Origin of the sequence: Pseudochryseolinea flava, from assembly GCF_003286915.1 — a bacterium.
Taxonomy (GTDB): domain Bacteria; phylum Bacteroidota; class Bacteroidia; order Cytophagales; family Cyclobacteriaceae; genus Ohtaekwangia; species Ohtaekwangia flava.
Genome location: NZ_QMFY01000011.1, coordinates 54,632 through 112,302 on the forward strand (window position 1 = coordinate 54,632; position 57,671 = coordinate 112,302).

Genomic DNA, 57,671 nt, shown 5'->3' on the forward strand with positions numbered 1-57,671 from the left:
GTATAAGCAAGCAGAAGAACATTCTCACTATTACCATCCGGCTTCTGCGAATGTGATAGACGAAAATCTAATGCCATTCACGAGTCATTTATTGGCAACGTTTGATTGGGGTGATATACGAATTGGCTTAAATGTACCCCAATAAAAAAAGGGGCTTGATCGCCCCTTTTCAAATTATCCTAAAAGACAATTACATTTTCTTCACTACTTCTTCCGCGAATTCAGAGCACTTCAACAAAGAAGCGCCTTCCATCAAGCGGTGGAAGTCATATGTTACGCGTTTCGCAGAGATAGCGCCTTCAAGACCTTTGATGATCAAGTCAGCAGCTTCTTGCCAGCCCATATATTCAAGCATCATTACGCCTGAAAGAATTACTGAGCCTGGATTTACTTTATCTTGTCCAGCATATTTCGGCGCAGTACCGTGTGTTGCTTCGAAGATTGCGTGACCTGTTACGTAGTTCACGTTACCACCTGGAGCGATACCAATACCACCTACGATTGCAGCAAGTGCATCAGAGATATAATCACCATTCAGGTTGAGTGTTGCTACCACAGAGTATTCATCTGGGCGGAGGAGAATCTGTTGAAGGAAGGCATCAGCAATAGCGTCTTTGATAACGATTTTGTGACCGTCTTTTTCAATTACTTGCCAAGGTCCACCATCAAGGTCTTTTGCACCGAACTCGCTTTTCGCCAACGCATATCCCCAATCCCGGAAACCACCCTCAGTAAATTTCATAATGTTACCTTTGTGAACCAATGTAACACTTGGCTTCTTCTGTTCGATCGCATATTTGATAGCTGAGCGAACAAGTCTTTCCGTACCTTCTTTTGATACAGGCTTGATGCCGATACCCGAAGAGTGCGGGAAGCGAATTTTCTTGAACAGTTTAGGATAGTTTTCTTCGAAAAGCTTCAAGAATTTTTTGTTCTCTTCAGAGCCTTCCTGGAACTCGATACCAGCATAGATATCCTCAGTGTTTTCACGGAAGATAGTCATGTCTGTTTTATGTGGCTCTTTTACAGGAGAAGGTACACCTTTAAACCAACGCACTGGACGAACGCAAGCGTAGAGGTCAAGCTCTTGACGGAGGGCAACGTTCAGGGAACGAATACCACCACCAACAGGTGTCGTCAATGGACCTTTGATACCTACCAGATATTCTTTAAAAACGTTGAGCGTTTCTTCAGGCAACCAGTTACCAGTCTGGTTGAATGCTTTTTCACCAGCCAGGGTCTCTTTCCAGTTAATCTTGCGTTTTCCGTTATAGGCCTTTTCAACAGCCTTATCGAATACTAATTTGGATGCTGGCCAAATATCCACACCGGTACCATCGCCTTCGATGAAAGGGATCGTCGGGTTATCTGGAACATTCAGTTTACCGTTACTGATGCTGATTTTCTGATCGCTCATTGCTACAATATTTAAATTTCTAAGTAAAACCTGCCGCGAATGACAGGGGTCCCTTTTGGGCGCGGAAAATTAAAAAATTACAGTCAGAAATGAAGACATTTTTCTTTGGGAACGTTTTTTGATAACTTCTTTCTTATGAAAATCTACGTAGTCCTTCTCTTGCTGGTCCTTTCTACCGCTTTTTCGCCTGAAAACAAACGAATGGCGGCTCCAGAAACATGCTTGAATGCCGAAGAAAAAAAGCTGTACGATATGATGATGGCCTACCGGAAGAGTAAAAAACTACCCCCTATCCCGCTATCCGATAAACTTACCAAAGTTGCGCAAATACACGCACGCGACTTAATGGAGAATTACACCTTCGATCCAGAGAAAAACCAGTGTAATCCCCACAGCTGGTCGAATAAAGGAAAATGGACTCCTTGCTGCTATACCGCCGATCATAAGGAAGCATCTTGCATGTGGAAAAAACCGGAAGAAATTGCCGGATACACTTCGCTTGGGTATGAAATTGCCTATTTCAGCTCCGATGCCGTCGATGCACAAGAAGGCCTTGACGGTTGGAAAAAAAGTCCCGGTCACAATCCGCTAATTATCAATAGCGGGATGTGGCAAAAAGTGAAATGGAACGCCATCGGCATCGCGATGTATAAATCCTATGGTATCGTTTGGTTTGGTGAAGCCGAAGATTCTGTCAAACCTGGGGTGTGCCCTTGATCGGCGCTCTGCCTAACGCAAGATCATAAGCCTCCACATAATGCTTGATCAAATTTTCCCAATCAAAAATCGCAGAGTGTTTCTCAACATTGTTCCGTTGCATACTGCGTTCTCGGCGCGACTGTTCTAAAAATTTGTACATCACATCGGTCAACTGGTTAGAGGACCAATCAAAGGTGCGCTTACCTCTCTCAATCACGTGTAAACCATACTCGTCGTGCTCAGGAATATTTCGCAATATGTAATCACCAAAACCTGATAGGTCGCTGGTGATAGACGGCACTGCGCTAGCCATACACTCGAGCGGCGTGTATCCCCACGGCTCATAGTAACTCGGGAAAATTCCAAGATGACATCCGCGCACAAACTGATTATAATCTAAGCCAAACAGTGGATTACTCGCATTGATAAAATCAGGATGGTATACAATCTTGACAGGATCATCAGGGTAGTTCATCAGGTTTTTTTCCTGCAAGGCAAGGAGTACTTCATCGGTTTCTTCGGCTACTAATTTATGTGTGGCTACATGCGGATTTTTATTGGTCTTCCACGATTGAATCGTTCTTCTAAAACGCAGCTTCCAATATTCATCTACAAAATTATTGAGGTCTGGCAAATGTGTATCCTGACGCGTTGTACTAGCAAAGAACAATTTCCGACCCACTTGTTGTGTAATCGCGTTACACATCTCAAATATTTCTTGCATCATCGCCTTCGACTGCAGTGTTTCTGGCCTGATGTTATGGAAGTCTCGCTTCGTCACAAAAAACATCACCACGGTGATATCTGACTTTTCCTTCTTAAGTTTTTGGTTGAGTTTACTGAGTGCATCGATGGTAAGATCGAATCCTTTGTTCTTAAACTCGTACCTGCCAGAAGTAAAAAAGTATAGCGTTTTCTCAAGATCAAATGAATACGATTGAAAGAAGTGGCCCATTACAAATTTGTGAATAGACTCTTTGTATTGAATGTGTAGATTCTGAAAATCGTGCAGCGCTTCAAACCGTTCAATGTTCAAACCATTTGGCAATATCAGCTCTGGCTTCCTTTTCAGAAGGTGCTTACATTCTCTTGCCGTTACTTCGCTCACCGTGGTAAGCACGTCGGCAGTTTGCGCGCATTTGAATTCAATTTTTGCTTCTGTCTCGATACCAAATTTTTTAGCTTCCTCTTCCCATTTAAAAAATGGAAGATGCGCATAGAACATCGGTGAGTTAATGGCCAGGTGTCTTCCCAGTTGTGTTGCATGCGTAGTGAATACTGTTTTCACAGGCATCTGGTCGCGCTTCAAATCTAAGATCGGCAGTCCCGCCATCCATTCGTGAAAGTGTGCAAGAATATGCTGACCTTCATCTAAGTGTTTCGTGAGTTCATCAAAAAAAAGCTTGGTGAGATAAGCAAATGCAATGACTTGATTCACCAATGGATTGTTGTCAGGAACGTTGATGCCATGATTTTTCCAGAGAAGATATTTGACCACGTTCAACGCTTGGTCTTCAATCGCATTAGGATTTAGAAGTACGACTCTGGGTTTACCGGTAATGAGCCACTGTGCGTAATGTACATCGTAACCACGTTTACGAAGCGTTGCCGCCGTTTGACCAAACATGTCTTGCGAGTCTTCTAGCACTTCTAACTCTGCTTGAATATTACGATTGATGTACGGCCCAATCATACAGAACTGTCCCTTGGCGTGTTCTACCATTGCTGGCGCCTTCGAACGAATCACTGTATAAATTCCCCCTACTTGGTTGCATACTTCCCATGCTACCTCTACCGTACAAGCTGCAGGAAATGCTTTGGTTTGTGCTGTTGATCTTTTTGACATGAATAAAAGTCAGAATGGCCGAAATGGTAAAAATAAAGCTATCAAACTAATGCCAAAATTTCCAACTCAGGTATTAAGCGGGTTATGGATTAACTTTTGATTAAACGGAGCAAAACCCAAGTTATGAACTTTGAAAAATTCACAATAAAATCTCAGGAAGCTTTACAGAAGTCGGCAGAGATTGCCATGGGTCGTCAGCAACAGGCAATCGAACCCGGTCATTTGCTGAGCGCTATTTTGGAAACTGATGAAAACGTTTCCAATTATTTGTTGAAGAAACTCAACATCAATGGTGACGTGCTAAAGACAAAAGTAGAGGAATTGCTGAACGGCTATCCAAAGGTTTCGGGACAACAGCCCTACTTGTCATCGGCTACTAACACGTTATTGCAAAATGCAGATAAAGAGTTACGCGAATTCAAAGATGAATACATCGCCATTGAACATTTGCTATTGGCCATACTCGCATCGAAAGACAAAGCAGGGCAATTGTTGCGCGATGCAGGGTTTGAACGCAACACACTGGTTAAAGCCATTAAAGAATTAAGAGGAGGAACTACCGTGACGGATCAAAATGCAGAAGCGAAATATAAATCGCTCGAACGATACTCGAAGAATTTAATTGAGCTTGCGAAAAAAGGAAAGATCGATCCCGTGATCGGTCGCGATGAAGAAATTCGTCGTGTGTTACAGATTCTTTCGCGACGCACAAAGAATAATCCGATTTTATTGGGTGAGCCTGGCGTTGGTAAAACGGCAATTGTTGAAGGAATGGCACAACGTATCGTTGATGGCGATGTTCCTGAGAATCTAAAAGACAAAATATTAGTGTCGCTCGACATGGGATTATTGATAGCTGGTGCGAAATACAAGGGAGAATTTGAAGAGCGCCTGAAAGCTGTTATAAAAGAAGTCACAGACTCCAACGGTCAGATTATTCTATTCATTGATGAGATCCACACCTTGATTGGTGCAGGTGGTGGTGGCGAGGGTGCTATGGATGCTGCCAATCTTTTGAAACCGGCACTTGCCCGTGGTGAGCTCCATGCGATCGGTGCTACTACGTTAAAAGAATATCAGAAGTACGTTGAAAAAGATAAAGCACTGGAGAGACGTTTTCAAGCGGTGATGGTTGATGAACCTACCGTGGAAGATTCAATTTCAATTCTGCGGGGTATCAAAGACAAGTATGAGTTGCATCATGGTGTTCGCATTAAAGACGACGCGGTTATTGCCGCTGTTGAGTTATCCAGTCGCTACATCAGCGATCGTTTTCTTCCAGATAAAGCGATCGATTTAATGGATGAGGCTGCGGCGAAGTTGAGACTTGAAATGGATTCGCTTCCAGAAGAACTTGATGAGTTGAATCGTCGCATCATGCAATTGGAAATTGAGCGCGAAGCAATTCGACGTGAGAAAGACAAAGAGAAAGAAGCAATCCTCAGTCGCGACATTGCGGAACTGTCAGAAACGCGTGCATCGATCAAGGCAAAGTGGGAAAGTGAAAAGGAGATCGTTCATGGAATTCAAAAGGAAAAGGAAAACATTGACCGCTTAAAATCTGAAGCGGAGCAAGCCGAAAAAGCCGGTGACTATGGAAAAGTGGCTGAAATCAGATATGGTAAAATAACGGAAGCCGAAACGCGTCTTAGTAATTACAACCAAAAGATGAAAACGATGCAAGGTGAAAAAACCTTGCTGAAAGAAGAAGTCGACAGCGAAGATATTGCTGAAGTAGTGGCGAAGTGGACTGGCATTCCAGTGTCAAAAATGTTGCAAAGTGACCGTGAGAAGTTACTGCAACTCGAACAAGAGCTTGCTAGGCGTGTGGCGGGTCAGGAAGAGGCGATTCAGGCGTTGAGTGATGCCGTGCGAAGAAGTCGCGCTGGTTTGCAAGATCCGAAGAGACCGATTGGTTCTTTCATCTTTATGGGCACAACTGGCGTCGGTAAAACAGAGCTATCAAAAGCCCTGGCTGATTATCTGTTCAACGACGAGAATGCACTTGTGCGAATCGATATGAGCGAATACCAGGAGCGTCATAGTGTAAGCCGACTCATCGGTGCCCCTCCGGGCTATGTCGGATATGATGAAGGCGGACAACTTACAGAGTCTGTAAGAAGGAAGCCATATTCTGTTATTCTGCTTGATGAGATTGAAAAAGCGCATCCTGACGTGTTCAATATTTTGCTGCAGGTTCTTGATGACGGTAGATTAACCGACAACAAAGGACGTGTCGCTAATTTTAAGAATACAATCATCATCATGACGACGAATATTGGATCTCATATCATTCAAGAAAACTTTGAAAAGATTACAGATGAGAATTATTTCGAAGTGTTGGAATCAACAAAAGATGATGTGATAAGTCTCTTGAAGAAGTCTGTGCGTCCCGAATTTGTTAACCGGATCGATGAAATTGTGATGTTCCGTCCGTTGAGCCGGAAAGATGTTCGAAAGATTGTCGACATACAGGTGGACATTGTTCGCAAACGACTTGCGGAGGCAGGCGTAAAGATCGACATCTCTGAAAGTGCCAAAGAACGCCTTTCAAAACTCGGTTACGATCCGCAATTCGGAGCGCGACCGTTGAAAAGGGTTATGCAGCGCGAATTGCTTAATGAATTGTCCAAGCAAATCCTCGCAGGAACTGTCCATAGGGACTCTGTAATATTTATCGACCTAAAAAATGAAGTTGAATTCATTTTCGAGAACCTTGAGGCCGAAGAAGTTGTTTAAGCATTAGGTTTAAGGATTGAATTCCCTGGTGGTTCGGGGAATGTTGGTATGAGGGGTTTGGTTTGAACGTCCCGCTATTTGGCGGGACGTTCTTTTTTTGCCCTGTTGCCTCAAAAAGCTAAATAGCCTCTAGTTTCAAAACCGATCCGCTTCACGTAGCAAAACAGGAAACACGGCCGCACGTCACGCTACGTAGCATAAATGAACACGCGGCGACCTTGTCATTGAAAGCAGATTTTCATAAATTTTGCTAATCATGTTTCCGAAGATTAACCCGTTAGCGGTATTCCGCAATCAATATGCGTTTTTCATCACTACCGTTGTGTTGACGATTATTGTCAATCAGGTTATTATTCAATACGATTTAAATCAACAAAACGCGGATGCAAAGCTCATCAACATTGCGGGACGACAACGCATGCTCAGCCAACGCATCGCAAAGCGCGTGCTTTATAATCGCGATGAGCTTCAGCGAACAGGAACATTAGCGCCCGCACATCAAGACACCATTCGAAACCTGATTGAACAATTTGAAAAAGTTCACTTCACGCTTCTCCATGAAGAAACATCGTTAGAAAGTTATCAGTACAAAAAGAGTTTAAAGATAGACTCCCTTCTTCGCGCCAACACCCCTCACCTCACAGCCATTGTAACGGCATGTAGGGCATTTCTCGACAACCCTACCTTGGAAACCGCACAATTGGCGGCTCACACGGTCGAACAAAATGAATTGACATTTTTAATGACGATGGAAAAAACAGTCGCCGTTTATCAATATGAAGCCGAGCAAAAACTGAATCGTATAAAAAACATCGAACTAGGGCTTGGGGTACTCTCAGTACTCATTCTGCTGCTCGAACTAATTTTCATTTTCCGTCCCATGATCCGGAATTTACAACAGAACAATACAGACCTTTTAAATATTAATGAGGAACTCACCACCGCAAACGAAGAGCTAAAGGCGAACGAAGAACAAATCCAAAGCAACCTAGAACACATCATCCAACTACAAAACTTTTTGGAGGCAAGTGAGAATCAATATCGTGGACTCATAGAAAGTGCCACCGATATGATTTACGAACTGGACGACATGGGAAAATTTAGCTATGTAAATCCAGTCATGGAAAGCATCACGGAATATTCCAAAGAGGAACTACTGGCCAAGAACTATTGGGACTTAGTGCATCCTGACCATCGTCACAATACCGTTAATTTTTATAAGACGCAACGCGAAAAGCAAATTGAGTCTACTTACTTGGAATTGCCGATTATGACGCGTAGTGGATTCGAACTTTGGATCGGGCAAAACGTGCGCATGCTTTATAAAGACGGATGGGTTATTAAGGTTAGTGTTGTAGCACGTGATATTACGGTGGTTTACCGCGCTAGCGAAGCGCTTCAGTCAAGTGAGCAGTTATTTAGAACGCTCGCCGAAAAAGCTCCTGTCGGCATCTATCAACTTGATGAAGTTGGCAACGTGGTCTTCGTCAACAACCGCTGGTTCGAAATCATCGGACTCGATCGTTCACAGGCTTCGCGCGACAGTCGCTACGGCGCGATACACAATGATGATCGCAGTTGGGTGTTGAGTTCGTGGAGTCGCGCCATTGAAGACAAAGAAGAAATTACGTTAGAGTTTCGCTACAATACGCTAACCAAAGGATTGACGTGGGTTACAAACAGGCTATCGCCGATCAAAACGCCAGAGGGAAATGTTACAGGTTTTATCGGAACGATGGTTGATATTACCTTGATGAAAGAAGCTACGGCGAAGGTGGAGGATAGTGAACGACAATTTCGATTGCTCTCGGAAAATACATCCGACATGATTGTGCTTACCGATCTTGACACACGGTACAAATACGTATCGCCTTCTGTAAAAGATATCTTACAATATGATCCACAAGAACTCATCGGCATGCAAGCTGTGTCACTTTTCCATCCTGACGATTTCCCCGCCGATGGATTGGAACTCTTGAAACGTGGCTATGAATTCAGCAATGTACAATTACGCATGCGTTCGAAAGATGGAACATATCGATGGTTGGAAACCAATACAAAACCTGTTCACGACGCGCAAGGAAAACTGGTAGGCATTCAAGCCGTAAACCGCGACATCACAAAACGTAAGCAAGCCGAAGACGCTTTAAAAGCTAGTGAACAACGTTTCCGATTACTGGCAGAAAAAGCACCCGTTGGAATTTTCCAAACCGACTCAAATGGTCGTTGCACATATATGAACAAACGGTGGCTAGAAATTTCTGGTCTACGTGAACAACAAGCACTGGGCGACGGATGGATCAACGGTGTTCACATGGAAGATCGTGACAAAGTAGTTGCTGAATGGATGAAGGCCATCAACGAGAATAGAGAGTTCATTCAGGAATATCGATTTCTCAACCCACAGCTAGGCACACGTTGGGTGGTGAGTAATGCGGTTCACATTTTAAGTGAGCATGGTGATATTTTTGGATTCATCGGTACGACGAATGATATCACCGACCTTAAGATAGCGCAAGAAAAATTGATTGAAAGCGAGAAACTCTACCGACTCATTTCAACAAACTCCAAAGATCTTATTTCGCTGTTCAATTTTGTCAACGGAAAATCAGTACGCACTTACATTTCACCATCCGTTCGCGACGTACTGGGTTATGAACCTGAAGAAGTGCTTCATCGAACGTGGCTTGAAATGATCGCACCAGAAGATCAAGAAATGATGGGTGACGTTCTTCAGCAACAAGCGCGCTCGGGCACGTCATCAACGGCGGAGTATCGCATGTACAAAAAGGATGGAACGCTTATTTGGCTTGAGTCTATCTCCCATCCATTCTTCGATAATGAAGGGAAACTTATCGGCTTTCAAACTTCTTCGCGCGACATCACACACAGAAAAGGTTTTGAGGATGCGCTGCGCGTAGCCAAAGAAAAAGCAGAGGAAGCAACGTTGGCGAAAAGCCAATTCTTATCAATGATGAGTCATGAGATTCGCACACCAATGAATGCAATTATCGGATTAACCAATCTGTTATTGCAAGAGAAACCTCGTGTCGACCAACACGAGAGCTTAAAGTTGCTGAAATTCTCAGGCGAAAATCTACTCACCATCATCAATGATATTCTCGACTTCAGCAAAATAGAAGCGGGTAAGATCACCTTGGAAAAAGTTCCATTCGATTTACAGACGCTCATTGTGAGCACGAAGCAGATGTTGGAACAACGCGCGAAAGAGAAGGGCGTAGGCTTGTACCTCCATTTCGATCCACAAGTGCCGCGTGTCGTTGTCGGCGACCAAGTTCGGTTGGGTCAAATCATTACCAACATTGTCGGGAATGCAATCAAGTTCACGGAAAGGGGCTACGTTGAACTTTCCGTAAAACACCAAGGCATGGCGGGCGATTTGCATAATTTACTCTTTACTATTAAGGACACCGGCATCGGAATCGAGCAAGAAAAAATCAATCTTATTTTCGAGAGCTTTTCACAAGCGCGTTCCGACACGACGCGAAAATTCGGAGGCACAGGTCTGGGGCTTTCCATCACCAAGCGGATGCTAAACCTCATGGGGTCGAACATCAACGTCGACAGTAAGGTGGGTTATGGTTCTACTTTCTTTTTTACATTACTGCTTGAGGAAGGTGAACTCAAGTTAGACACTGCTGACGAAGCGAAGGATCACACCAAAGATTTTCAAGAATCGAACATTCGTGTACTTCTTGTTGAAGACAATCGCGTGAACCAGGTTGTGGCTACTAATTTCCTAAGAAAATGGGGTATCGAAGTAGACATCGCCAATCATGGCAAAGAGGCGGTTTCAATGATAAAAGAAAAAACGTATCAATTAGTATTGATGGATCTTCAGATGCCTGAAATGGATGGTTATGAAGCATCGAAGAAGATTCGCGCCATGGATGATGAATACTTCAAGGTTATTCCAATCATCGCACTAACTGCATCGGCGATGATGGACATCAAGGATAAGGTGCTTGGAATTGGCATGACCGATTTTTTAAGTAAACCTTTTCAGCCAGAGGAGTTGCAAGCCATCATTGGAAAATATGTTCTGAAAGGAAATACGCCGACAACAAAGTCGCCTCGGCGCCAAAATAACCTTGAGCTATACTCAGAGGGTGATCCCGAATTCAAGCGAGAGTTGGCGAGTTTGCTGATCAAAAATATAGAAGAACTAAAGCAAGCATTAACCGACACGATGGCCCGAAAAGATGTCGAGATTTTTAATCGTGCATCACACAAAGTAAAAACAACGCTCGGCATGCTGGGCGACGAAGAGTTCTCCGCACTTATAGAGGATGTTAAAACGATCCTGAACGGAAACGTCATGGAGACCCCTACCCTTCGAAAACACATCAAACGCTTCGAGGAATTGTGCTTAAGAATCATTGAGGGCCTCCACGAGGAAATGAGCCTATAGCCCGCCATCGTAACCAACCATTTCTTTATACGTCGAAACGACATCAAAACTTTCTACGAAAATCTTCGTATAAAACTTGCACGGAAGCAATCCTTCGTCTAAGATTGTATTACGAAAACATTCGTATATGAGTAAAAAGAGTGTAAAGCCTACTGAAAAGGAGCTTGAGATCTTGCAAATTGTTTGGGAGAAGGGTGCTGCATCTGTTAAAGACGTCCATGAGGCTTTGGGTGGTGAAAAGGCCAACGGCTACACGACGATTTTAAAGATGATGCAGATCATGCATGAAAAGGGACTAGTGTCCCGTCAAAAGAACGGCAAGCTACATGTATACAAAGCGCGGCAGACACAGGAGAACACGCGCCAACAAATGGTTGATAAGATCATTGACACTGTGTTTCAGGGATCTGCTGCGCAACTTGTGATGAGCGCATTGGGAAATAAAAAATCTACGAAAGAAGAACTCGACGAAATCAGACGATATCTAGATAATCTTGAAGGAGGTGAATCATGAAAGCACTAGCAACTGTTATCGATACCGCGTGGGCGAACGCATTGGGATGGGCAATTATTCATTCGTTGTGGCAGTCCCTTTTGATCTTCTTACTGTGCCAAGTGATGTTTCGCCTATTCGCCAGAAATTCCAGCCAGCGATACGTCATTGCAACAGCCAGCTTGATGGCCATGTTTATGGCTGCTATAGGAACGTTCATCTATTTGTTTGCATCACGCGGCACCGATTTGTCAATTACGTTGCTGCTGCTTCAAACTACCGCGGCCTACACGGCTCACGACGTGGCAGGGGCGCCGTCGTTGCTTGACAATATTCGCGCAAACATTTCTATTCTCACGGTCTTTTGGATTGCGGGAGCAATGGTATTCAGTCTACGCCTCGTCGGAAGTTGGTGGTACGTATCGCGCATTCAGCGTCGTGCCACTGTTGTGGGCGCTTCATTGATAGCACACCTCAATGTGCTAATAAAAAAGATGAACATTACACAGCAGGTGTTGTTGGCTTCATCTGCGGATGTACACGCACCCGTGGTGATCGGATGGATAAAACCAACTATCCTCGTTCCGATTGGATTCCTTTCCGGACTTTCCTCTGAGCAAATTGAAACTATTCTTGTACACGAACTGATGCACATCAAGCGCCATGATTATGTCATCAACTTGATTCAATCGTGGGTTGAATGCATTTTATTTTTCAACCCTTTTGTGTGGTTGATATCCTCCACAATACGTATCGAACGCGAGCATTGCTGTGATGATGCTGTAGTCGCGACCAGCAACGCCAAAGTATACGCGCTAACCTTAGCCCAGCTTGAACATAGACGATCAAGCAGTGCGGGAATGGCTGTCGGGCTCGCCGAAAATAAACATCAACTGTTAAACCGAATCAAAAGAATTATGGAAAAGTCAGTGAGAAATTATTCAGGGAAGGAAAAAATGATTCCGGTCGTGCTCCTTATCATCGGACTAGCATGTGCCTCATGGGTTACAATACAACCACAAGATAAACCGTCATCAACATCATCTGTAATGACGCAGCCCGCGGATACTACAGGAAAGAAAAAAGCACCAACACCCGCAGTGAAACATGTGATCACTGTAAATGCTGAAGGCGAAGTGATCGAAGAAACAGTAGAAACGACTGATGCCGAAATGGCCATCGACTTGGAGCCGCTACCTCCTATTGCGCCAGTACAACCAGTACCCGACTTTGATTTTGACATGCCCTCAATGCCGATGCTGCCGGCCGCTGTTTTTTCTTGGAATGATTCGGTTCCTCCATTTGCATTTGCTGGCGGAAATTGGGAAGAATTCAGTGCAGCATTCGAAGGAAAGTTCAAAGAGCAGTTCGGAGACTTCTACGCAAAGCATCAAAAGGATTTTGACAAAATGATGAAAGAGCTTGAGACAAAATTCAAGGCAGAAGATTGGGAGCACAACATGGCCTTTGCATTTGAGGCCGATAAGCTTCGTGAGCAAGCGAGAGCCGTGGCTGTGCAAGCAGAATCTGCTGCACGTCATCAAGAAGCGTTGGCGCAACACGCTACAGTCATGGAAGCCCATGGCAAGGAAATGGAGATCCGTAGTCGAGAACATGCGGCGCGTGCACGAGAACTTGAAAAAGCTGGCAAGGCCATGGAAGCAAAAGCAAAGGAGTTTGAAAAAGAACTTGCTAAAGAACTTGTGAGCGATGGTTACATCGACAAAACAGAAGCAATAAAAAATATCCATTGGCACAATGGTGAACTCAAAGTCAACGATATCAAGATTAAAGAAGAGCACAAGAAAAAGTACAACGCCATCCATGATAAATATTTTAAGGATGGCGACAACGTGCACTACGTTCATTGATCTACAATAAATGAAAAAGCCGCTTCGTAATATGAGGCGGCTTTTTTACTACCAGATGACGTGATGTATCACGCTTCCGCCTTTTTAAAGATGGAAATACGGTCGTCAAATTGCGATACCGAGAATTGACCGTCATGCCATCGATCAAACTGTTGTTGAACGACGAAACCATTACTTGTCAACATCGTATTAAAATTTTCCAATATCAGACTACTTCGAAAGCCTCCGTGCGTACCACCTGAAGCACCATGATGAATGATAGCCAATCCATTCGTTGTGAGAACTCTATTAAACTCGCTCAGATAACCGTCAATATCAGCGGGCGCGATATGAACGAATACATCAAAAGCCCAGATGTAATCAACAGATGAATCCTTCAGAAAAGACAAATTGTTGCCTTGGGTTCGATGAAAGCGACAGTGTGGATATTGTGTTAATTTGTTTTTACAATAGTTCAATGCACTTTCGCTGATGTCTACCAATATCAATTCCTTGGAGATCGACGCAAGCGTTGTAGACCACTTCGCACCTCCCGGACCAATTTCTAGAATGCACTTTCCAGCGCTAAAATTAGCCAGGAGTATATCATCCTTAATTGACTTTTCCCAGGCAGGGGAATCACTCCACTCTTTACCTTCTTTCGACCAGTCATATCCATCCCACTCCTTTCGATTGTAATACATAGTATTAAATCCCGCGAGCTGATATTTGGCCTCTAATGCAAATCGCTTTCGCGCATATTTCGGTGCAGAAGTTAGTCGTTCAAGCATGTAGAGAAACATCCATCGTGTTCCGTTATCCCGCCACAACGACACAAGCATTCGAAATTTAGACATGCAGATTAGATTCTTTCCACGCCTAATCCAGGCTTATCAGAGCAATACATATAGCCATCTTTCAGTACAAATCCACCTTTCACGATATCCTTACCAAGATCAAAGGAACCGTCAAGATCGATATACTTCGTATTCGCGCAAGCGTAGGCCGCATGTAACGCAGCGGTTATGCTCACGATACTTTCGTCGTTACATCCCCAGAAAAGGTCGATGTCTTCGTGCTGTGCGATGTCCGCAATTTTAAGTGCTTGACTAATACCTCCGCATTTCATCAACTTGATATTATAGATACCGGCTGCGCGCGGTGGTTTAATTAACTCAATCGCGTCAGCTGGCGTGAGTAAAGATTCATCTGCCGCAATAACGTTCCTCACTTCTTTTGGCAAGCTCTTCATTTCAGCAATGTCATGTGCCGGGAGTGGTTGCTCGAACAATTCAATATTCAAGTCATATACACGACCATACAATTCGATAGTTTGATGCACATTATATCCCTGGTTCACGTCCACGCGAATAACAATGCCATTGCCAAATTTCTCACGCAACTTCATCAAGCGCTCAACATCTTCATCGAGGTCCTTTCCAAGTTTAATCTTAATTACTTTGAAGCCGCGTTTGATGTATTCTTCTGCTTCCTTCAATGTTTCTTCAATCGACTTTATTCCTATAGTATTTGAAGTCGGCAATTTTTTAAACTTTTGTCCCAGATATTTCACCAATGGAATATCCAAGTATTTTGTAAAGGCATCGTGAAGCGCAATGTCTAATGCAGCACGTGCCGATGGATTCGCTGGGAATTTTTTCCAAATCTCGAAGGTCAATTGATTTAACTCGCGGATATCTCTTCCGATGAGAAACTCAAGATTTTTTTCTTTCAATGCTGCAAGACATTGGTTGATATCTTCGCCTACGACATACTCGCTTGGATTGCCGGCGCCGATGCCTGTTGTTCCGTTGTCCAACGTTATCTCTACGAAAGCATTGCGAACTTCATCGATCGTCTTGAAAGCGATGGTATATGGTTTTGTGTTTCCCAGGTCGGCGCTCCATACCTGTATATCCTTAATTTTTGCCATATGAATATTATTGACGCGTTATTTCTTTTTGTTTATCAAGTCTTCAAAAACAGGAATCAGCCGATCCAATCCATCTTCTAATGGAAGTACGACGGGTATGCCGAGTGTTTGTTCATAGTCTTCGGCGGCTGCGCGTGCTTCGACGGTAGTCATTTTCGCGGTGTTCAATGTAACCGCCACGGTGTCGGCACCATACATTTTAATAAGCGCAATTTCGTCTTTCGGATTAGCAATATAGGCTGGATAAAATTCCATGTCTTTGTATTGCTTGCGCTGCGGGTGATGTTGAAGAACAACAGCATCGGCATTAGCGGATACGATCCATTCGGCACCCGCCGGACCACTCGGATTACGGAGTGACGATTGCCCTTCAATGAAAATAATATCAGGTTTTTCATTTTCGTAGCAAGAAACAACGGCATGCTCCATCTCACCCGAGATAAAATCATTGAGTGTTGAGTCGAACACAAAACCGTATTTAGCACCTTGCATCCATCCGGTTTGCCCTGTGTAAATCATCTCTGCCTTGTATCCAGCATTACGCATCGTCTCGACAAGGAAACGTGTTGTTGTTCTTTTTCCAAGCGCACAATCGGTACCGAGTACGGCCACCTTCGGGCATTTCACCTTCGCTATACTTCCGCTCCAGAAATGCAGATCCTTAAACTTCTTAGGTTTCCTCACGTCAATCACTTCGAGACCTTTCTCGCGCGCAAGATTAGCAAGCTCCGGTATGTCGGCAATGTATTCGTGCAAGCCATTTACAAGATTAAATCTATGTTCAAGCGCATCGCTCAATTCAGCGCGAAGAGATGGCGGGATAACACCACCTTTTGTTGCAACACCCACAATGCAGTAAGTTGCTTCTACTGAAGATTGACGAAAGGCTTGAATCGTGTCGAAGACAGGAATATTTCTGTGCTTCCCGTCAAGTACAAAACCTGCATCTTTTCCACTGCTCTTCGCGTCGATCACGCCGATGATTTCAAATCGATCAGAACCTCTGATGAGACCATGTGCTGTTTTCGCGCTGTTCGTGTCGAGATACCCGCCGGTGATTAGAATTGCTTTTGGCTTAGACATTGCTACGTGTAGAAGGGCGAAAATTTCGAATAATAAAGTGAGTTTTTCAAATTAGCGTTGCGTTAAAATCGCTTTCTTTTGAAAGCCATGCATTTAAAATTCAGTAAATTTGATATAAACCAGATGTTATGAAACTGCTCATGGTAATGATGTTCTGTGTATTCGCGGTTGGCGTATCGGCGCAGTCTATTGTGGGGAAATGGCAACTCGTAAAACAAACGACTTGTGTAGAGGATCAAATCGACATGCCCGACACAGAAGCCGCAGACATGGTTGACGAAATGCATAATATGTCGGGTACTACGCCGCAAGTTCTGAACCTGAAAGAAAATAATGTTGCCGAAGAAAGCACAAGAATTATCAATCGAAGGAAAACGTATAATTCAAAAAGCTTCCTTTATAAATACACTGGCGATGCGATCTATTTCCTCGACAAACGGTCGCGGACAATTATTGAAGGTTTCACCGTAGAACAAATTTCCGCCGATTCCCTAATCATCACCAATAGCGCACGCGTATGCGAAACCAGAGTGTTTGTGCGGATTAAATAATCGATTGGAATCATTTTCTTCCGTTCGGGTTGTGTTTTGTATTTTTGCACCATGGTAGATACGTCTTCAAAACGCGACATCCGAAAATTAAAACTCGACGAACTAAAGGAGTATTTTGGTCAAATTGGCGAGAAACCATTTCGCGCACAGCAAGTGTATGAATGGTTATGGAATAAGTCCGCGAAGACGTTCGATCAAATGACCAATCTTTCTGTTGGCCTACGTGAGAAATTGAAAGAACATTTTGTCATTAACCACATCAAGGTTGACAAAATGCAGCGTAGTGAAGATGGTACAATCAAAAATGCCGTAATGCTGCACGATGGACTGATTGTTGAATCGGTTCTTATCCCAACAGAAAAAAGAATTACAGCGTGTGTATCGTCGCAGGTAGGCTGCAGTCTGGCTTGTGCATTCTGTGCTACGGCAAAACTGAAGCGTCAGCGGAACTTGTCGGCAGATGAAATCTACGACCAAGTGGTGGCCATCAAAGAGCAGGCAGAAATGTTCTTCGGTCGACCGCTAACGAACATTGTGTTCATGGGCATGGGCGAGCCGTTGTTGAACTACGCTAACGTCACTACGGCAATCGAAAAGATCACGTCTCAGAAAGGCCTGGGGCTGGCGACCAAACGCATCACCCTGTCGACCGTAGGCATCACGAAGATGATCATGAAGATGGCAGATGACGGCGTGAGGTTCAACCTTGCTGTTTCCCTTCACTCGGCAGTCGACAAGACACGTTCGGCGATTATGCCTATCAACGACTCTAATTCACTAGACGAACTTGCGGACGCACTTCGCTATTGGTATCAGAAGACAAAACGGAAAGTCACCTACGAGTACGTTGTATGGAAGGGTATCAATGATACGGAGGAGCATGCGAAGGCGCTTCTTAAATTCGCGAAAGTAATTCCATCGAAAGTTAATCTGATCGAATACAACCCGATCGACGACGGTGAATTTCAACAGGCGTCGGAAGCATCGCTCAACATGTACATGCATCTTTTAGAAAGCAACGGTATCACTACACGAATCAGAAAGAGTCGCGGTAAAGACATTGATGCCGCATGTGGACAGCTTGCAAATAAGGGGTAGTTATTATTTTTTGCTTGCGTGAAAGAGTTTTTCCTTTTCGTCTTTGGTTAAACTCTCGTAGCCACCAGCAGAGATTTTATCAAGGATTGCATCCAATTCTTCTTGCGATACATTTGAACCTTTCGCCGCTTTCGTTCCTCTTGATCCAGCGTCCTGATTGCGGTAGGTAACTTTCACTTTCATCCGAGGTTTGAAAAGGTTTCTAAACCAATCAAGAGTAACAGTAATCCATTGGCCCCAATTGTTTCCAGATTGAAGCTGTTTGATGTAGATGAATCCAATTAGCGCACCTCCTAAGTGAGCGATGTTACCCCCTGCATTTGTTCCAATTGTTCCAAGAAAAGAAATAAACACTACCACTGCCGCGATGTATTTAATTCGCACCGGGCCGATAAAGAACATAAAGAAGGTATAATCAGGAAGAAGCGTGGCCGCAGCAACAACAATGGCATTGATCGCACCGGAAGCACCCACCATTTGAATACCCATTCCGAAGTCGCCATATTTTTGTACAGAAGCCATTTTTGCCGCTACGGCATCGGCAACATAAAAAGGGATCGTGTTATAGGCAAGCAAATAAAACAGTCCGCCGAATAAAGCTCCGAGTACATATACCGCGATGAGTTTGTCACTTCCTAAGTACTCTACAAATAGACGCCCAAACCAATAGAGCGTAAGCATATTGAAGAGAATATGCAAAATACCGGAGAGGTCGTGGACAAATGCATAAGTCAAGATAGTCCAAGGGCGCGTGATGAAATCACCGATGACAGCCGGAATAGCAAGATAGTTATGGAACGCACGAAAATATTCCTCTAGTCCGCTCATGGTCATAAGAACCGAAGGAATAGCTAACGCGAGAAACACGACAATATTGATGATGATCAACTGAACGTGCGCGTTGTTGTATCGACTAAATGCGTCTTTAAAATCGTTAAGCATATTCTAATGATAACCTCTACTTCTATCTTGATTGCGCCACACTGTGATCATGATAAACGCAAATATAACGCCTCCCAAATGCGCGTAGTGCGCTACATTTTGAGGGCCAAACAAAAACGTCATACCACCAAGCAAAAAGACTAAATATTTCGCTTTGATGGGAATTGGAGGAAAGAACAACCTCACTTCCATTTCGGGGTACATCATACCAAATCCAGTAAGAATACCATAAATAGCGCCAGACGCTCCCACCAAAATTCCGAATGAAGCGGATGGAAAGAACATACTGATGAAGATATTAAATATCGCGGCACCAATACCGGTAACAAGATAAAATAATGTGAAACGCTTTTGCCCCAGCGTGCTTTCCAAAATCGGACCAATGGAAATCAGACCGAACATATTGAAAAGGATATGCATAAAGTCACCATGCAGAAACATATAGGTGAACAATTGAAATGGCTTAAAACATTCGGTGTTGAGTCCATACATCGCCAAGTTTCCAGTAACAATGCCCATTTGACCTCCCGGCGTTCCTTCTGGCGCATCATAACAATAAGAGAAGTCACCTATTGGCGCGATTTGTTGCGCAATGAAAGCTATGATATTAATGATTAAAATGGCCTTAACAACCGGTGTAAGTCTGATCATATGCGTTGATTTCTACTATAGTCTATCGGAAGTATGTTTCTATTTTACCCAATTCAAAAATAAAAAATGTCGGTTTTCCGTCAGGGGAATAATTTGGCGTATGACAGGCAAATAGGTTGTCAATTAAACTGCTCATTTCATCCTTCGAGAGTCGTTGTCCAATCTTGATGCCTGCACGTCTGGCCAGCGATCGCGCCAAATTTTCAGGAATCGGTAGCGATAACTCCGATTGATTGACTTTAAACTGTTCTATTAACCCCTCAAACAATTCTTTTTCGCGGCGTGCACCAAGATTTGCTGGCATACCGTTGATCAACAATGTATTCTTCCCGAAAATTTCGAATCTAAATCCAAGCGCTTCTATCTCCTGCTGCATCTCTAGCACTAAGGCAAAGTCGGCAGCTGAAAAACTAACCGGCTGCGGAAACAAGCTCTGTTGACTCTGGATACTCTTATGCTTGAACTGCTGCAGGAATTTTTCAAAAAGAATACGCTCGTGCGCAGATTGCTGATCGACCATCATCATGCCCGAACGAACTTCCTTGACGATATATCGTCCATGAAGTTGAAAGAGAACCTTCTCCACAGCAGCAGGTTCGTCTTGTTTATTCATATCACTTTCGAAACGAAGTGTATGAAGTTCTTGCGAAGACGTTTCTGCAGGTCGCGGCTTTAACGATTCATGTCCTTCGAAAAGTTTCTCCCAATCGTCGGTGTTCTTTTTACTATGAAGTGCCGTGCTAAATCGTTCATCAAAATAAACTTCCTTCGGATGCGCGATGCTGTTGAGTTTGGAGATGATGTTCACGTCGGCGTTAAAGTCCAACGCAGGTGTGAGGTTATGCGATCCAATAGCTTGTCGTGCAGCGGACCTCACAACGGCATAAACAGCGCGCTCGTCATCGAATTTAATTTCTGTTTTGGTGGGGTGAACATTGACGTCGATATGTTTGGGATCGATATCGATGAACAGCACATAAAACGGAAAACTATTTTCAGGCAGTAATCCTTCATAAGCGCTCATGATGGCATGATGAAGGTAGTTGCTGCGAATGAAACGTTTGTTTACAAATAAGAATTGTTCGCCTCTTGTTTTGCGCGCGAAATCAGGTTTACCAACATAGCCGGTAACTTTGATCATATTGGTTTCTTCCTGGCAAGCTGCGAGCTGTTCCTGATAAGCTTTACCAAAAAGATTAATGATTCGTTGACTTAATTTTCCTTCGGGCAGATCGTAAACAAGTTCATCGCCCTGCACCATAGAAAAAGACAAATCGGGATGCGCCAGACTTAATCGTTGAAATTCATCGATGATATGTTTAAGCTCAACGGGATTTGATTTCAAGAAATTGCGTCGTGCGGGAATATTAAAGAATAAATTCTTCACACTAATGCTGGTACCTTTATCGCAGGCAACTGGCTCTTGGCGTTTTATATCGGAACCTTCTACCACAATGCAGGTACCCAGTTCGTCGCTTTCTTTTCGCGTGCGCAGTTCCATTTGTGCTACCGCTGCAATGGAAGCGAGTGCTTCACCGCGAAACCCCATCGTGTAGAGTTCAAAAAGATCTTCAGCTTTTCTGATTTTGGAAGTGGCATGGCGCTCAAGACTCATACGCGCATCGGTGGGTGACATCCCCATACCATCGTCGATCACTTGCAGAAGCGTTTTACCGGCATCTTTCACAATCAGCCTAATATTTTTTCCGCCCGCATCGATCGAATTTTCCATAAGCTCCTTTACGGCAGACGCGGGCCTTTGAACAACCTCACCGGCGGCAATCTGATTGGCTATCGAATCTGGTAAAAGCTGAATGATGTCGGACATTATTCGAAAATAGACGATTTCACTACCTACAAAGTTGCAAATTAAATACGTAATCGTTTCATTTTATTTAACGGATCGTGTAAATCCTGTATGATCACAAGAAGTTTCCATTCGGCATCTTTTTTTAGGCATTTCCATCGTTATAACGGTATTAATATTCAAGACAAGATTGATAACTTGCTTCACTTTTTAATCATAATCATTCAGGCACGATGAGGAAATTTTTAGGATGCTTGGTGTTAACGGTGAGTATTGCCCAGGTTGCATGGGCGCAAGCCGAGAAAGACCGATGGGTCGACAGTGTTCTCGCTACGATGAACATGTCCGACAAAATTGGGCAACTCATGATGATTCGCATCGATGACAAGCCTGCTAGTTTAGAATTTGCAACCGCTCGCATCAAGAATAATAAAGTTGGCGGAATTTATTTCACAGCCGGTCACCCTGTGGCCATCACAGAAGCCGTGAATAAACTACAAGAAATCTCCGATGTACCACTCTTCATTGGGGTAGACACACGCTTTGGACTTGTACTCGACAGTACCATTCACTATCCTACCCCAACTGCGCTAGGTGCAATACGAAACGATTCGATGCTCCATGCGCTGGGAGAAGATATTGGTAGACAGGTTAAAATCATTGGTGGCAATCTCGTGTTTTCGCCTATTGCAAATGTGCTGCAAGCAGGTGATTCAGCAAGCATCATCTCGTTTGGTGAAAATAGATTTCGCGTCAGTCATAAAGCAAATGCATTTTTTAACGGACTAAACAAACGACGTGTTATTGTTTGCGCTACCGATTTTCCCATTCAGTCGGTGAACATACAAGACATCGCGCGGGGTGGAATTCCGCAATCGCGTTTTCGCATCGACACGTTACAAACTTTTGCATTCAAAAAACTTTTTGAACGCAATGTTGATGGCGTCATGATCAATCCACATGAAATGCCGCTGTTCTATTCCAATGTTTCGCTCGCGAAGAAAAATCGATTTACGTCGAAAGCAATCACGTCGGTGTTGTCTGGCGATTGGTTGAAGAATGATCAGAACTTTAAAGGACTAGTCTTCTCGAACGTACCTGAACAATCGAACTTCGGACCGAAAGCAAAGGAAGGCGAAGCCGAAATGTTTGCTTTTGTTGGCCATAACGACATCCTTATTACTTCCGAAGATGTTAGTCCGGGCATTCGCCGTATCCGCAAACTGATTCGCAAAGAAGAGGTATACGAAAAGCAACTCGATGAGTCTGTCCGAAAAATTCTGTCCGCAAAATTTGATGCAGGCCTTACGGAAAAGCAGCCCGTAGCGACACATGATATTTTAGCGCGTCTTAATCAACCGGGTTTAGATCTCAACGAAGACCTTTATCAAGCGTCTATCACGGTAGCACGCGATATCGCAAAAACACTACCCATTCAACAGCTCGATAATCGGCGATTCGCCTACATCAGCCTCGGTGAAAATTCAAGCAGCAGGATTTTCTTCGACTATCTTTCGAAATATGTTCACGTTTCAAAGTTTGTATTGGGAGAAAAAACTGAAATCAATGCGCTGGCCGCATCAGTAAAAGAGCACGAAGTGATTTTCGTGAGTGTGTTTCCAGAAACTAACGACGTACTGATTGAACGCTTAAAGAGACTTGTTGCTTTGGTATCACCTGATCATCGACTGGTGTTATGCGACTTCGGTAACGCGTCGATGATGCGTGCTGCTGATTTTTTTCCAACGATCATTACAGCATACCACAACAGCGATGAAATGGCGAAGGTTGTTCCTGAGATCATTTTCGGAGCGTTAAAAGCTGACGGCATCCTACCGTACACGGCTTCGAAAGAAGTTGCTGAGGGAAATGGAATTGAAACAAAAGTGTTGAAGCGCCTGAGCTACTCCATTCCTGAAGATGCAGGTATGGATTCGAAAATGCTTTCAAAGATCGACAAAATTGCTTTGGAAGCTGTTCGAAGTGGAGCAACACCGGGATGTCAAGTTTTGGTTGCGCGAAAAGGAAAAGTCGTTTACGAAAAATCTTTCGGCTACTTGCGTTACGACAGTGCAACGAGCGTTTCTTCCGAAACCATTTATGATTTGGCTTCGCTCACCAAAGTATCGGCGACGTTACAGGCTGTGATGTTTATGCAGGAGAAGGGATTGATTGATGTCAATAAAAAGCTTTCTTACTATTTGCCAGAGCTGAAGAAAACAAATAAAAAAGATCTCACATTGGTAGACCTGCTCACCCACCAAGGAGGGCTTGTGCCTTTCATTCCATTGTGGAATCAAACCGTTAAAGACACGAGCTATCTTCCATTATTTTATAGTCGCGCGAAAAGTACGGAGTATCCATTGCAGGTAGCGCCTAATCTTTTCGCATCTCCCACGATACGCGACTCTGTGTGGACGTGGATCATTCATTCAAAAATGGCAGAGAAACCACCGCGCACGCCATACTCTTATAAGTACAGCGATCTCGGTTTTATGATGATGCAATTTTTGTCAGAGCGATTGTTAAATCAGCCGATGGATGAATTTCTACGACAGAATTTTTATGAACCATTGGGCGCGTATACTATGGGTTACACGCCGCTTTTGCAATTTCCAGCGCAAACCATTGCTCCAACAGAAGACGATAAGATTTACCGCAAAACGTTGGTACTGGGAACGGTTCATGATGAGCGCGCAGCGATGATGGGAGGAATTGCCGGGCATGCGGGGCTCTTCAGCAACGCCAGTGACTTGGCTAAGCTGGGCCAAATGCTCTTGCAAGAAGGATATTATGGTGGGGTTCGCTATTACAAACCCGAAACGGTAAGGCTATTCACCCACAAACAATTTGAAAAAAGTAGACGCGGCTTGGGCTGGGATAAACCGATTCAGAGCGATGTTTCTAGTCCTACGTCGATGTATGCCTCCACCAGAACATTTGGTCATACGGGCTTTACGGGAACGTGTTTATGGGTTGATCCAGAATTTGAATTGGTATACATTTTCCTTTCCAATCGCGTTTATCCCGATCGGAGTAACAAGCTTGTCAACAATAATATCCGCTCACGTATTCAGGATGTTGTTTACCAATCGATCTTTAAATATTGTGCTTATTCCCCTTAATTTTAATCCCCATAAGAACTTCCGGGAGCGTTAATCGGTTTAACCGTAAAATATATTCTTGTGGAACAAATCAAAATTGGAATTGTGTGTTACCCGACCTTCGGTGGTAGCGGGGTCGTTGCAACCGAGTTAGGCAAAGCATTGGCTAAAGAAGGGCATAAAGTGCACTTCATTACTTATTCCCAGCCGAGTCGATTGGATTTCTTGAATGAAAATCTCTTTTATCATGAAGTTGATTTCCATTCGTATCCCCTTTTTGAATTCCCCCCCTACGAACTTGCCCTTGCCAGCAAGATGGTAAGCGTTGTAAAAAACGAGAAGCTAGATTTACTCCACGTACACTACGCCATTCCACATGCTTCAGCAGCCTACATGGCCAAGCAGATTTTGAAATCACAAGGTATTACAATCCCTGTCGTTACTACCCTTCACGGTACAGATATCACCTTGGTCGGAAAAGATCCTTCGTATGAACCTGTTGTTACATTCAGTATTAATGAATCTGACGGTGTTACCGCTGTATCGCACGACCTGAAGAAAGAGACTTTCCAACACTTTAACATCACCAATGAAGTTGAGGTGATTCCAAACTTCATCGATCTTGAAAAATTCAAGAAGCAAAAGAAAGATCACTTCAAGAAAGCGATTTGTCCTAACGGCGAAGTATTGATTGTGCACACATCAAACTTCCGTCCAGTAAAACGGATTCCGGATGTGATAAATGTGTTCGCCAATATCCGAAAAGAAATCCCCGCTAAATTATTGATGATTGGTGACGGTCCTGAGCGTTCGCCGGCTGAAAAAATGTGTCGGGAGTTAGGGATCTGCGACGACATTCGTTTCTTAGGAAAATTGGAAGCTGTTGAGGAAGTGTTATCGGTGGCAGATCTTTTTATAATGCCTTCAGAGAAGGAAAGCTTTGGACTGGCGGCGCTTGAGGCGATGGCATGTGAAGTTCCTGTGATTTCTACCAATACAGGGGGACTTCCTGAGTTAAATGTCCAAGGGGTTACCGGATTTCTCAGCAATATTGGCGATATCGAGGATATGACGCGAAACGCACTGTTTATATTGGACAAAGACAACCTTTCGGGATTTAAACAGAACGCATTAAGTAGAGCACAAGAGTTCGACATATCTCGGATCTTGCCCGTTTATGAAGCTTATTATCAGAAAATAATGGAAAGAATTGAAGCCAAAGCATCGGTTTAGACGTAAACACTTGCATAGACTTCAATTTGGTTTTTATTTCGAATTCAAACCCTCGCTATGAACGACGACGTTATACCAAAAAACAAAGGCACAAAACAACTCTTTAAAAATCCGGTACTTGAAAAACTCACGCGCACTCATATTTCGGTACCGCTTATAATCTTTTTTCTATACGCGTCAGCACTGTTGTATTGGAGTATTACCCATACGTCTCTTACACCGTGGACAACGATTGGCATGTTTGCCATTGGATTTGTGTCGTTCACTTGGGTTGAATACAATATGCATCGCTATGTTTTTCACATGAAGACTTATACGGCGTTACGCGCGAAGTTACAGTATACGATCCACGGCGTGCATCACGAATTTCCTAAGGACAAAGACAGACTCGCGATGCCGCCAGTGCTTAGTGTAACCATCGCGACGGTTCTACTGTTATTATTCCGCGTGATCTTGGGCGACTTCGTATTCTCTTTTCTTCCAGGTTTTTTGGTGGGCTATGCTTACTACCTTGCCGTTCATTACATGGTGCATGCATTTCAGCCACCGAAGAATTTGTTTAAAAGTTTATGGGTGAACCATAGTATGCATCACTATCGTGACGGAGAATCGATCTTTGGTGTTTCTTCGCCGCTTTGGGATTACATCTATGGCACAATGAGTGACAAGAAACGAGCAGCGTAGCGTCAGCATCCGGTTTAAAACAAAACAGCCACCTTCTTTCGAAAGTGGCTGTTTTGTTTAGGTTAATGAGTTTCGTTTAAAAATCAGATGCGGCGACCTGCCTTGCTGATTTCCTTAATTTCTTTAGTGTCCTTCTTTGAATAGGTTGGACAAGTAGTGGTAAAGGCGCATGAACTCATGATCATACCAACTAAGATTAAAGCTGCTGCAGACTTTTTCATGTGTCTAATGGATTTATTTACGACAAAGCTACTTTTAGGACGATGAATGGATATTTAATTTATCTGCGCTTTCTTACATAGGTTCCCAAAGAATAGATAAATTAAGATTATCCCTGCGAAACAGAATTTTGGAATTCGTGGTTTAAGGGTAAATACTTAGGTAAAATGCTAGGCTATCGCTTCACAAAATATATTCCTCCGCCAGAACAGGCGAAAAGCGATTTTGAGAAATTACTCAAAATTTTCATGCAATTGGTGCTAATGACCTCCGGCGACGTAAGCGAAGCATTGCAGTGGCTTACGGAAGTGGATCGGCAATACGGCTTGACAAACGACAAGTATGGTATTGGTGATTTTATTGAGGATCTTAAAAAAAACGGCTACATCACCGATAAAGGTCCTAATGGTGAGTTTAAACTCAACGCAAAGAGCGAGCAAAACTTAAGAAGGTCAGCATTAGAGGAGATTTTTGGAAAGCTGAAGAAAAGCAAACAAGGGGAACATAATACCCAACAAAGCGGGCGTGGTGACGAACAAACCACCGAGCGCAGGGATTATCAGTTTGGGGATACTTTGGAACAAATTTCAATGACCGATTCCCTTAAAAATGCGCAAATCAATCACGGTGTCGATAATTTTCTGATGACCGAGGAAGATCTGGAAGTGATGGAAAGCGAGTTTAAAACGCAGACCTCAACTGTTCTCATGATCGACATCTCTCATTCGATGATTCTTTACGGCGAAGATCGCATCACGCCTGCTAAAAAAGTGGCGATGGCTCTGGCAGAGCTCATCACAAAAAAATATCCTAAAGACACATTAGATATTCTTGTGTTCGGTGATGACGCCTGGCAAATCGAAATTAAAGACCTCCCCTACCTGCAGGTTGGCCCTTACCATACCAACACCGTCGCTGGATTAGAACTCGCGATGGACATTTTACGCCGGCGGAAAAATTCTAATAAGCAGATCTTTATGATCACCGACGGCAAACCTACTTGCATTAAACAAGGTATCAAATATTACAAAAATGCATTTGGGCTAGATCCAAAAATTTTAAGCAAGACTTTAACGTTGGCTACACAACTTCGAAAAATAAAAATTCCTGTCACTACATTCATGATTGCTACAGATCCATATCTTAAATCATTTGTGCGTGACTTCACGAAAGCCAATAATGGTAACGCATACTACAGCAGTCTGCAAGGTCTGGGGAATTTAATCTTTGAAGACTTCCGCAAAAACAGAAGAAAAAACCTTTAAGTATAACCAGTACGTTGGTACTGAACTACAGCGCATGCAAAACAATATTACGACACTAGGCGAACTCAAACGATCAGGATACACATCCAGACCTATCAAAACTGAGCTTCGCGAAAACTTAATTCAAAAATTAAAAAGCAAAGAGAATGTATTTGCTGGTATTTGGGGATATGAAGAGACGGTTATTCCAGATATAGAACGTGCTATTCTCGCAGGTCACGACATCAATCTTTTAGGATTACGCGGTCAAGCGAAAACAAGAATCGCGAGGCTGATGGTAAATCTGCTAGACGAATATATTCCTGTGATCGCTGGATCAGAACTGAACGATGATCCTCTTGCACCACTCTCAAGATTTGGAAAGGATGTTGTTGCCGCGCAAGGCGACCTTACCCCTATTGCATGGCTTCATCGTGATGAACGTTATACCGAGAAGTTAGCAACACCCGATGTTTCGATCGCCGATCTTATCGGTGATGTAGATCCGATCAAGGCTGCGTCTTTAAAACTTCCATACTCAGATGAGCGCGTCATTCACTTTGGACTAATTCCGCGATCGAATCGTTGTATTTTTGTGATCAACGAATTACCCGACCTCCAAGCGCGCATACAGGTAGCGTTGTTTAACATACTACAAGAAGGTGATATTCAAATTCGCGGATTTAAACTCAGGCTTCCGCTAGATCTCCAATTTGTATTTACAGCTAATCCAGAAGATTACACCAATCGCGGTAGCATCGTAACGCCATTGAAAGATCGGATCGACAGTCAAATTATTACACACTATCCAAAAACGTTGGATATCGGAAAACGCATCACACAACAAGAAGCAAGACTTCGCGACGAGCAACGGAAAAATATCGTTGTGAATGAAATCGCGAAAGACCTTGTTGAGCAAGTTGCTTTCGAAGCACGGAAGAGTGAATATGTCGACGCCAAAAGTGGTGTATCTGCACGTCTTACCATTTCGGCATTTGAAAACCTGGTTGCTGCTGCGGAAAGAAGAAGTTTGATCAATGGCGAGCGCAGTACAACAATAAGGGTTGTAGATTTCATCGGCGTTGTGCCTGCTATTACCGGTAAGGTAGAGCTCGTATACGAAGGTGAACAGGAAGGTCCTGGTATTGTAGCTCAAAACTTGATAGGAAAAGCGATTAGAACGCAGTTCCTGAATTACTTTCCTGACCCCGATAAATTCCGAAAGCAAAAAGAACAAAGTCCATATAAAAAAATCACCAACTGGTTTAGCGATGGTAACACCATTGACCTGCTCCACAACATGACAGGTACTGAATATGAAAAAACGTTGAAGGGTGTTCCGGGCTTGTCAGATCTTGTTGATGGACTTCACAAGGCCCAAGACACGGCAACAAAAACCTTTTTGATGGAATTTGCCCTTCACGGTTTAGCTGAACATAGTCAGATAAGCAAACACTACCTTACTTCAGGATTACAATTTAAAGATCTCCTGAGTAGTATGTTTACTTTGCCACGCCCAGGGCAAGACGAGGATGAAGATGATGAAGCGATGGGCGGAAAGTTTTAAGAACGATGCATAACCATTTTCATTTCCATTCAATTCATTTTTACAAAAAATGGCTTCATGCATTTTCGCAAACCACAAGAGTCAGCACCGTTCAATCCACAGCAAGTTCAACAACTTAAAAAACTTGTTTCGCAGGGTGAAAGCTTAACGTTGGAGTTTAAACGAAAAGCAGCGTTTCCGGAAAAAATTGTTCGTGAGATTATTGCATTGGCCAATACCAAGGGCGGCATTCTTTTAATCGGAATTGGCGATGATAAATCTATTCCTGGATTAAAGCATCCTGAAGATGATAGTCATGTACTACAAAAAGCGCTCAGGCAATGTCGTCCAGCAATTGTGCTTCATGAGACGTTCATTCCTATCGGCGATGCGCGAACAGTAATTCAATACGAGATTCCAGAAAGCCAAAAGAAGCCGCATTACTTCGTCGATCAAGAAAAACAATTCTCATACGTACGTGTCGACGACAAAAGCATTCAAGCGAGTCGCGAGATGCGTGAAATCACAAAACGTTCACAGCACAAAAAAGATATTCGATTTCACTATGGTGATCATGAACGTCTCTTGATGCAGTACCTCGATGAACATGCCAGCATAACACTCGAACGATTCAGGCAAATTAGTGGGTTAAAAAAATTCTATGCATCGAAGAAATTAGTGATCCTGGTATTGGCTGATGTTTTGAGAATTACACCGACGGAGCGCGGTGATGTGTATTCGTTGGCATTTAAAGCGAAGACCTAAGAAGGAGTGTTGAAGTGAACGGGGCTGTAAAGGTAACAAAAAGATTCTCACATTTTCGCATTGTTTGTTTCACAAGCTTTTACTTACATTTCAGATGTAAGCACATTTTCAAACTAAGTTTTTTGTGAAGCATGGCTAAAACCAAGAAGGAGAAAAAAATCTTTGTACTCGACACCTCTGTCATCATTTACGAGCACAACTCCATCCTTAACTTCGACGAGCATGATGTGGGCATTCCCATCACCGTATTAGAAGAGCTCGATAACTTCAAGAAAGGAAACGACACTAAAAACTTTGAAGCACGCGAATTCATTCGGTTGCTAGACAAATTGGCTAAAGGTCAGATGCTGCATCAGTGGAATCCCATCAACGGAAAAGGGAAAGGTGTGTTTAAGGTATTGATGGACACGCACAGCGCCGTCGATGCGAACAAGGTCTTCAATGAAGCAAAGGCCGACCATAGAATTCTCAATGCCGCGCTTCAACTTCAAAAAGAGGAGAAGGGGAAGAAGGTTATTCTCGTTTCAAAAGATGTGAACCTGCGCTTAAAAGCAAAAGCACTGGGCTTACAATCAGAAGATTACACAACGGGTAAAGTTCAAAATATATCTTCCTTGTATACGGGAAGTACCGTGATCGAGAATGTCGACGCGAACATGATCAACCTGTTGTATGAAAAAGGTTATTGTCCACCGGGCGATCTGTTAGGTAAATTAGAAGCGCAAAAAAATCATTACTACATCTTGAAGAGTGGTAAGAAGTCCGCGCTTGCCTATTACAATCCTTTCAATCAAATGATTGAACATGTGGAAAAGCGCGCTGTGTATGGTGTAAAACCCAGAAACGCTGAACAGACCTTTGCCATTCACGCAGCATTGAAACCAGAAATTAAACTGGTATCGATTCAGGGAGTTGCCGGAACTGGAAAAACACTTCTGGCATTGGCTGCCGCACTTGAACAAAAGCGTGAGTATAAGCAGATTTACCTTGCGCGTCCGATTGTTCCCCTTAGCAATAAAGACATTGGGTATCTGCCGGGCGATATCAAATCAAAAGTGAACCCTTACATGGAACCGCTTTGGGATAATCTAAAATTTATCCAGAACCAGTATAGCGAAACAGACAAAGAGTTTGCTAAAATCACCGAGATGGTGAGCCAAGAAAAATTGGTGATCACGCCATTAGCCTACATCCGCGGAAGAAGCTTGTCGAACATCTGCTTTATTGTTGATGAGGCACAAAACCTAACGCCTCACGAAGTAAAAACGATCATCACACGGGCCGGTGAAAATACCAAAATCATTTTCACGGGTGATGTTTACCAGATCGATACACCATACCTTGATTCACAAAGTAATGGATTATCAACTTTGATTGATCGTTTAAAAGACCACGAGCTATATGCGCACGTTACACTTGAAAAAGGTGAACGTTCGGAGTTGGCTAATTTGGCAAACGAACTTCTGTAGCGTGCAGTAAGGTTACTTGTCTTCTACGATCTCGATTTCTACACGCACGTTTTCCTGAGCGCGACTGTGGTGTTTATCATGGATTGGTTTCTTTCCACCCCACGCTTTTACTTGCATACGAGCAGGGTCAATGCCTTGCGCTACCATGTAATTACGAATAATCTCGGCGCGTTCTGAGGATAACTTTTTAGCGGAACCATAGCCTTCATTGGTATTGGTGAGCGAGAAAAAATGGTCGCTGTCTTTTCCTTTAGAAATAATCTTACCAGCAGCCCCACCGTTGGTATGACCGTGAATTCTGATCCGGTATTTGGGATTTTCATTCAACATTTCTAAAAGACTGTTCACTTCATAGCGTGATTCTGGACGCATTACTGCGGCGTCTTTGAAGAAGTATACATTATACATCACCGCGATGTCTCCTTTTTGTAGGCGAACGAGCTCAAATGGTACCACTACGTTGCCATTTTCATCCGTTTGAATATCATCCGCAACAGGTGCGTCATAGTTCACTTCCCGTTGTACTTTTCGATAACCAAAAACTTCACACGCGAGGGAAAGCGTTCCTGTTTTACTCGCCGGCGAAGGGATTCGCACTTGTGCGTTACCTTTGTACGACGCAATTTTTCGTGATCGCTCTGCGTCAATCGCATCGACATCTCCTTCAACAGGCTCGCTGTCTGTAGCACGATACAGTTTAAATAAGAAATTCTTTCCTTCTACACCGTCGTCTAAATTATTCTTCGCTTGCGTTGACGATTGATGTTCTTGCGCCGGTTGTTTTTCTGGTGTGGCCGCCGTTGTTGGCGATGATGTTGTTGCATTATCCGCTAATGTTTGTTTTGGCAATTGTTGCTGTGGATTTTCATTTGTTTCAGTCACATCAGGTTGTCCCGCCTTTTGTTCATTAGATGAAATCCGCTCCATCTTTTGCTCGGTCATGGGATTGATATCTTCGCCACGTTGATGATTGGGAGACACAACGTCGCCAAGATCGCCGCTGTAAACCCACGTATCTCTAAATTCGGATTCGTTCCGGAGTCGTTTAGCAATGGATATGGCTTGACTTTTATCTGCCGTACTCATCACATAGACGTAGTACAGATTTCTGTCTGTATTTAGCTCAAAACGCGCAGGCATATTGAGATCATTATGTGCATGCGAGACAAAACGGGTTGCGTTGTTGTGAATAGAGAATGCTCCAATTACAACATAGTTCGGATGCCCCAAAGCGTTGATTTGCGCTTGGGCGTTGGTAGGCTTCAAAGTATACAGCACTAAAAAAATACCTACCAGTGCAAAAAGTCTGATTGTCCTCATGACACACTGGGTTAATTAACAACAACTAAAACCGATACGAATTTAGTAAAGAATTAACAATAAGCAAGTAAAATGCTACCTGTCAGCATCTTAACATGTCACATTTTTGATAAAATTTCAAATTTTTGCTCTAAAACTTCGCCTTTTTCATCGATTAGCGTGAGTGTATGAGAACCTTCGGCCGGATTGACCGCCATGTGATGACTCTTTAATGTTTTGCCGATAAATGTTCCGTCGAGATGCCAGAACACGGTGACGGCCGGATTTCTATGCGCCAGATGAAATACAGCTTGGCCGGGTTCACCGTTGAGATCTCTCGGAATATACATGCGTGCATGTGGCTTTGGGTAGATAAGGTCCATCGCAGAGAGCGTCGTTTGGCTAGCGCAATCTGTCCGAAACGGCGGCAATGTTTTATAAGTAGGGTCATGTGGCCGATAATAATACTCGGTAATCGGCGGAAGCACGAACCAACTCATCGTTTCAGTTTTGCTCAATGCCTCACACGCACTGTGCACTCGAAACTTGTGGTCTTTGGTTAACTGTACGCGTTGATGATAAGGGCACGGAGAACTTTGCAAACCTTTTTCGGTAACATAAATTGTATCCACATCATCGCACCGATCTGTTGTTCGATAACCACTCTTAGCGCATACGGGAATGGCGAACAATTCTTGTTGAGGTTTTGTAAACCACCGGTCTCCTGGAAGTTGAGAAAAAATATCGAAGAGAATAGGTGCTGCTGCGTCTGTTCCTGTTAAACCCGGCCGGCCTTCTCCATCAGCGTTGCCTACCCAAATTCCTATTACGTAATCGGGTGTAACACCAACGGCCCAACCATCACGAAAGCCGAAGCTCGTTCCGGTTTTCCACGCGATTTTCTTAGCGCTAAAAAAATTCTTCCAGCCAGATTCCTCTCCCGGCCGCGACAGCTCAACCAGTGCATCGAATGTTTGATAAATTGCCCCTGCATTTAGCACACCTTTTTCTGAGAGCTCACTGTTTCGAAATGCTGTTGAATCTTGTAACAAATAAGTCAAAGGATGAAAGTCAGCTTTCGCATACTTATTCTTACCGGGATGCTCATCAAAGTTATTTAAGGTACGCGCCATCGATGCATACATACCTGTGATTTCCCAAAGGGTTCCCTCTGCACCGCCCAATATCAGTGCGAGACCATAGTGATCGGGCGGTCTTGTGAGCGTGCTCATCCCCAACGACGTTAACAGATGATGAAAGCGCTCGTATTTATACTGCTTCAATTGATACACGGCCGGAATATTTAACGATCGTATCAATGCCTGATCCGCAGCAACCGCACCGTCGTATTGCTTGGAAAAATTTTTCGGAGTGAATCCATTGATGTACGTTGGAATGTCTGGCAATATGGTTCGCGACAATATTTTTCCTTCATCCAACATCGCTGCGAATAAGAACGGCTTCAAAATACTGCCGGTGCTACGAGGCGACTGAATAATATCGACGTCATCGCCATGATAGCTTCCTGGATTGACAACGTTACCGACATACGCAAGAACATTCCCTGTTTTAACATCTGCTACAATAGCAGCAGCATTATGAATTTCATTACCCGATAAGATACGATGACGATCGGCGAGAATTTGCTCTACTCTTAATTGTAAGTCATAGTCGATTGTTGAAACTACTTTAGAACCGTTGGGATTTTGTGTCGCCGTTCGCGCAAGCAAATGACGTGCGTATTGTGGCAGTGGAAATGGTTTATCTGGTAGTGGTTCTTCCTTTGCAAGCGTGGCCGCAAGTTCATCGAGCATCTCGGCTTGATAAAGTCTATCGATCAACGCATTTCTTTTCTTAAGAAGATGATCACGATTTTTTCCCGGATGAATGAGCGATGGTGAATTTGGAAGTACGGCCAGCAACGCAGCTTCTCCCCAAGAAAGATCTTTTGCACTACGACCGAAATATCGCCAACACGCCGCATCGACGCCGACAACGTTCCCTCCAAAGGGGGCGTGGGCAGCATAAAGACGAAGTATTTCCTCTTTGGAACAACGAAGTTCAAGGCGTGTAGCCAATACCATTTCGATCGCCTTCTCAAAAATATTTCGGGACTTCCCCTTCCTTGACAGGCGAATCACCTGCATGGTAATGGTACTTGCACCACTTACTACTTCACCACGCGAAACGTTTTGTTTCACTGCCCGCGCAAAAGAAAGCGGATCAACACCAGGATGATGATAAAAACGTTTGTCTTCAAAAGTGATTAAAGCCTTGTAGAACTTGTCGGAGACTAAGTCCGTCTCTGGAAATCGCCATTGACCGTCCTTAGCAATTGATGCACTCATCAGTTTTCCATTCGACGCCTCTAGTACGGTTGAGTATGGCTCATGGAAGAGTTGTTGGGGAAGACAATAGTAAAAAAGCATGGAGCACACCAGAAAGATTCCGATATAATATTTCTTTCGCGAAATCCATCGGTAAATCTTCGGGTACTCCATGCTGGTGATATCTGGTTACTGTGTTACAGGTTTTACAACCTCAACGATCATGCCTTTCTTACGAGCATAGATCGTGTTGTCATACATTGCTTCACACGATGTAGCGGGCAAATAGAATTTACCGGCGTATGCAGCGGTGAGCATAACACGATACACGCGTTCCTCATTTACAGAAAGTCCGAAGTAAGTGTAAACGCGATCATCGCGAATATCTTGATAATCGAAGTAGCTGTTCTTCAAGAACTCTTCGTCGCCCGTCAATCTTAAATTGCTAATCTCCCACCCAGATGGGAATACTTGCGACAGCGCCATGTTTTCATACCATGACCGAATGCCCGTATGACGAACACTCACTTCGGCAACGAACTCTGTGCCTTGCTCAAGTCGTGTTACATCAACCGCGTTGCCTTTGGTATCGGTATAACGAATAGAAACACTAAGATCTTTCTGAGCATCGTCTTCCTTTCCTTGTGCTGGTGTTCCTTCTGCAATAAGACGAACGAAAAGATTCCCTTTACTCTCATTTGTAATAGATACATTTTCCTTTTTCGTTCCACTAATCGGTACAGGAATTTGTGTGACTGATTTTGCACTCATCGCATCATTCTCTTTACCCCTGAGTGTGTAAGAGAATTTAATTTCGCCACGTTGATTCAATCCGGCAAAACCAGTTACAGCTTTGAGGCAGAATGCAGTTTCTTGCGTACTCATCCAGTAATTGTAATTGCTGAGGTATTTCGATAGATCCGTGAGCACTTCAAAACCTTTCGTTTTATCGCCGAGCAAAGTGAGCGTTTCGAGGATCAACGCTTTATCGCGTACATGTGAACCATAGCTGTATCCAAGCTCGCGGTAAGTTTGAACAAGTGTAGATAGATTGGCTACCATCTTCTTAGCAGCTTCCGGTTGACCAGCTTTCGCGTACGACGCAGCGAGCATCCACACTGCTGTTGTCGACAGGTTAGGCTGTTCGCGAAGACGGTTCATTGCCCCAAGTTCTGCAGCGCCAGACAACGCCAACGTATATAGTCGATACGCTTGCATCAAGGTGGTGTTGTAATATTTGGCATCTTGCCTCCACTCAAGTGCTTTATTCTTCTGATACTTCTTCCACCGTTTCATCATGTCCTCAGGTACAAAGTATCCTTTTGCTTGCGCTTCAATTAAGAAATGACCAGCATAGCTTGTTCCCCACGCATCCGATCCTTCACTTGTACCTGGCCAATATCCGAATCCGCCATCGCGTTGTATGAAAGAACGAAGGCGTTCAATTCCCATTGTGACATTCCGCTGTATATTCATCTTCTCAGTCTCCGTAAGTTCTTTAACTTGATCAAGGTAGAGCTGCGGGAATACCGATGACGTAGTTTGCTCGATGCATCCGTATGGATATTGTATCAGATACCGTAGACGATGTCCCATGTTAATGGCTGGCATGTTCGAAACCTCGAGTATGGCCGTGTTCGTTCCGGCTATACCGATCGGCACAACTGCGCTGCTCCAGCTTTTACCTGCCTCGATCATGGTTTCACTTACCGTAGTCACTGGTAAGTTAGGATTGCGTACTTCAATTTCGATTACATCTGTCGCTTTGAAATTACCGGAAGATGCAATTACCTCAACTTTGGCGATACCGGTTTCGCTCTTTACAGCAATGTCGAAATCAACCGTGAGATCTCCTGAAGCAGGCATACTCACCGCGCGCACAGTTTCTCCTGTGACAGATAGGGGTCCCGTTGTACGCACTTCGATCTTTACATTCTTAATGCTCTTTTGTTGTGTAAAGAGGGTGATCGGAAGTTTCAATGTCTCTTCCGGCCCAAGTACGCGTGGTAATGTAGCAAGCACCATCAATGGCTTTCTCACTGGTGTTACTTTCTCTGCTTTGCCATATGCACCTTCGTAACCCGCAACAAGCATCGATTTAACAGAGCCGATATATTGTGGCATCGTGAATTTGAGTTCCTGCGACCCGCCATCGATCGTATATGGGCCAAAGAATTTTACCACGGGCTTGAATCTATTGGCACGAGCGTCATCTCCCTTCGCAGCGCCTTCACCATCACCACCAATCGAGAGCATACGTTCGAGCTGTGCACCAAAAGCGCCCATCACGTCGTCATACAAATCCCACGTGCGAACGCCAAGGGCCTCACGCGCATAAAATCTATTCCAAGCATCGGGCGTTTTGAATTTTGTAAGATCAAGAAGACCCTCATCAACAATCGCCAAAGTATATGTCATCTTTCGATTCGTTTTCTCTGATATCTTGATTTTAACTTCCTGTCCTGGTTCCAGCTCATCTGGCATCGTGATGATCGGTTCTAAATGCGAACTTGGATCTTCTACTCTGAAATATGAAACGCCATACAAACGGATTGGTCTGTCGTTCTTCGTTTGCGCGTGCGGCTGAAGGAACGATACATTCACGTAAGCATTGGGTGACATCTCCGCCGTTGTCTCAAAGCTGTATTTCGTATCACCTGAAGTTTCTACCCACTCTGTACGAACAACCTTGCTACCATTTTCAATACTTACCAATGCACGGCCACCTGCGCTTCCAGGTATAGTGATATTTACTTTTTCACCAATCTTATAAACTTGCTTGTCGGTTTTAAAAGAAAGTAAGTTAGCGGCTCCTGTTGCGCCTTGATTCTGCGCGCGGCTATACCAGCCCGGTTCGTCAACATATAAAGTGTTGCCGGTAGTATGTCCTGATGCTTCATCTACAATTCGGACAAAATATCTACCATAGTCGTCTTTGCCGGCTTTCATTTGGAAAGACCATGCACCTTTTCCATTGATCGTCTTCACTTCACCTTTGCGAACAACATACGACGCGTGGCCTGTCACGTAACTTGCTAGATCGCCGTAAGAGTTATCCCACCACCAGCGCGAATCAATTTTGTACATGGTTATCGAAAGATTGCGCGAAGTTGGTCTTCCTTCGGCGTCGAGTGTAGCGATGTCAATCGTGTGTGATTTATCGAAATACAGAATATTGCTGTATTGTTCACCTTCCGGAAGTTTTAGTCCGACATACGATTCGTAGGGCGAATACGGTAGACTGATACGATCGATGCTAAAGTTACCGCTTTCTTCGAAAACTTTTCCGCGGAACACAGCGGTCATTAATCCCGGTGCACCAGACGCAAGTTCGCCGAGGTTAACGTTCACGTCGAGTTTCCCTTCCTCGTTAGTAGATTGATCAATCACCGTTTGAGGTGTACTTGAATAATTGCGTGACGGATCTTCGAAAGTATATTCTTCAAATTTTTTAAATGACGTATAGGAAGGAGACAGCAACACATCGAATTCCGCTTTAAGATTTCGACCTGGGGCACCGTGAAGCCATTTCACATCAAGCGTACCGGTTGCAACATCACCTTTCAGTTTATCCGTACCAAAATCCAAATTGATTTTTAGACGATTCGGTTTGATGGTTTCTATTTTCAAGTTCTGCGAAAATTCTGTTCCGCCAACCTTGATGCGCCCTGTCCAATTACCCGTAGGTGCATCTGCTGCCGTCGCCGTCGCAAAAGAATAAAATCCATTCTCCGATGTCGATTTGACGAGCCTATTTACGATTTGTCCCTGTGGGTTCTGCAATTCGAATACAACGGGGTGGGTAGGCGGCAGGACCTTATTTTTGTCTTCGAGAATGAACGTGAGGTAGAGAGAATCACCAGGACGCCATACGCCACGATCGCCATAAATGAATCCTTTGAGTCCTTCCTGGAGAACTTCGCCAGAAACATCAAAGTTGCTTAAAGAAAGAGACTCGCCATCCTGCAACTTCAAGTAGCCTCGCTGTAATCCACTTTTCGCAATCAGTGCAAAAGGTTGTTCTTTAGATTTTAGTTCAGCTTTTCCTTCTGCGTTGGTTGTTGCTGTTCCAATCAATTGTTGATAGTAGTCATACAAATCGACTTGAACATCGGCAATGGGCTTTGCTGATTTGAGATCCGTAACAAATACAATTGTCTTTCCATCGTTGCCGCGCTTGGATGTAATGCCGAGGTCTGATGCAAGAATGTTTTTCTTAATAGCACGACCACCGTAGTAGTACGATGAATGACATGGGTTATCGCGTTCTTCCCAATCATAGTCATCGTAATAATAATAATCGTCTTCATAGTATCCGCCTTCATATCCATAGTCTGCTGACTCATCTTCAAAGTATGTCTGATTGTCTTCCTCCGTTTCTTCACCGTCGCAGTTGTACACAGAATATGCTTTCTTGAAATTCAATTTAACTTGATAAATGGCGCCAGGTTCTGCATTGATCAAGGTGGTGAGGTCAAGGGTGAAGCGATTCCATCTACCTAGGTCTGCAACGCCGGAATTCTCAAGCGAAATAGTTTTCTTCAGGACCTTCTTACCAACGCGATAGAGCTCTTGATCGGAGCCCAAATTGTTTACTTGGAAAAACTGGAGAATATTGTTTTCAAAAACACGCGTGATGGTCACATCTACGGATTTAAGATTGACGGCTTCAAATGGAAGTACTAGGCCGTCAGTACTCGGAAGAATTGAACCGTCGCCGGTAAATTTCACCAGTGGTGCAAGCTGTTCGAATACAACTTCTGCGGTGGTTGTATTCTTCATTTTATAGTCAAGAATATTTCTGACACCAGATTCTATCGTAACAGTCTTCGTTCCAGATTGCCGTGTATCTGGGTAGACCCATATCTCATTATCATGAACGTCGAAGTCTAGTCCGCCCAACCCGGCGATGGTGATCAATCCGTTCAGGTCTTGTTTCTCCTTGAGTGGGTCTGTGAATTGCAACACAACGTACTGGGTAGGGTTTTGAACAACCTTTGCTGTTACTAATTTGAAATCACTAAGCGAAGGAATTTCAATTTCTTGATCTTGATTTCTTTCGACACCTACCGGATTACCCTTAATAGCAAGGGAGACTTTCGATGCTTCATCTTTACGTGAAACATCTTCCACAATGAAGTTGTGTTGTTTTCCTTCTGCGCCGTGTGTCCAGCTTACTTTAAGGTTTTTTCCTTCTTGAAATGAAGAGATCATTTGTTCTACGGCAGTGCCCTCAGCAAAATCGGCCGTTAACAAGGTGCCTTCAATTTTCTGACGTTTTAGTTCCGTTTTAACATAAGGTTTGATATTGTCGATGGAGACCTCAAAGTTCTGCGCCATTACCTGGAAAGAGTACTCAAAAGTCTTTAAGTCGGCGGGAACTTCTTGAAGTTTGGACAAATGAAACTTAGCTTCATAGGCTTGCCCAGATTTCAACCGCTGTGAGGGTTTGAATTCGACGGTGTTTTTATCTAGCCATACCGTTGTACCGCTAATGGTCGGTTGAAATGAGAATAAGTCGACGGACGTTTCTTTACCGATAAGGGTTGAATCGACGGCGTCTTTGGTCAAGATAATTCGGATTGATGATCCTGATGAAATAACGCCAGCGGTGTAGGATGAAATGTATTCACCGAATGCGGGGTTAATGTAACTGGGGGCGGGCTTACTACTTTGGATTTTTGTGTAAAAGAAAAACGCGAGTGCGATGATTCCGATGGCGCCGGTACCGATCGCAATTTTCTTCCAAGGCATGCTTTTCATGGGTGTAACTGTTAGGGAGGTGTAATTTGTGACAATATAACGGATTGCAAATGTAAAAAATGATACAAATAGCCGGAAAAATCAGGTCTGGATTTGCCTTAGTTTTAAGGTTAACTTAGAGGGAAATTTTATCATGGAAATGAAACCGATATCGCTACTTCTGGTCGATGATCAGCAGTTGTTCCGCGAAGGGCTGGCACTCATCCTGAAGCAACACTACCCAATGTCAAAATTACACCATGCTGGAAGCGGACCCGAGGCATTGAAGATGTTAAAACTCCATAAGATTGACATTATCTTACTCGATATCGGCATGCCTGAAATGAATGGCGTGGAAGCAGCGCAACAAATTCTGAAAGATTTTCCGGAGACAAAGATATTGGTATTGACTCAGTACCACGGCGAAGCCATGATCATGCACCTCGTGCAAATCGGTGTACACGGATTCTTATTCAAGAATAGCGGCTCGAGTGAAATCTGCCTAGCAATTGAGAAAATACTTGCCGGCGAACAGTTCTTCCCAGCCACCATTTCGCCTGCGTTGATTAAAAAGACACCTGTGAAGCTTAATCCAACGATAACCTTCAACAAGCGCGAAGCAGAAATATTACTTTTCTTGAAAATGGGACGCTCAAGTAAAGAAATCGCAGAGCGAATGAACCTGAAAGAAAACACGGTGAACAGCTATCGCGAAGACATGCTTCAAAAAACGAAGACGCGTAACGTGGCCGAGCTGATCAGCTACGCTTATCAAAATGGTGTACTGGGTTAATCAGGCGTTGTAAACTTCTTTTGTAGTTTCCGCTGCGCCAAGTTTTAGCTCGATTATCGTACGTAGACCACGCGAAAGCTCTTCCTTTTTCAGTTTCGCGCCAATCACATTGGCACGCTTGATCATGTTGATAGAACCCTGTCCAGAAGTTTGCTGTTCGTAGTCCTGGCGTTTGTATCCTGAGCCGTCATCTTCAACGGTAACCGTAAGTTTTTCATCGTCCCAATGAAGTTGGACTGAAATGTTCCATGCACCAGAGTGTTTAATCGAGTTTGTCAGTAACTCTTGAACGATGCGGAATATGTTGAGCTTCTGCTTTTGTGTAATCGGCGATGGGGTGCCACTCTGCACAAAATGCATGTGAGTACCTTTCAATGCATCCAACTTATTACACAACTCGCGAATGGCAAACGTAAGATTGACCTTTTCAAGAAAATTGGGCGAAAGATTCCAAACCGTATTGCGAATGGTCTCAATCGTAACATTCAAATTCTTCTTAACGGTAAGCAATTTTGCTTCAATATGCGGCGGAAGTACCTCAGCTTCACGCGTAACGAGTTCAAGGTCTAGGTGAATAACGCTTAATAGTGTGCCCAATTCATCATGGAGATCGCTAGCAATACGTTGTCTGTCATGTTCGATGAGTTCATTAACTTTCGACCAGGGCACGAGATCGATGGTAAGAAGCGTCTTCGCATCATACATTCTCTTTAGTGTTAGATATTTATGCTTTCCTTGCCAATAGATAATCAATGCTACAACAAGGGATGTACCGAGTGCAATTAGAATGCAATTAATATATGAAACCATAATGCCAACTGATAAAGCAATTGTAATTTAATACGGAGTTTCGCTAAAAGTAACATGCCATGCGAATAATTTGGATTATCACCTTCACTATGTTGCAAAGTGCATCTTTCAAAAGTACACAACTACTTCATCAACGTGTAAAAAGCGCCTACGCCGAAAAGGAGGATGTTGTGAAAAAATATTTCGAAGAGAAAAAACTTGCACCACAAGGCTACAGCATCTTTATGCGCGCGTTCAAGCAAGAAGAAAAGTTAGAGGTTTGGGTAAAGTATAATAACACGGCTTACACTTTATTGCATACGTACGAAATTTGTTCGAGCTCTGGTGTGCTCGGTCCAAAACGAAAGGAAGGAGATGCACAAGTTCCCGAAGGCGTATATCAGATTAATCATTTCAATCCGCAAAGCAATTTTCACCTTTCGCTGGGATTAGACTACCCGAATGCCTCGGATAAAATACTGTCGGACCGGAAAAGTCCAGGTAGCGCCATTTATATTCACGGAAACTGTGTTACGATTGGATGCATTCCAATAACAGACGACAAGATCAAAGAGTTGTACATTCTTGCCGTTGAAGCGCGGAACAATGGACAGAAAAAAATCCCAGTACATATCTTCCCCAGACAGCTCAGTGATACCAATCTTGCCCAACTTACCAGTGCTAATGCCAGTCATGCATCGTTCTGGAAAAACCTTCAAATGATCTATCGCGATTTTGAAACAACGAAAAAACTGAAATCAATTAAGGTAAATGAAAAGGGAGAATACTATTTCTAGCATCCTCCCTTCATCGATATTTACTAAGCGCTACTTTACTTTCTCTAACACGAGTGTCACTTTGTTAAAATCTGCAGCGGCATTAATCACTTTGCGGTAGTCTTCATATCTCGCGAGCGGCGCATAAATCTGTTTGTAATATTCGTCGATTTTTATCTCAAGCGCATTTCCATTGAGTGAATACGATGAATGAAATAAAAACGGCTTTTCGTTTTTATCTAGATATGCCACGTCGAAATTTAGGTCATTCAAATTCTTGAATGAATAGCCATCCGGAATTTTCACTTTAATAACACGAGCGTATCCACGGTTGTAATCATTTTCGATATCGGTGACACGCTCATCATCGCGATACATTTCCGATTGTGGACCTATCAGTTGCCCTACCTTAAACAAAAATCTTGGACCTGCTTTCTCAATAAAATGCGTCGAGTGATAGGTTGTTGTGATATCAAAACTCAATACATCTTTTCCGTCATCCACCTTTGCTTTCCACGTTTTTATAGTGGCATCAGGCGCGATGCCTTTTGTTAATTCGTCGATCAATTTAGTGCGCTGTTCTTCTGTCATCACATTGTAATAAGGTGCGATGTAAATGGCATTATAGCCGCTGAAAGAACGCGTGTGGTCGACGATAACAGTAGAAAAATCATCGCTGAAACTTGCATTGATGTCCATGTTATCCACATTCAACTGATAATCGGCAGCTGGAATGTCTTGCACAGAACCGAGGGCGGACTTCAAATCACCCATTACAAAAGGCTCGATAAACAAACCTTTTTGCGAAGTAAATTGTGACGGTACCAACGGATAACGCGATTCAAAAGAATATGGCGCTAGAAATCCCTTCGTATCTGGAAAATATAAGATATAATCATCGAGATATCCCCAGCTATCAAACCCTGCATCAAACTTTGCATTTTCGCGGCTACAAGTAACTACTGGGTAGCAATTGATTTTAAGTTTTGTAAACAAAGTCATGAATAGCTTGGTGACGCCTTCACGGGATGCAATTTTGTATTTCAGTATCGACTCAATCTTCGACAGATTCTCGTCCCCTCTCTCCGTGTTGACTTGAATCGTTGTTTTAATTTTCGATTCAATTTTCCGGATGCGCACTTCCGTCTTATCCGAAGGATTATCGCCTAACGTTTTGATAAATTTCTCTAGGGCCTTCTCGTCGTCCTTGCTGTTCTCAGAGAGTACGTTATAAAATTTCTTCGCGGCGTCATCCCAGGTGTACAACCGCGCTTGCGAACGCGCCGTATTATAGGCCAACTTAAATTCTATTCTTTTACGATTAGCATCGTAATTCGAGTAGGATTCTTCTTTCATTGGCGAAACGTTCGTCATCGATACACGGTATACATTCTTTTCCTCATCTTCTTTTTCCTGCTCTTTAACTGATTCATACCCGTTGTACGACTTAAAATCAAACTTCAAATGCTTTGGACAACTTAACATAAACGAGCTATTCTTGATCACAACATCGGATTGCATGTACGCGCGTTCAAAAAGCCCAGGATACATTTTGCGCGTATAATAATATTCGATTTCGCTGCCCATCTCAACGCCTTCAATCGCAAATATGCGATACGCGTTTCCGCTCTCTTCTTCCTTCAACTCTTTCAAATTACTTTTATCGAAGTATACTGACTTGCCGTCTTTGTTAATGGCACGCGCCTTTAAGTCCACTAGCTCCAACGCATTGTTCATCGAAATTACAATACGATTATGTTTCTGAATTGCTTCATTGCTGTTGACGTAGATTATACGATGCGTTGTCGAATACATGAGAAATGCCTCGTCGATGAAAACATATTCATACTGCACGTGCTGCTTCAAGATTAACTCCGTCAGCGATTCTTCCTTTGGCGTCAGTGTAAATCGCGCCCGCGTTTTTTCCCACTCGTATGTTGGATTGTTCGCCAACGCTATCGCCGACACCAAACACAATGCAAAAGCAGATACTATACTCTTCACGCTCATTTCTTTTTCAGGATAATAGATTCTCGATAAGCTTCACTTACTTTCTTCACGGCATCGTTCCATTCTTGAAACGAAGAAGGATTCATCATCAGATAGTTTACATAAAACTTCTTTGTGAATAATATTTTTCCAGGCAAACTCTGGTACGTCATATCGTATCCAACCAAGTCTGCATGATGGGTAGCATTTGGTGGTAGATAGTCAATCACATAATCATCAGGAATGGCGAGCTCAACGACTTCATATTTCACGTATTGATACTCGTTATCCTTCGGCGCTTTACGCGTTTCAACGTTGATGTATGTATTATAAAAGTCTTTGTTGAGATTTAGATTGATGTACATCTCTTCGCCCAACTTTTGAAAATAGTCAGCCACGCGGAAGGTGTAGTTGATCTTCGTTGTTTTATCGCGGTCCTCTAGATCGCCCAGTGAATATGTATCTAGGTAAAATTTATTACTTCCCTTCCCTAACAACCTGGTAACATAACGTTTTACATGGTCTTGTTCAGCGCGGTCTAGTTCGTAGCCACCAAATACTTTTGAGTATCCCGACAGCTCACTTCGTCCAGTTCCCACCAGTTGGGTGCCTTCAATTTTGATGGACATCGAATCTGTCATCACACTTCGATCCATACTCATCACAGGAACTTCTTTGACTTCAAATTTATTTTCATCAATAGAAATGAGTGCTTCTTTTCCTTGAATCATTGATGACGGGAGACCGAATGCTGTGTGATCACTTGTTGCATCGAGAAAATAATATTTACCGTCAGCGGCAACGTAAGTCGCGATCATGTGATTATCAACCAATGGTGTCGGTACCTTTGTATATCGATACGGAAGGTCACGCGTGCCGATCCACGTGTGGTATGCTTTAACATTTGCGAGCTTAAGCATATTCACAATAAGGTTGGCCATGTCCTTGCAATCGCCATATCTTTTTTCACAGATGTACGATCCATTGTGCGGAATAAGTCCTCTCATACCTTGTTCAAAAGCAATGTATTGGATATTGGTTTGAACCCAATAAAATACATTCTTCACGAGATCCAATTCATTCTTACTGCTGGCTTTTATCTTTTCAACAATAGATGTTAGCTCTGGAGATGATTCTTTGTTGAGGTCTTTGATGAAAGTATAATACCACCTATAGAGATCATTCAAATCAGATAACACATTGACCTTTCCCTTTTTTGTCTCGAATGATTTCACGTAACAAACGACATGAGGCACATAATACCTCGCCGATGGACTATTGTCTTCACTCTTCGACGCAGGCATATTTTCCGCAAACCACTCGTAGGTGACGATGCCTCCTTTTTCAGATTTCTTGAATTGAACGAGCTTATTCGGGTCGTTCATTACCTCATAGAAAAGCGTGACATCTTTTGAAGCCTTTACGATGAAAGACGACTTCACCTGTGGTAAATAACTTTGAAAAACATAACCTGACAGAAATTTAGGGTCGCGAATATTTTCCGTGTATTCCAGTTGCGTTCTATTGCGCAATGCGACAGATGGAAAATCGAACGAATAGTAATATGAGTCATCATAAAAAATACCACGATCACGATCACTATTTTTCTTGAAGCTCGTCACATCCATTTCTTTGTAACGATTTTTATCCCAAACCAAAGTCCTTGCTTTAAGATTATTCACTTGCGTGAAATGTGAACCGTAAACCCTTCTTCCTGATAAAAATTCCGTTTGATCTTTAAGGTGCAAAACATCTTCTTTCACGTCAGAAAATACTTGAAGTGAATCTGCTTTGATAACGATGTTCTGTATCTCTGATCGATTCACAAATATGGCGGCTTCATCTGGAAATTTACTTTTGAATTCCTGCCATACATCACTCGATTGTCCAAAGGTGGACATCACAACCATCACAAACGACAGTGACAAAAACGTTTTTTTCATAATTCCCTCCTTGCCTGCGGACACAAGCGCTTTATTTTGACATTCCATTCCAAAGATTATACTCCTTCGCCTTTACGCCTTTGTTGTACAAGATTGTCTTTCCATTCTTGATGCCTTCCTTGTAAGTAATCGTTTTAAGCAGCGTGCCATCTTCGTTAAAATATGTAACCACGCCATCCAATTCATCCAACTTATACGCCCCCTTTACGCGAGGCTTCCCATTTTCATAATAGAAAACGAATGGACCATCATACTCGCCTTCGTTAAATAAATATTCCTGATAAGTATTACCCGTAGGGTAGTAATATTTGCGTGGACCTTGCAGCATTCCGTTAACATACTTCTCTTCAAAAGCCTTTTTTCCAGACGGATAATAAAACGTTATCAAATCGTTTCCAGTATACTTCTTCCACTCTCCGAATTCATTATTAGTACCTAATCCACGATAGGCAATAAGGTCACCATCTTGGTAGTTTTTTTGATACAATGGATTTCCATCGGGGCCGTAGTAAGTCGTTATGCCATGTCGATCGTCATCAACGAAATTCCCTGATGATGATACCTTTCCGTTAAAATGGTAGTATAGCCACGTGCTGTCCATCGAGTCGTTGTAATAGCGACCTTCTGAATCACGCTCCCCCATTTCTCCTTTGTACTGCCAAATTCCATGTTGATTTCCGTTGAGGTATGGACCGGTCGCCATGAGAACACCATCAACACTTTGAGATTTATATAGCCCATGACGATTGCTGCCTAGTAATGGATATTGAAAAGCTAATTTTCCATCATCGAAAGTGAACTCTACTTTGTCTGAGTATGCACCACCGACGAGAATAGCGCGCGTCTTTAATTTTCCATTCGAATAAAACGCTTCATAGCGTTGCTTATCACCATCATTACTTTTTTTGGTGATATTATTTTGTTGTTCATCAAACCAATTGATATCAACTATTTTATCTTCTTGGTAAGTTAATTTTCGAACAGGCTTTCCGTCGACGTTATAATCAACATAGTCGCCACGATAATCATCGTTCAAATAATAGCCTTCCCACTTAGGCGCGCCATCTCTAAAGTAACCTCGCCATTGCTGTTGGCGCTTATCATGTTGAAACCAACCCTCCTCCATTACGCGACCATCCTGATAAAAAAGCTGATAATAACCGTCGAGGTCATTGGCTACATAATTCGCAACAGACTTAATTTTTCCATTCTTAAAATAGGTGGTTTCTTTTCCGCTTTTGTCACCCGCCGAAAGGTTCACCTCGCGTTGTAGTTGGCCTGTTTGATAGTAGAATTTCCACAGCCCTTCACCTTTACCATTCTTGAAGGCGCCTTCACCTTGAAGTGCTCCTGAGAAATAAAACGACTTGGCTTTAAAATTTCCTTTATCATTCGCGAACGTGCCTAACGTTTTTCCGTCTTGATCGAAATACGCGATGCCCACAAGCACATCGCTTTTAAATGTATTGACATTATGCTTTTTCTCGTTTACGTATGTTGTTTGATCGCCCTGAACCTTTCCTTCCTGATCGTAATTTCCTTCCTCCTTCAAGCTTCCGTCAATATTGTAGAACTTCCAACTACCAACGCGCTTACTATTTTTATATGTGCCAACTTTGTCAAGCTTTCCATTCATGAAATAATACTTCCACTCGCCATCATCGTTGTCATTCAAATAGCCTCCCGTTGCACGCAATTTCCCATTGGCGCTATACTGAACATAAGGACCGCTTCGCTCACCATTTTTATAGATAATCTTGCTGAACAACACACCGTTTTGAAAATAACTCAGTGACTCCCCTTCTAACTTTCCATCGACATAGTTGAAAGTCTCATCGATTACGCCTCCTGGGAAAAATATTTCTACTTTACCATGACGCTTTCCATTTTTGTATGTTGCCTTTTCTTTGAGTTCACCTGTAGGAAAATAAATTTCCACTGCTCCATCTACTAAATCATTTTTCAGAAAATAATGTTTTTCCTTTTTACCTGATTCGAAGTAATAAGTACGCTCGCCAGACTTCATATCAACAACAGATGACAGCTTCCCGGAATCATGATAGTAATTCCAGATACCGATTTTTTCACCATTTGTGTTGTAAGATCCTTCCGCCGATTTCTCACTATTGCTGTAAAAATACACCCAACGGCCTACACGCTTGTCGCCACTTTCATCACCAAGTGCTTCGACAGATCCATCGTCGTAGAACCATGCTTGTACCGGTTTATCAAATCCAAGCTGCGGAACCACCAAACGTTTTCGACTCTCTTTCAAAGCATCGGACGCAAAGTTGATGTACGCATCGATTGTCTTGCTGTTTTTCTTTCGCCACTTTTTAACATCGTCGTTGTTCGCGGAGATGAGGATGGTATATAGAAATGGTTCTTCGTATTTACGTTCAACAATACCTTTATAAGTTTTCAAATAATGATTCAACCACCGATCGTCTCCCTTGTCTTGAATCATCGATAGCTGCTGTAGGAACAATTCATACTGCTGTACAACAGGTACTCTTAGTGGCATCTTCGTTTTAAAATCTGATTCGGTGGCAATTTTTGCACGAATCACCTGGTCTAATTTTTCGCAGTTGTTTACATCAAAACCCGGTATAGTGCCTTCGTCTTGCGTAAGTTGGTTGGATAGAAATTTATCCATTAACACAAGGCGCTCGTTGTCGTTTGTGTAAATACTGAGATATATACCCATGGCCATCATCGCGTGCACTTTCCTGCCTTGGCTAATGGCCATGCGTGCTAAATTTAAATGACTGCCACCATGAAAAGGTTTAATTGCCAACGTTTTGAAAAAGCAGTCCATCGCTTTCTCGTATTCCTTGTGATTGTAGTAGGTGATGCCAAGATTAAAGATGAAGCTATGATCGAGTGGGTATTCTAGTTGCGCTTTTTTAAAGGCCTCGACAGATTTTTCATATTGTCCTGCGTGATCAAGAGCAATTGCGTTTGACCTCACCAAATGATTTCTGTAGTGTTCAAGCGTAGGTTGTTTCAGTGCAAGCTCACAGGTCTCGATAGCTTTCTCAGGCTTCTTTAGTGCGATGTACGTGAGCGCCAATTCGCTAAGCATCTTCACGTAGTTTGTGTCTCGTGCAGGGATCGTCTGATACAGTTTTACAGCCTCGTCAAACTTACCAGAATCGTAGAGCGTTTTTCCTTTTTCGATGACTTCACCCGAGTGAATAAGGGGGATTGTTGTTTGGGCGTGGGAAAAAGGCGTAAAAAAAATGGCCATTGCCAGCAACAGGAGGATACGCATAGGGGTAAAAAATTGTCTATCAAAATAAGAAAATATTCCCCTTACGCAAATGAGCCACAACGCAAATGTTGTGGCTCATTCTAACTGGTGTAAGAACTAGACGCGTTCAGCAACTTTATTCATCACCGTCGTCTGAATTTGAATTGACTCTTGGTGGATAAGCTTTAGCAACTCGGCCGTAAACTCTTCGTTGAGACCCATCGCTTTTCCAAGCTTAATGCGTGTTTGAATGATTTCTTCCCAACGTGACACTTGGAGGATCGTCACATTGTTTTCTTTCTTGTATTGTCCGATCTTCTCGGAGATCTTCATACGTGACGCAAGTTTTTGCATGATTTCGTCATCTAACTGGTCAATTTGATCACGAAGGATGCTCAGCGTGTCTTTGAACGTCTTGTTATCAGAAGAAACACTACGAACGACGAGGCTATCAACAATTTTACCGAGGACCGCTGGCGTTACTTGTTGTTTCGCATCGCTCCACGCAGCATCTGGGTTGATGTGACTTTCGATCATCACACCGGCCATATCAAGGTCAAGTGCTTTTTGTGAAATCATAGCGATCAATTCGCGATTACCAGCGATGTGGCTTGGATCGCAGATGATATCAAGATCGGGAATACGCGTTTTTAGTTCGATGCCCAGATCCCACATTGGTGCATTTCTGAAAGGGCCTTTTTCGAATGACGAGAATCCACGGTGAATCGCGGCCAGCTTCGTGATACCCGCTTTGTTAAGACGCTCCAAACCGCCAATCCATAACTCTAGATCCGGGTTGATTGGATTTTTAACCATCACCGGAATGTCAACACCTTTCAAAGCATCGGCAATTTCTTGCACCGAGAAAGGGTTCACCGTTGTACGTGCACCGATCCAAAGAATATCGACACCCGCTTTCAAACATGCATTTACGTGAGCCGCGTTTGCAACTTCAGTTGTGATTGGCAAACCTGTTTCTTTCTTTGCTTGCGCGAGCCACTTCAGACCTTCTTCACCGGCACCTTCATACTGACCTGGTCTTGTGCGCGGTTTCCAAATACCAGCGCGAAGTGCATGAACCTTTCCGGTTGCAGCAAGTTGTTTCGCAGTGGTGATCATTTGATCTTCTGTCTCTGCGCTGCATGGTCCGCTGATGATGACAGGCTTACTGGCTGTTGGTAGCCAGGTCGAAATTGATTGAAGTTGAAGTACGTTTTTCATGACGGCGATTATTTAATTTTTTCAGTTGCTTATTTGATTACCAGTATTACCCAGCTGGTTGTGTCTGGTGTTGATTTTTTGTTTTCAATTCGATTCCTTCAAGTACCCTCCGAATTTCATTTGCTTTTGACATGATTCGATGTAACTCGGTGGTATCACGTTTCAACAGGTGATAGTGGAAACGTTGAAGGTGCATAATGTATTCTTGCAGCGCTTGGCTGAGATAATCTAAATTTTGTTCGAAGATTGGCGCCCACATCTCAGGTGAACTTTTCGCCAATCGAACTGTCGATGCAAAACCACTTCCGGCGAGTGCAAAAATGTTCTTTTCATCTTTCTCAATATCGAGCACCGTTTGACCCAATAAAAATGAGCTCACGTGCGACAAGTGTGATACATAGGCAACGTGTTTATCATGTTCGTCAGACTCCATGAAGATGGTATTCATTCCAAGCGCCTCGAACACTTTCAATGTCAACGCCAAAGCTTGTGGCGCGGATTTTTCACGTTCACATACGATGTTTGTCTTACCACGGAACAATCCTGAAAATGCTGCGGTCGGGCCAGAGTTTTCTGTACCTGCGATGGGATGTGCAGCGACAAATTGATCTCGCTTAGCATGCGTTGCCACAGCTTTACAGATCAGATTTTTCGTAGAACCTGCGTCAATCACAACAGCATCTGCTTTGATTTGATCAAGAATCGATGGCAATAATTGACACATTGCATTCACAGGAATAGCAACGATAATCAAGTCTGCCGTTTGAAGGGCGTTGTCGGTCAAATCTATTTCATCGACTATCCCGAGTTCTATTGCCTTTGCTGCATGATCCGAATTGCGATCAACACCAACCAAACTCGTAGCAATCCCCGCCTTTCTTAAGTCGATGGCAATCGATCCGCCAATAAGTCCCAAACCAATAACTGTGGTTTTCATATTACTTACTTTACGACTATTTGTTCAGTGTGCTTCGCTTCGAGGTGTTTTTGAATTCTTGTCAATGCTTCATTGAGCGACTCAACGGTACAGCAAAGTGAAATTCTGATATAACGTCTTCCGGCTTCACCAAAAATAAATCCGGGTGTGATAAACACTTTTGTTCCATAGAGAATCTCATCAATCCATTTCTCTACATCGGTAACATGCGCTGGTGCTTTTGCCCAAACAAAAAGACCAGATTGTTTTTCTGCATACGTGCAACCTAATAGATCGAGTAGCTTTTTGCCAACGGCTTTACGTTCAGCATAGACTTTGTTCAACGCCGTAAACCACTCTTCACCATTCTTCAACGCTTCCGTCGCAGCATCTTGCAATCCTAGAAACATCCCTGAATCCATATTGCTTTTAACTTTTAAAACAGCGTCGATATATTCTTTCTTTCCAGCAACCCACCCGAGACGCCATCCTGCCATGTTATGCGATTTGGATAACGAATTTAACTCGAGTGCTACCTCTTCAGCACCTTCGATACTTAAGATGCTCATTGGAGAATCGTTAAGAATCAAACTGTAGGGATTGTCATTCACAATCAAGAACTGATGTTTCCGTGCAAGGTCGACGAGTTCCTTCAACTCTTCGCGTGAGGCCGTGCGACCTGTTGGCATGTGCGGAAAATTCACCCACATCAATTTCACCTTCGAAAGATCACTCTTCTTGAGCGCATCGATGTCGATTCCCCAATTGAGGTCTTCGCGAAGATTATACGGTCTTAATTTCGCGCCTACCAAATTTGCAACCGACGAATAGGTTGGATACCCCGGATTAGGAATAAGCACTTCTTCGCCATCGTTAAGGAAAGCCATCGCGATATGCATGATACCTTCTTTCGATCCCATGAGCGGAAGAATATCTGTTTCGGTATTTAACGCAACGTTGTAAGTGTTTGCATAAAAATCAGCAATAGCTTTTCTAAATGCAGGAATACCTTTGTAGCTCTGATATCCGTGGTGCGCTGGATTCTTCGCCGATGCAATCAACGCGTCGATCACCGGCGATGACGGCGCTTGATCAGGGCTACCGATACCAAGGTTGATCACCCGTAACTCCGGCGTATCGAGTGTGCGGACTTCAGCAAGTTTTCTACTGAAGTAGTACTCTTCTACGTTGGCAATTCTATTGGCTGTTTTAATCATATCTTTCTTGTATGCGTGTCGTTCAAAAAGCGACTTATTCTTATTTCTTGTAGTTCAAATTACTTGTACTCGATCTTCGCCTTCTTATACTCACCAAGCACATTCAAATTCTTCACCTGTCGCAGCACTTGTTTTAGTGCGTCATCATAATTCTTTCGTTTCTTCCACTCAACATCGACGTGAATGGAGTATTCACTTGGCTTGCCGATGATTGGAATAGATTGAATCTTGGTAAGGTTGATGCTATTATTTTTAAAAGTCATCAGTGCATCGGCAAGGCTTCCTACTTCATTGGCAACTTCGAAATACATCGAAGCTTTATTTGACGTAGCATTGTCACTACTCCGTTTTGTTAAAATCAAAAAGCGTGTAAAGTTCTTCTTATGCGTTTCGATTCTTTTCTCGAGTATCTGCAGTCCAAACTTTTTAGCGGCAAACTCATTCGCGATGGCAGCTGTGTCTTTTAGCTTCAGTTCCTTCACGCGCTTTGCTGAAAGTGCAGTATCATCGCTTTCTCGAATTTCAACACCTTTCAATGCATGTAAAAATTCAGTACACTGGCGAATTGCCATTGGATGAGATTCTATGCACTTAAGATTTTCAATCTTAACACCTGGCAATGCCATCAAGTGCATATGAATGGGAAGATAAAGCTCACCGATGATGCTAAAGTGATAGCTCTGCAACAAGAAGTAGTTGGGCAAAATGCTTCCTGCAATAGAATTCTCAATCGCCATAACGGCATAGTCAGACTCACCGTTCTTCAGACTTTCACACAGTTGATGAAACGTAAGACACTCTACCGTTTCGACTGATTCACCGAAGTATGTAAACGCGGCTACTTCGTGAAAGCTCGCTGTGATTCCCTGAATTGCTACTCTTGTTTTTTTCTTCTTTGCCATTTCTTTACTGTGTCTTCCGTAATCAATCGCCCCATTTAAGAGCCGATCGTCAAACTATCTTTTGATCGTGTATTCGTACATCGTGGTCAAAAAAAAAGTCCCGGCTGCCCGGGACCTTTTTGAGTTTCTTTGTTATTTATCTTTAACAACGCATCCTCTCTAAAGTCCCGTTCGGGTACTAAAGAAGTAGTAATAAAAATAAAAGAATGTGTTGCTTTTCATATCAAATTGATATAAGTCAAAGATAAGTGCAATTTGTCAGGAGTTCCAAACAGGCTTTAATCTTTTTACAAATTTTTGCAAATTTTTTAATAGAACTAATGCTTGTTAGCGATTTAATAGTCGAAATTTTCAACAGTTAACCGCCGCTTATGTGAAGTTACTGTTATGTATCGTGCTGTGCTTGTACCTTGTTTCCAAAATCAAAAAACATGAAAGCAGTTATCAAAGCCTTCTTATTTATAAGCATCATTGCGCTATTAAGTTGTGGTAACAAACCGCAAGAAGCCGCGGGTGACCCAGTCCAAGAAGAAAGTGCGAATGCAGTTTTAGAACGTGAGATCGACAAGATTCACATGGACGCGATGGAGAAAATGGAAGAAATTCAAAAAATTCGCCGTCAGCTTAAAACGACGCTTTCGGATTCTGTGATGACTGAAACAGGCAAGGCTGCTATTGAAAAATCAATTGCTACTTTGGACTCGGCTGATAAGCTGATGATGGATTGGATGCATAAATACAATCCCCTCAACGATAGTATTGACGGCGTAGAGAAAGCGCGCGAGTATCTCGAAAACGAAATGGTGAAGGTGAAGAAGCTAGACGCGGAAATGCAAGAGGCAATTGAAAAAGCGAAAATCTAAATTCGTATTGATACAAATGGCCTAAATGGTCAACCTCAAAGCCGGTGATCATTCAATTGCGGCATTTAAAAACTAGGCTTTCCGCTTTACCCTTTAAGCTTAAAGCTTATTTTTGCCGCACAAACGATCGCTATGGAAGACATAAAACAAGTACCGCTGAATGATCTCCACGTGAACCTTGGAGCGAAAATGGTTCCTTTTGCTGGGTATAACATGCCTGTGCGCTATTCATCCGACATTGAAGAGCATATGACGGTGCGCAATGGCGTCGGCGTGTTCGATGTTTCGCACATGGGTGAATTTACGTTGAAGGGCCCGGATGCCTTGGATCTCATTCAACGCGTGACGAGCAACGATGCTTCAAAACTCATTGACGGCCAAGCACAATATTCATGTCTGCCGAATGAAACGGGGGGCATTGTTGATGACCTGATCGTTTATAAAATAAAAGACAACGACTACCTCCTCGTGGTCAATGCCTCCAATATTGACAAAGACTGGAATTGGATCAGCAGGTTCAACACAAAAGGTGTAGACATGAAAAATATCTCTTCGGATATATGTCTTTTCGCCGTGCAAGGTCCTAAAGCGGTAGCGACATTACAGAAACTCACCGCCGCAGACTTAAGCGCTATTAAATATTATCACTTCGCAATCGGTGATTTTAGTGGCGTGAAAGACGTGGTCATGTCTAATACAGGGTACACCGGTGCTGGCGGTTTTGAAATTTATGTTGATAAAGCGCACGCGGAAAAAATCTGGAAAGCAATTTTCGAAGCCGGAAAAGAATTCGACATCAAACCAATCGGGCTTGGTGCAAGGGATACACTTCGTCTCGAGATGGGTTTCTGTCTTTATGGAAATGATATCGATGACAGCACATCACCCATCGAAGGTGGCTTAGGTTGGATAACAAAGTTCACCAAAGAGTTTACGAATTCAGCTGCGATTAAAAATCAAAAGGAAGCCGGCGTAAAACGTAAGCTTGTTGGATTTAAGATGATCGACAAAGGCATTCCGCGTCATGACTACCAAATTAAAGATGCCAGTGGAGCAGTCATTGGAAAAGTAACGTCCGGAACACAATCACCAATGCTATCGATTGGTATTGGACTTGGCTATGTTACCACAGAAAATTCATCGGTAGGAAGCGAAATCTTCATTGACGTTCGCGGCCGCGCATTAAAAGCTGTGGTGAGCAAACTCCCTTTAATAGCATAGACTCTTCCTTGTTGAATGCATATATATGTTTTTATGTGCATTCAACGTTAACACATCAACACTGCAACACGTCAACGCACCTATGAAAACCATCGACGTATGTCTAAGTCCTGACTTGATGCACCTTTACAAAGTGCATGACAGAACCGTTGTTGTTGTCGATATATTTCGCGCTACATCGTGCATGACCACCGCGTTTGCACATGGCATTGGCAGCATCACACCATTTGCCAAGCTAGAAGAATGTCTGGCCATGAAAAGTAAGGGCTATTTCACTTCAGGTGAGCGTGACGGAAAAAAAGTAGATGGTTTTGACCTTGGCAATTCTCCATTCGAATACATGGCTGAAGAATTGAAAGGAAAACATATTGCCTTCACCACCACGAATGGAACACAGGCGATCGCAAAATCGATCGGTGCCAGAGAGATTGTCGTCGGTTCATTTTTGAATTTATCCGCCGTCGTAAACTATTTACGTCAGAGCCCTAATAACATTCTTGTGGTTTGCGCTGGATGGAAAGGCAAAGTCAATTTAGAGGACACATTATTTGCAGGCGCCATTGTTGAATTGCTGAAGGATATTTACATGCCAGAGTGTGATGCTCCAACGGCAGC

General features: G+C 43.2%; 38 protein-coding genes (1 of these 38 cut by a window edge). 19 read left to right on the forward strand and 19 right to left on the reverse strand.

What is annotated here, in order from left to right; all coding sequences use genetic code 11:
- Window positions 1–190: 190 nt before the first annotated feature.
- Window positions 191–1,417 carry an NADP-dependent isocitrate dehydrogenase gene (gene icd / locus DQQ10_RS19305; RefSeq protein ID WP_112748564.1) on the reverse strand — a complete coding sequence of 409 codons (1,227 nt, stop codon included), beginning with the start codon at window positions 1,415–1,417 and terminating at the stop codon, window positions 191–193.
- Window positions 1,418–1,552: 135 nt separating this feature from the next.
- Here icd and DQQ10_RS19310 point away from each other — a divergent pair, with 135 nt between their 5' ends.
- Window positions 1,553–2,134, forward strand: coding sequence for a CAP domain-containing protein (locus DQQ10_RS19310; RefSeq protein WP_112748565.1), 582 nt, complete (start codon window positions 1,553–1,555; stop codon window positions 2,132–2,134).
- On the opposite strand, the gene DQQ10_RS19315 is transcribed toward DQQ10_RS19310, so the two are convergent.
- Entirely contained in the window at window positions 2,112–3,962 is a 1,851-nt protein-coding gene (locus DQQ10_RS19315; RefSeq protein WP_112748566.1) for a glycogen/starch synthase, read from the reverse strand. The two genes, DQQ10_RS19310 and DQQ10_RS19315, sit on opposite strands and share 23 nt — an antisense overlap.
- Window positions 3,963–4,085: 123 nt before the next feature.
- Here DQQ10_RS19315 and clpB point away from each other — a divergent pair, with 123 nt between their 5' ends.
- The 4 genes from clpB (at window position 4,086) to DQQ10_RS19335 (ending at window position 13,497) form a co-directional block, all read left to right on the forward strand.
- The gene (gene clpB, locus DQQ10_RS19320; protein WP_112748567.1) at window positions 4,086–6,701 is read left to right on the forward strand and encodes an ATP-dependent chaperone ClpB; all 2,616 of its coding nucleotides are present in this window, start codon (window positions 4,086–4,088) and stop codon (window positions 6,699–6,701) included.
- Window positions 6,702–6,957: 256 nt separating this feature from the next.
- Window positions 6,958–11,133 carry a PAS domain S-box protein gene (locus DQQ10_RS19325; protein ID WP_112748568.1) on the forward strand — a complete coding sequence of 1,392 codons (4,176 nt, stop codon included), beginning with the start codon at window positions 6,958–6,960 and terminating at the stop codon, window positions 11,131–11,133.
- 127 nt (window positions 11,134–11,260) lie between these two features.
- Window positions 11,261–11,647 (forward strand): BlaI/MecI/CopY family transcriptional regulator, encoded by a 387-nt coding sequence (locus tag DQQ10_RS19330; RefSeq protein WP_112748569.1) that lies wholly within the window; start codon window positions 11,261–11,263, stop codon window positions 11,645–11,647.
- Window positions 11,644–13,497, forward strand: a complete 1,854-nt coding sequence (locus DQQ10_RS19335; protein ID WP_112748570.1) for a M56 family metallopeptidase — start codon at window positions 11,644–11,646, stop codon at window positions 13,495–13,497. The genes DQQ10_RS19330 and DQQ10_RS19335 overlap by 4 nt, the downstream gene beginning before the upstream one ends.
- 68 nt (window positions 13,498–13,565) lie before the next feature.
- Here the strand turns inward: DQQ10_RS19335 and DQQ10_RS19340 are convergent, their stop codons facing one another.
- The 3 genes from DQQ10_RS19340 to DQQ10_RS19350 are packed head-to-tail and all read right to left on the reverse strand — an operon-like array spanning window position 13,566 to window position 16,492.
- The gene (locus DQQ10_RS19340; protein ID WP_112748571.1) at window positions 13,566–14,333 is read right to left on the reverse strand and encodes a class I SAM-dependent methyltransferase; all 768 of its coding nucleotides are present in this window, start codon (window positions 14,331–14,333) and stop codon (window positions 13,566–13,568) included.
- A gap of 5 nt (window positions 14,334–14,338) precedes the next feature.
- A complete protein-coding gene (locus tag DQQ10_RS19345; RefSeq protein WP_112748572.1) occupies window positions 14,339–15,409 on the reverse strand; it encodes a mandelate racemase/muconate lactonizing enzyme family protein in 1,071 nt (356 codons plus the stop codon).
- Window positions 15,410–15,427: 18 nt separating this feature from the next.
- Window positions 15,428–16,492, reverse strand: a complete 1,065-nt coding sequence (locus tag DQQ10_RS19350; protein ID WP_112748573.1) for a DUF1611 domain-containing protein — start codon at window positions 16,490–16,492, stop codon at window positions 15,428–15,430.
- Window positions 16,493–16,620: 128 nt separating this feature from the next.
- Here DQQ10_RS19350 and DQQ10_RS19355 point away from each other — a divergent pair, with 128 nt between their 5' ends.
- Together DQQ10_RS19355 and rlmN are read left to right on the forward strand one after the other, a co-directional pair.
- Window positions 16,621–17,043: a hypothetical protein gene (locus tag DQQ10_RS19355; protein WP_112748574.1), complete on the forward strand. Its 423-nt coding sequence runs from the start codon at window positions 16,621–16,623 to the stop codon at window positions 17,041–17,043.
- Window positions 17,044–17,094: 51 nt separating this feature from the next.
- On the forward strand, window positions 17,095–18,141 hold the full coding sequence (rlmN, locus tag DQQ10_RS19360) for a 23S rRNA (adenine(2503)-C(2))-methyltransferase RlmN (RefSeq protein WP_112748575.1): 1,047 nt from the start codon (window positions 17,095–17,097) through the stop codon (window positions 18,139–18,141).
- A 3-nt stretch (window positions 18,142–18,144) separates the two neighbouring features.
- On the opposite strand, the gene DQQ10_RS19365 is transcribed toward rlmN, so the two are convergent.
- The 3 genes from DQQ10_RS19365 to mutL are packed head-to-tail and all read right to left on the reverse strand — an operon-like array spanning window position 18,145 to window position 21,562.
- Entirely contained in the window at window positions 18,145–19,083 is a 939-nt protein-coding gene (locus DQQ10_RS19365) for a rhomboid family intramembrane serine protease (RefSeq protein ID WP_112748576.1), read from the reverse strand.
- A gap of 3 nt (window positions 19,084–19,086) precedes the next feature.
- Window positions 19,087–19,734: a rhomboid family intramembrane serine protease gene (locus DQQ10_RS19370; RefSeq protein WP_112748577.1), complete on the reverse strand. Its 648-nt coding sequence runs from the start codon at window positions 19,732–19,734 to the stop codon at window positions 19,087–19,089.
- A gap of 22 nt (window positions 19,735–19,756) precedes the next feature.
- Complete coding sequence (mutL, locus tag DQQ10_RS19375; protein WP_112748578.1) at window positions 19,757–21,562, reverse strand: DNA mismatch repair endonuclease MutL; 1,806 nt, start codon at window positions 21,560–21,562, stop codon at window positions 19,757–19,759.
- Between the two features lie 212 nt (window positions 21,563–21,774).
- Here mutL and DQQ10_RS19380 point away from each other — a divergent pair, with 212 nt between their 5' ends.
- The 7 genes from DQQ10_RS19380 (at window position 21,775) to DQQ10_RS19410 (ending at window position 31,805) form a co-directional block, all read left to right on the forward strand.
- Window positions 21,775–24,666: a serine hydrolase gene (locus DQQ10_RS19380; protein ID WP_112748579.1), complete on the forward strand. Its 2,892-nt coding sequence runs from the start codon at window positions 21,775–21,777 to the stop codon at window positions 24,664–24,666.
- A 69-nt stretch (window positions 24,667–24,735) separates the two neighbouring features.
- Window positions 24,736–25,878: an N-acetyl-alpha-D-glucosaminyl L-malate synthase BshA gene (bshA, locus tag DQQ10_RS19385; protein ID WP_112748661.1), complete on the forward strand. Its 1,143-nt coding sequence runs from the start codon at window positions 24,736–24,738 to the stop codon at window positions 25,876–25,878.
- A 57-nt stretch (window positions 25,879–25,935) separates the two neighbouring features.
- The gene (locus DQQ10_RS19390) at window positions 25,936–26,562 is read left to right on the forward strand and encodes a sterol desaturase family protein (protein ID WP_112748580.1); all 627 of its coding nucleotides are present in this window, start codon (window positions 25,936–25,938) and stop codon (window positions 26,560–26,562) included.
- Window positions 26,563–26,948: 386 nt separating this feature from the next.
- Window positions 26,949–28,046 carry a vWA domain-containing protein gene (locus DQQ10_RS19395; RefSeq protein ID WP_112748581.1) on the forward strand — a complete coding sequence of 366 codons (1,098 nt, stop codon included), beginning with the start codon at window positions 26,949–26,951 and terminating at the stop codon, window positions 28,044–28,046.
- A gap of 34 nt (window positions 28,047–28,080) precedes the next feature.
- Window positions 28,081–29,592, forward strand: a complete 1,512-nt coding sequence (locus tag DQQ10_RS19400; RefSeq protein ID WP_112748662.1) for a magnesium chelatase — start codon at window positions 28,081–28,083, stop codon at window positions 29,590–29,592.
- Between the two features lie 57 nt (window positions 29,593–29,649).
- Window positions 29,650–30,336: an AlbA family DNA-binding domain-containing protein gene (locus tag DQQ10_RS19405; protein ID WP_112748582.1), complete on the forward strand. Its 687-nt coding sequence runs from the start codon at window positions 29,650–29,652 to the stop codon at window positions 30,334–30,336.
- Window positions 30,337–30,467: 131 nt separating this feature from the next.
- Window positions 30,468–31,805: a PhoH family protein gene (locus DQQ10_RS19410; RefSeq protein WP_112748583.1), complete on the forward strand. Its 1,338-nt coding sequence runs from the start codon at window positions 30,468–30,470 to the stop codon at window positions 31,803–31,805.
- Window positions 31,806–31,817: 12 nt separating this feature from the next.
- Here DQQ10_RS19410 and DQQ10_RS19415 read toward each other — a convergent pair whose 3' ends face one another.
- The 3 genes from DQQ10_RS19415 to DQQ10_RS19425 form a co-directional block, all read right to left on the reverse strand.
- Window positions 31,818–33,125 (reverse strand): OmpA family protein, encoded by a 1,308-nt coding sequence (locus DQQ10_RS19415; RefSeq protein WP_112748584.1) that lies wholly within the window; start codon window positions 33,123–33,125, stop codon window positions 31,818–31,820.
- A 98-nt stretch (window positions 33,126–33,223) separates the two neighbouring features.
- Window positions 33,224–35,605, reverse strand: a complete 2,382-nt coding sequence (gene pbpC / locus DQQ10_RS19420) for a penicillin-binding protein 1C (RefSeq protein ID WP_112748585.1) — start codon at window positions 35,603–35,605, stop codon at window positions 33,224–33,226.
- Window positions 35,606–35,620: 15 nt separating this feature from the next.
- Window positions 35,621–41,194: an alpha-2-macroglobulin family protein gene (locus tag DQQ10_RS19425; protein ID WP_112748586.1), complete on the reverse strand. Its 5,574-nt coding sequence runs from the start codon at window positions 41,192–41,194 to the stop codon at window positions 35,621–35,623.
- A gap of 139 nt (window positions 41,195–41,333) precedes the next feature.
- Between DQQ10_RS19425 and DQQ10_RS19430 the strand changes: the two genes are divergently transcribed.
- Window positions 41,334–41,966, forward strand: a complete 633-nt coding sequence (locus DQQ10_RS19430; protein WP_165824016.1) for a response regulator — start codon at window positions 41,334–41,336, stop codon at window positions 41,964–41,966.
- On the opposite strand, the gene DQQ10_RS19435 is transcribed toward DQQ10_RS19430, so the two are convergent.
- The gene (locus tag DQQ10_RS19435) at window positions 41,967–42,776 is read right to left on the reverse strand and encodes a sensor histidine kinase (protein ID WP_112748588.1); all 810 of its coding nucleotides are present in this window, start codon (window positions 42,774–42,776) and stop codon (window positions 41,967–41,969) included.
- Window positions 42,777–42,835: 59 nt separating this feature from the next.
- Between DQQ10_RS19435 and DQQ10_RS19440 the strand changes: the two genes are divergently transcribed.
- Window positions 42,836–43,552, forward strand: a complete 717-nt coding sequence (locus tag DQQ10_RS19440) for a L,D-transpeptidase family protein (protein ID WP_112748589.1) — start codon at window positions 42,836–42,838, stop codon at window positions 43,550–43,552.
- Window positions 43,553–43,582: 30 nt separating this feature from the next.
- Here DQQ10_RS19440 and DQQ10_RS19445 read toward each other — a convergent pair whose 3' ends face one another.
- The 7 genes from DQQ10_RS19445 to DQQ10_RS19475 all read right to left on the reverse strand — a co-directional run bounded on the left by DQQ10_RS19445 (window position 43,583) and on the right by DQQ10_RS19475 (window position 54,972).
- Complete coding sequence (locus DQQ10_RS19445) at window positions 43,583–45,535, reverse strand: DUF3857 domain-containing protein (protein WP_165824017.1); 1,953 nt, start codon at window positions 45,533–45,535, stop codon at window positions 43,583–43,585.
- 2 nt (window positions 45,536–45,537) lie between these two features.
- Window positions 45,538–47,463 (reverse strand): transglutaminase-like domain-containing protein, encoded by a 1,926-nt coding sequence (locus DQQ10_RS19450; protein ID WP_165824018.1) that lies wholly within the window; start codon window positions 47,461–47,463, stop codon window positions 45,538–45,540.
- A gap of 31 nt (window positions 47,464–47,494) precedes the next feature.
- Entirely contained in the window at window positions 47,495–50,737 is a 3,243-nt protein-coding gene (locus DQQ10_RS19455) for a toxin-antitoxin system YwqK family antitoxin (protein ID WP_112748592.1), read from the reverse strand.
- Between the two features lie 96 nt (window positions 50,738–50,833).
- Window positions 50,834–51,937, reverse strand: coding sequence for a chorismate mutase (locus DQQ10_RS19460; RefSeq protein ID WP_112748593.1), 1,104 nt, complete (start codon window positions 51,935–51,937; stop codon window positions 50,834–50,836).
- A gap of 46 nt (window positions 51,938–51,983) precedes the next feature.
- A complete protein-coding gene (locus DQQ10_RS19465) occupies window positions 51,984–52,874 on the reverse strand; it encodes a prephenate dehydrogenase (protein WP_112748594.1) in 891 nt (296 codons plus the stop codon).
- A 5-nt stretch (window positions 52,875–52,879) separates the two neighbouring features.
- Window positions 52,880–54,070 (reverse strand): pyridoxal phosphate-dependent aminotransferase, encoded by a 1,191-nt coding sequence (locus tag DQQ10_RS19470; RefSeq protein ID WP_112748595.1) that lies wholly within the window; start codon window positions 54,068–54,070, stop codon window positions 52,880–52,882.
- Window positions 54,071–54,129: 59 nt separating this feature from the next.
- Window positions 54,130–54,972 carry a prephenate dehydratase gene (locus tag DQQ10_RS19475; RefSeq protein WP_112748596.1) on the reverse strand — a complete coding sequence of 281 codons (843 nt, stop codon included), beginning with the start codon at window positions 54,970–54,972 and terminating at the stop codon, window positions 54,130–54,132.
- 431 nt (window positions 54,973–55,403) lie between these two features.
- On the opposite strand from DQQ10_RS19475, the gene DQQ10_RS19480 reads away from it, so the two are divergent.
- From DQQ10_RS19480 to DQQ10_RS19490, 3 genes are all read left to right on the forward strand, one after another.
- Window positions 55,404–55,835 carry a hypothetical protein gene (locus DQQ10_RS19480; protein ID WP_112748597.1) on the forward strand — a complete coding sequence of 144 codons (432 nt, stop codon included), beginning with the start codon at window positions 55,404–55,406 and terminating at the stop codon, window positions 55,833–55,835.
- Between the two features lie 132 nt (window positions 55,836–55,967).
- Window positions 55,968–57,056, forward strand: a complete 1,089-nt coding sequence (gene gcvT, locus DQQ10_RS19485; RefSeq protein ID WP_185147041.1) for a glycine cleavage system aminomethyltransferase GcvT — start codon at window positions 55,968–55,970, stop codon at window positions 57,054–57,056.
- Window positions 57,057–57,138: 82 nt separating this feature from the next.
- On the forward strand, window positions 57,139–57,671 hold the 5' portion of the coding sequence (locus DQQ10_RS19490) for a 2-phosphosulfolactate phosphatase (RefSeq protein WP_112748664.1). The gene runs 169 nt beyond the window's last position; 533 of the gene's 702 nt are visible here — the first part of the coding sequence; it begins with the start codon at window positions 57,139–57,141; its stop codon lies off the right edge, out of view.

Coding starts and splice junctions, on each gene's coding strand:
- DQQ10_RS19465 (WP_112748594.1), bottom strand. CDS start 52,874: ATGAAAACCACAGTTATTGGTTTGGGACTTATTGGCGGATCGATTGCC.
- DQQ10_RS19405 (WP_112748582.1), top strand. CDS start 29,650: ATGCATTTTCGCAAACCACAAGAGTCAGCACCGTTCAATCCACAGCAA.
- gcvT (WP_185147041.1), top strand. CDS start 55,968: ATGGAAGACATAAAACAAGTACCGCTGAATGATCTCCACGTGAACCTT.
- DQQ10_RS19390 (WP_112748580.1), top strand. CDS start 25,936: ATGAACGACGACGTTATACCAAAAAACAAAGGCACAAAACAACTCTTT.
- DQQ10_RS19435 (WP_112748588.1), bottom strand. CDS start 42,776: ATGGTTTCATATATTAATTGCATTCTAATTGCACTCGGTACATCCCTT.
- DQQ10_RS19310 (WP_112748565.1), top strand. CDS start 1,553: ATGAAAATCTACGTAGTCCTTCTCTTGCTGGTCCTTTCTACCGCTTTT.
- DQQ10_RS19450 (WP_165824018.1), bottom strand. CDS start 47,463: ATGAAAAAAACGTTTTTGTCACTGTCGTTTGTGATGGTTGTGATGTCC.
- icd (WP_112748564.1), bottom strand. CDS start 1,417: ATGAGCGATCAGAAAATCAGCATCAGTAACGGTAAACTGAATGTTCCA.
- DQQ10_RS19370 (WP_112748577.1), bottom strand. CDS start 19,734: ATGATCAGACTTACACCGGTTGTTAAGGCCATTTTAATCATTAATATC.
- DQQ10_RS19325 (WP_112748568.1), top strand. CDS start 6,958: ATGTTTCCGAAGATTAACCCGTTAGCGGTATTCCGCAATCAATATGCG.
- DQQ10_RS19380 (WP_112748579.1), top strand. CDS start 21,775: ATGAGGAAATTTTTAGGATGCTTGGTGTTAACGGTGAGTATTGCCCAG.
- pbpC (WP_112748585.1), bottom strand. CDS start 35,605: ATGGAGTACCCGAAGATTTACCGATGGATTTCGCGAAAGAAATATTAT.
- clpB (WP_112748567.1), top strand. CDS start 4,086: ATGAACTTTGAAAAATTCACAATAAAATCTCAGGAAGCTTTACAGAAG.
- DQQ10_RS19340 (WP_112748571.1), bottom strand. CDS start 14,333: ATGTCTAAATTTCGAATGCTTGTGTCGTTGTGGCGGGATAACGGAACA.
- DQQ10_RS19400 (WP_112748662.1), top strand. CDS start 28,081: ATGCAAAACAATATTACGACACTAGGCGAACTCAAACGATCAGGATAC.
- DQQ10_RS19470 (WP_112748595.1), bottom strand. CDS start 54,070: ATGATTAAAACAGCCAATAGAATTGCCAACGTAGAAGAGTACTACTTC.
- DQQ10_RS19425 (WP_112748586.1), bottom strand. CDS start 41,194: ATGAAAAGCATGCCTTGGAAGAAAATTGCGATCGGTACCGGCGCCATC.
- DQQ10_RS19440 (WP_112748589.1), top strand. CDS start 42,836: ATGCGAATAATTTGGATTATCACCTTCACTATGTTGCAAAGTGCATCT.
- DQQ10_RS19395 (WP_112748581.1), top strand. CDS start 26,949: ATGCTAGGCTATCGCTTCACAAAATATATTCCTCCGCCAGAACAGGCG.
- DQQ10_RS19315 (WP_112748566.1), bottom strand. CDS start 3,962: ATGTCAAAAAGATCAACAGCACAAACCAAAGCATTTCCTGCAGCTTGT.
- DQQ10_RS19365 (WP_112748576.1), bottom strand. CDS start 19,083: ATGCTTAACGATTTTAAAGACGCATTTAGTCGATACAACAACGCGCAC.
- DQQ10_RS19355 (WP_112748574.1), top strand. CDS start 16,621: ATGAAACTGCTCATGGTAATGATGTTCTGTGTATTCGCGGTTGGCGTA.
- DQQ10_RS19475 (WP_112748596.1), bottom strand. CDS start 54,972: ATGGCAAAGAAGAAAAAAACAAGAGTAGCAATTCAGGGAATCACAGCG.
- DQQ10_RS19345 (WP_112748572.1), bottom strand. CDS start 15,409: ATGGCAAAAATTAAGGATATACAGGTATGGAGCGCCGACCTGGGAAAC.
- DQQ10_RS19335 (WP_112748570.1), top strand. CDS start 11,644: ATGAAAGCACTAGCAACTGTTATCGATACCGCGTGGGCGAACGCATTG.
- DQQ10_RS19410 (WP_112748583.1), top strand. CDS start 30,468: ATGGCTAAAACCAAGAAGGAGAAAAAAATCTTTGTACTCGACACCTCT.
- DQQ10_RS19330 (WP_112748569.1), top strand. CDS start 11,261: ATGAGTAAAAAGAGTGTAAAGCCTACTGAAAAGGAGCTTGAGATCTTG.
- DQQ10_RS19460 (WP_112748593.1), bottom strand. CDS start 51,937: ATGAAAAACGTACTTCAACTTCAATCAATTTCGACCTGGCTACCAACA.
- DQQ10_RS19480 (WP_112748597.1), top strand. CDS start 55,404: ATGAAAGCAGTTATCAAAGCCTTCTTATTTATAAGCATCATTGCGCTA.
- rlmN (WP_112748575.1), top strand. CDS start 17,095: ATGGTAGATACGTCTTCAAAACGCGACATCCGAAAATTAAAACTCGAC.
- mutL (WP_112748578.1), bottom strand. CDS start 21,562: ATGTCCGACATCATTCAGCTTTTACCAGATTCGATAGCCAATCAGATT.
- DQQ10_RS19415 (WP_112748584.1), bottom strand. CDS start 33,125: ATGAGGACAATCAGACTTTTTGCACTGGTAGGTATTTTTTTAGTGCTG.
- DQQ10_RS19455 (WP_112748592.1), bottom strand. CDS start 50,737: ATGCGTATCCTCCTGTTGCTGGCAATGGCCATTTTTTTTACGCCTTTT.
- DQQ10_RS19430 (WP_165824016.1), top strand. CDS start 41,334: ATGAAACCGATATCGCTACTTCTGGTCGATGATCAGCAGTTGTTCCGC.
- DQQ10_RS19350 (WP_112748573.1), bottom strand. CDS start 16,492: ATGTCTAAGCCAAAAGCAATTCTAATCACCGGCGGGTATCTCGACACG.